Raw genomic sequence first — 56,417 nt, forward strand, 5'->3', positions numbered from 1 at the left:
GCGCAGCCCGGAGATCGCGCCCGAAAGCTCGCTTCCGCTGTCGATGACCTGCTCGGCGAGTGTCAGCTTGAGCGGAAAGTTGGGGTACTGCGCAAGGCTCCTGGCGAAGGCGAGTGCGCCGCACTGGTGCCTGGACACGGCCTGCGTGTCGGCCTCGAGCTTCAGGCCGGACAGCCTCTCATACTCGGCGCCGAGCTGGTCGACGGTCTCGGGTGCGGCCGCGAAAGCCTGGATCGCGGCCTGCATGGGCGTGATGCTGGTGGGTAGCGCCAGCATGCAATCGTCGTCGCGGCGGGTCGTCAGGAACTCGGCGATGCGCAGCGTCCCGGAAGTCGCGCCTTCATCGCCGTCCGCGAGCACGTCCGGACGAGGCACCATCGCCACGACGGTCGCCTGGGACGCGGGCGAAGCGGCTGCGGGCGAGCCGGCTCCGACCCTCGATGCAACGGGCGGAGCGCTTTCGGCAGGCCGGACCGGGCTGGCCGCCGTGACGGGCGCGCCGGTCGACCTGCCGGAGGGGATGACGACGGCCGGCGCTCTCGCCGCTGGCGCCGAGGATTGCCTGGCGCCGACCTGTGCTGCGCTCGGTCGGGCGGCAACAGCGGGCTCTATCGCGCTGACGGCCGGTCCGCTGGCGACGCCGGCGGGAGCGCTCGCGGCGGGGGGCTTGCTGGCTGCGACCGGCGACAAGCTTGGCCGCGCAGGCGCGATCGCCGTCGTGCCGCCGCCCACCGCGATGGACGGCGTCGCCGGCTCAAGCGAAGCCACGGTTTCGCCGATCGCATCGACGGTTGTGGCGGCCTGCGGCGCGGTGGCCGCACTGTCGGCAATGGCCTCTGCAGATGCTGGAACCGTGGTCGCGGCTCGTGCCGGGGGTGTCTCGGGCGGAGCAATGGCTGCGACCTGAGCCGGCTGGAGCGGCGCGGACGCGGCCCGCGTGTCCGCTGCCTGCTCCGATTTGATCACGCCTTCGATTGGAGGCGGCTTTGCTGCCGTCTCAACCGGGACGGCCTCCGAAAGCGCCGGAACCGGAACGGCTTCCGAACGCGTCGGAACCGGAACGGTTTCCCGCCGGGTCGGGACAGCTTCCGTCGCCGTCTCCGGCGAATTTGCCGGAGCGGTCTCTTCGCGTGCCTGAAGCGCGGTCTCGTTTCTGGCGACAGGCTCGGCGCTTGCGGTCTCCTGTACCGGCCGGGCTTCGTCGGGTGCGGCGCGGACCGGTTCGGCCCGAACCGGGGCCTCGGCCGCGCCGATGGCGGCGCCCGAGCGTGGGACGAGGATGGCGGCTTGCTCGGTCCTGGTCGCCGGCGCGGCTTCAGGGACGGCGAGCCGTGTCGCGCTTGCCGCCGCCAGCGTGGCGATGTCGATCTCGGTGCGGGCCGGCTCTTTCCGTTCGGGCATCGGCATGGCGTAGAGAACCATGCCGATCGCGGCGTGCAGGCCGACCGAGCCGGCGACGGCGATGGTCCAGAGGCCGGCCGCCGAGCGCGCGGTCATGGCGTGGTCGCCCCGCTGCCTGTCGGTTCGCGCAGCGTCACGATCTGCAGGCTGAACCCGGCCGCCCGCAGCGTTTCCGCGACGTTGAGGAACGGCGCGGCCGCCATGTCGCGTTGCGCCAAAAGGTTGAGCGGCGCGTCGGCGCGGCCTGTCGCCTCGATCGCGGCGCGCGCCGCGCCGACAAGTTCGTCGCTCTGGATCGCCAGCCCGTCCAGGAACAGCGACCCGTCCGCCTCCAGCAACACCAGCGGGCGTGGCAGCCGCTCCAGCGGCAGGTTCCGTGTCAGCGGAACCGTCGCGTCGGCTTCCTCGCGGTTGGTGAGGCTGCCGGTGGTAAGGAAAAACAGCAGCAGCAGGAAGACGATGTTGATCATCGTCAGCGTGAAGTCGTGCCGTCGCCGCTGGAGGGGTTCCGGGATGATCTTCATGGCTCCCGCCTGCCGAGCACGGTGACGCTGCCCATCTCCGCCGCCTTGCTCGCTTCCAGCACTGTGACGACATCCTGCACGGTTGCCACCGCGCTGGGCGTCAGCAGCAGCGAGGTGACGCCGCGCTGCTTGAGGTCGCGGAAGGCCGTCTCCGCGTCCACGACGGGCACCTTGCGGCCACCGATGGTGATGCTGCCCGACAGGATGCGGACGGCAATCGGCGGCGCGTCGGCGTTGCCCGGAGCCGGCGCGGGTGCGCCGCTGTCGGCCGCCAGCGGCCCGAGCGGCAGCAGCGAATAGGGAACGATCTGCGAGGACACCATGAAGAAGATGACGAGCAGGAAGATGACGTCGATGAGCGACGTCAGCACGAAGGACGGTCGCCGCCGCCGGACGGGCGCCGGAAGGATGACGTGCGACCGGTCGTTCATGCCTATCCTCCCAGAGAGGCCGGGACCGTTGCGCGCGGCAGGCCGTAGGACAGCGGGGCGGCGGGCTCTACCTCGGTCGGCTCGATCGGGGCGATGCTGAACAGCGTCTTGGCGATCGCAGCCTCCATGTAGGCGCGCTCATGGTCGACGCGCGCCTCGAACCACATGGAAAGAAAATAGACCGGGATCGCCACCGACAGGCCGGCCGCCGTGGTGATCAGCGCCACCCAGATGCCGCCGGCCAGCGAGGAGGGATCGATTGCCCCGCCTTTCGCCGAGAGTTCGCCGAAGGCCGAGATCATGCCGATCACCGTGCCGAGCAGCCCCAGCATGGGCGCGGCCTGTGCCACCGTTTCGAGGAAGCGCAAATTCCTCGACATGGTGTTGAGCTGGCCAAGCGCGATGTGGGCTGCGACCTCGCGTGCCCTGTCGCGGTCGGCCGGATAGTTGAGCAGCGACACCATCGCGCCGGCTACCGCGGCAGAAGCCGGCGAGCGGTCGGCGCGCGCACGGCGCACCGCCTCGTCGAATTCGCCGCGCGCCCAGCGCGCCATTGCGTCTTCGACGCGGGCGGTGCGGCCGACGCCCATGCGCACGAACTGTAGCGCCTTGAAGATGGCGATGGCGCCGGAAGCGATCGAAATCGCCAGCAACGCGATCAGTACCGGGCCGCCGGACGACGCCAGTTGTTCGGTCAGCAGCTTGATCATGCGGTCCGCCCCGCAGGCGCCTCGGACGGCGTTCTTTTCACAGGCCGAACTCGATCTTGGTGCGTGTCGCGGTGGTCAGCTTGTCGATGCAGATTTCCGACCGCTTTCCCTCGACCGAACATTCGGAGACATCGTTGACCAGCAGACGCGAGATCGTCTCGCAGGCCTGGCCCGGCAGATCGAATTGCACCACCTTGGTCTTGCCGACCGGCAAACGGCCGAACTGGAAGGTGAGCGACTTGCCGACCTTGCCGCCCGTGTCGAAGGTAACGACGTCATAGGACGTCTTGTCGAGCAGCACGCCGCTCTTGTTGACGGCGACGAAGACCAGCCGGCAGGCATTTTCGACATTGGAGGCGTCATTGAGTTCGATCGCGATCGACGGCTCCTGCGCCCAGCCGCCCGTCGCCGACAGGCCTACCGCCGCTGCCAGCGCTACTCCGCGTGCAGCCGGCCTCCATGCCATTGATTTCGTTCCTGCCATGCTCGATCACCCCCTTGGTTCCAGGCCGACTACAGAATTGCGCGGTAGCCGGAATTAGTCCAGCATGGGCCCGCCGCCAAGCCCGTCACGATATGGTCATGGCCGCCGCCCGCGAGCGCATGCCCCTGACTGCGGAAATGTAGACGGGGGTCCGTGTCAAAAAAAAGTCCGACCGATTGGATATCGCTGCGCCGGCTTGTAGGATTTGCAAGACGTTGCTGCGAGGCTGCAAGTGGAACGGGCCTATGTCTTGAAGGCGAACCGGCTGGCAGGGCTGTTCCTTGCCGCCTTGCTCAGCCTTTTCATGACGGATCGCGCGCGCGCCGAGTTCACCGTCTGCAACCAGACGCTCGACGTGGTGAACCTCGCCGTCGGGCAGGAAGTGCGCGAGGCCGCCGACGCCTTCTGGCAGACGGAAGGGTGGTGGACGGTCGGCGCCAACCAGTGCGTCAACGTCATCCGCGACGAGCTGGTCAATCGCTACGTCTACGTCTACGCCACCGATGTGTTCGGCCAGCCGCTGCTCAACGGCTCGACCTCCATGTGCGTCGGCACGCGCCGCTTCGTCATCCGCGGCGACAAGGATTGTTGGGTGCGCGGCCACAAGGCGGCGCCGTTCTTCGAGGTCGATACGCAGAAGACCGAGCGCTGGACGCTTTTCCTCGGCACGGGCGGGTTGCAATGAGCAAACCGCTCGAATGCTGGTCGGGGGGCCATGCATAATATCGATACCAGCTTTCGCGAGAAGAAGCTGGCCGCGGCGAAGCGGCGGCACAGCATGCGTTTGTTCCGGCTGGCGGGAGCGGCGGGTGTTCTCATTGCCTGCGCGGTCGGCGTCGGCATCTGGCTGACGGCCGACAAGTGGACCATCGAGGGCCTGGACAACGATCTCGTCGAGGTCGACACCGGCGAGACCGATGCCGATGTTCCGGTCTTCATCCCGGCGGTGGTCGATCTTGCCGGCGATCCGATGACCATCAGCATTGGCAGCGATTCTTCGCAGGCGCGTCGCGTGCGCGAGGTTCCGAAACCCGCCGATCTGGTCGAGCCGGGTATCCCGGAGAGGATCGAGGTTTTGTCGGACGTCATGCTGTCGACCAGCGAGAGTCTTATGACGACCATCCCTTCGAGCCCGGAGGATTTTGCGTTTTTCCAGGCGCAGCGCACCGTTCATGCGCCGGCCTCGCCTGTGGTGGAGGAGCCGTCGCCGCAGGACGGCGTTTTGCCCGAACCGTCCGGTGCCGCCCCACCGGCCAGTTCGGGTCCTGAGACGCCGATGGACGAGGCCGCCTTTTCCGATCCTGCCGCCGGTTGGGGTGAGACCATCAGCGATGGCGAGGAAGATCTGCCGGCTTTCAGGAGGAACCGTATCGAGAACAACACGATGGTGGCGACGGTGACGCCGGAGAGCCAGCGCGCCGCCGCCACAGAGGATTTCGTCGACAAGGTGCTGGGCGCGCGTACGCTGGACAGCCTTGTGCTCGAACACCGCTTTTCCGCTGGCGACGCCAAGGCGGCCGGCGAGGCGATGAAAACCTTGTTCGGCAAGGACCAACTGGACGCCGGCTATGTGGTGGCCATGCGCGGACTGATGACCGGCGGCAAGCAGCCCGGCCCGTCGCTGGTGCAGGTGTCGGTCTACGCCGACGCCCAGTACATAGGCACGCTGGCGCGCGCCGATGACGGAAAATTCGTCGCCGGCACCGATCCCTGGGTGCGCGAGGATCTGCTGCACTATTCCGGCGCCGAGGAGCAGACCGGACCGCAGCGGCAGTACCGGCTGCTCGACGCAATCTATTCGACCGCAGTTCGCAACAGCGTGCCGACCAGCGTGATCGGCGAGGCGATCATGTTCCTGTCGCGCGGCCAGGACTTGAACGCTTTCGCCACGCAGGGCGACCGGCTCGTGTTGGTCTACTCGGCGAATGGCCGCGCCGCCGAGGGCTCGTCCGGACGCGTGCTCTACGCGGCGGTACACGGCGACCAGAAGAACATCGAATGTTTCGTTTTCCGGCCGTCGGGATCGGACGATTTCGCCTGCGTCACCGAGGAGGACCAGGTCTATTCGCTGACGGTGACCAACGGCATGGTGACGCCGGTCAACGGCGTGATGACGTCGACCTTCGGGCCGCGAAAACATCCGATTCTCGGCACGGTGCGCGTGCACAAGGGCGTCGACTGGGCCGCGCCCGTCGGAACGCCGGTATTCGCTGCCTTCGACGGCACCATCGCCTATTTCGGCGATGGCGAGGGTTACGGCAACGTGGTGCGCGTCATCCATTCGGGCGGCCGCGAGACGCGCTACGCCCACCTGTCGCGGTTCGCGGCCAACCTTTCGGCCGGCATGGCGGTCAAGGCCGGCGACGTCGTCGGTTATGTCGGCACCACCGGCCTTTCCACCGGTCCGCATCTGCATTTCGAGCTCTATGCCGGGGCCGAGGCGATCAACCCGTTGGAAACACCGGCGATCGCGGTGGCTGCGGGCACCGGCGACGCGGCGGTGGAACTCTTGGTCGACCGCATCATCCGGGTCGAGAGCGGCGGCAGCGCCACGGCAAAAAATCCGCTGTCGACGGCGACCGGCCTCGGCCAGTTCATCGAAAGCACCTGGATCAGGATGATCAACACCTATCGTCCTGATTTGGCTCGATCTTTGTCGCGGGCGGACGTGCTGGCGCTGCGTTTCGACCCGACCATTTCGCGCGAGATGGTGCGCAGGCTGGCGCAGGAGGGCGAGGCTTATCTGCGCGCCAGGGGGCACGAGATCACCGCCGGGCGGCTGTATCTCTGCCATTTCCTCGGCATGGAGGGCGCCAGCACGGTGCTTTCTTCCGCCGACGGCGAGCAACTGGTCGTGGTGCTCGGCCAGTCGGTGATATCGGCCAACCCGTTCCTGACCGGCAGGGACGTGAGCTACATCAAAGCCTGGGCCGAAGCCAAGATGCGCGGCCGCGGTGCGCCGGCGCCGGCGGCGCCGGTCGTGGAGACCAGGAACATCGCGAAATCCTCGCCGGAATTCGTTGCCTACAAGACTGCAATTACAGCACTTTTGGCCGCGATCGCGACTCAGGACCAGACGTGACCGGCGGTTCTCGCGACTGTTTCTTCGGACCTGCGTGAAGTCCGGAAGATTGAGCGATTTCATGGGGTTACGAAGTTCGTAACGCGCAAATCGCGTGACGGGCTTCATTTGGACCGCTTTCTCGAGCCGATTCACGATGTTTTCGGCCGTGTCGGATTGGGCGCGCGGCCCATTTTGAATGTGCGAGCCTCACGCGTTTCGGAGGCGCCGGGCCACCGGCGCGACCGCGCGGACGATCAGAATTCCGCATCCTTGTCCCAGGTCATGGCATGAAGCTTGACCCATTGTCCTTCGACCTTGTGGAACCAGATCGTCAGATTTTTGTCGCCGCGCGGCCAGGTCGCTTCCCGGATCTCAACGTCGGAGTTCCTGCCCTCGTCGTTCGGATAAAAATTGTAGAGCTCGACGCGGAATTCGCTGTCGATCTCGCCGATGCGGAAGGTCGTTTCCTTCGCCGGCTTGCCATTTGCAGCGATGACGGCGTCGTAGGTCTGGCGTTCGGAAGTCATGGCAATCTCCACAAATGTGCCCGATGGCGCGCCGGCCGAGGCGAGGTCGGGGCTGCTGGATGGTACCAGCAGAGCCAGGCCGGCTGCGATCGCGCGCGACATGCTCCAGCCGGCCGTGATGGGGCGAAACGCTTGCATGGTCATTGAAGCGACTTGATCGCGAAGGTCGTGTCCGGGATCATCGTGTCCATCTGCTCGATGATCGTCTGGAAATGGCGCGACCGGAGCTGGTTGCCGTGGTTCATGATGCTCGCATGGTCGTGAACATTGACATGGCCGGGCTTGTATTCATCGCCGCGATTTGGGCTGACATGCTTGCTGTTGCCGACCGCGTGCCCGAATTCATGCGCGACGGCGATCTGTTTCGTATCCGGATCATCACCATTTTCAAAGTTCTTCACGTCGAAATCGTTCGTGTCGAACTCGATGATCCTGTCTTCCCAATTGACGTTGCTGGTTCGATAGGTGCCCTTGGCAACCTTGTAGACCTTGACGTCCCAATGTTGGTCTTTCAGCACCCAGCGAACGTCGAGATTGATCGGGATGCCCTTGCCGATGAAACGGCGCGCAAAGGCGGATGTTCCGGAAACCGACAGCTTCGCCTTGAAACTCCAAGCCGACCATATGGCGCGATCGGCGCTGTCGTGAAACTTCTTCTTCTCGGCATATGTCCAAGCAGACAGGGCGCCTGTCAGCAGCCATTCGTATTTCCATCGCTCCTGGAAAAAGACGAACCCGTTGGTGGTGTCGATGTCGATCGTACACCAGTCCAGTTCCTTTACGACGTGTCCCATCGCTGTCCTCGCTCGTGGTCTTCAGACGATCAAGGCACCTGTTGCAGAGGCTGACGTTCCGCCGGGCGGAACCACCTGTCCGCTGGAACGCACTTTTCCCGTCTGCCAAGGTGCGCCTCGGCAGTTTCACGCGATCCAGGGTCGCGTCCTTCCTTGACTGGTTCTTCTGGGAGCTTGGCGCTCCAGCCTGGCCTTACCCGACTTCGTAGGCGAAGGCTCCGTCCTTGACGTCGACGGCGGCGCGCGAAATCTCCAGCTTTTCCATCGCGCGGTTGAGGAAATGCCGGGAGAGTTCGGGCAGAAGCGTATTGGTGATGATGTTATCGATCATGCGTCCACCCGAATCCGGGTCCCTGCATTGCGATACGATGTGTTCCACCACGGCGTCCGAATAGTTGAACTCTGCATCGTGGTTTTCTGCGATCCGTCTTTTTATCCGGTCCAGTTGTAACCGAACGATGCCGCCCAGCATCTCCCCGGACAACGGAAAATACGGGATTGTAACAAGGCGGCCGAGCAGGGCCGGCGGGAATACCTGCAGCAGTGACGGGCGCAGCGCCTGGTTCAGCGTTTCCGGGTCCGGGCGGGTCTTTCCTTCCTCAGCCATCTGCATGATCACCTCGGTCCCGACGTTGGAGGTGAGGATGATCAGCGTATTCTTGAAGTCGATGCGCCGGCCAGTGCCGTCCTCCATCTGGCCCTTGTCGAACACCTGGAAGAACAGTTCGTGCACGTCGGGATGGGCCTTCTCGACCTCGTCGAGCAGCACCACGCTGTAGGGTTTTCGCCGCACCGCCTCAGTGAGGCGGCCGCCCTCGCCATAACCGACATAGCCGGGAGGCGCGCCCTTGAGTGCCGAGACGGTGTGCGCCTCCTGGAATTCGCTCATGTTGATGGTGATCATGTTCTGCTCGCCGCCGTAGAGCGACTCCGCGAGCGCCAGCGCCGTCTCGGTCTTGCCGACGCCGGAAGGGCCGCACAGCATGAACACGCCGATCGGCTTGTTGGGATTGTCGAGTTTCGCGCGGTTGGTCTCGATGCGCTTGGCGATCATCGACAGTCCGTGCGACTGGCCGACCACGCGCCGGCCCATGATCTCGGCCAACTGCAGGATGGTCTGCACCTCGTCCTTGACCATGCGGCCGACCGGGATGCCGGTCCAGTCGGAGACCACGGATGCGACCGCCTGCTCGTCGACATGGGCATAGATCATGCGGCTGTCCGGGTGGATGTCGTCCAGTTGCGAGAGTTTTCCGCCGAGCGCGGCCTTGGGATCGGTGGGCGCCGGAGCTCCGTCGCCGGCGTCCGTTCCGTCGGATTGAGCCGCGGCCGGCCCGGTTTCGGCATTGTCGTTCGCCGAAATCGCCGGCGCCGCTTCGGCGCCTTCCGGGGTAAGTGGGGCTGCCATGGCCTTCCGCAGTGCCATGATCTCGTCGACGATCGCCCTCTCGCGCGCGAAATCGGTTTCCAGCGCCGCCAGCTTCTCCTCGGTCTCCTTGATCTCGGCCTTTAGTTCCTCGACCTTTTCGGCGTCGTCGCGGCCGAGTTCGCTCTCGCGCTCCTGCGCGGCGAGCGCCCGGCGTTTTGCCTCGATCGCCGCCTTCAGGTCGGAGATCGCCGCGGGCGTCGTCGACTGGCTGATGGCGACGCGCGCGCAGGCCGTGTCGAGCAGGCTGACCGCCTTGTCGGGAAGCTGGCGGGCCGGGATGTAGCGCGCCGACAGCGACACGGCGGCAACCACCGCCTCGTCGGAGATGCGCACGCCGTGGTGCTTTTCCATAGGCTCCAAAATGCCGCGCAGCATGGTGACGCATTTCTCGATCGCAGGCTCGTCGACATTGACCGGCTGGAAACGCCGGGTCAGCGCCGGGTCCTTCTCGAAATATTGCCGGTATTCGGCCCAGGTCGTGGCGCCGATGGTGCGCAGCGTGCCGCGTGCCAGCGCCGGCTTCAAGAGATTGGCCGCATCGCCGGTGCCTTGCGCACCGCCGGCGCCGATGAGGGTATGCGCCTCGTCGATGAACAGGATGATCGGCGTCGGCGAGGCCTGCACCTCGTCGATAACGGAGCGCAGCCGCTGCTCGAACTCGCCCTTCATCGAGGCGCCGGCCTGCATCAGGCCGATGTCGAGCGCGCAGAGCCGCACGCCCTTCAACTGCGGCGGCACGTCGCCGTCGGCCAGCCGCTGGGCAAAACCCTCGACGGCGGCGGTCTTGCCGACGCCGGCCTCGCCGGTGAGGATCGGGTTGTTCTGCCGACGCCGCATCAGCACGTCGATGATCTGTCGGATCTCGTCGTCGCGCCCGACCACCGGATCCATCTTGCCGGCGGCCGCTGCCGCGGTCATGTCGACCGAAAAACGGTCGAGCGCCGTAGTGCCGCGCGAAGCGGCCGTGTCGCCCGCCGGAGCGCCGGCCGGCCGCGCGGTGAGGCCTGAACCGTCCATCGGCCGCAAATTGTCCTCGTCCGACTGCCCCCAGATTTTTCGCGATTCGGCGGCGATGATGTCGTCGTTGAGCTGGCTAAGTTGCGGTGACAATTGCTGCAGGGCGCGGCGCAGCTCGCGCGATTTGAGCGCGCCGACCAGGAGATGGCCGGTGCGGATCTGCGTCTCGCCGAAGAACAGCGTGGCGTAGTACCAGCCGCGGTCGAGGATGTCGGTGATCTGCGTCGAGATGCCTGGCATCTCGGTTTCCTGCTTGCGGAAACCGTCGATGGTGGAGGCGATGTCCTTCAACAGCTTCGCCTTGTCGAGCTTGAAATGATCGACGGTGAGCGAAATGTCGGATCGCTCGTTGGCGAGGATGTGATGCAGCCAGTGCGCCAGTTCGAGATTGCGGTTGCCGGCATTCTTCGCCTGGCGCAGCGCCTGCATGAAAGCGTCGTAGCCGACGCGGTTGAGCTTTCCGGTGACCGTTTCGAGGCTGATGTCGCTCATCTGCGTGCTCCCGTGCTTGTCCGCGCCGCCGGCTTCGGCTTTTTCCCGGCCATTTCGCGCCGCCGTTCCATCGGATCGAAACGCGCGTCGCGCAGGACGATCGTCTCGCCGTCCTTCGGCTGCTTCGGCGTCATCCAGGACGTCCAGCCGAGCTCGCCGGAAACGCCGAGCCGGACCGGCGTCGCCAGCCGTGCATCGAGGCCGAGTTCGACGTCGAATTCGAAGCGGTGGCCGAGATAATAGAAGACGAGGTCGGTGAGGATCTCCGACAGTTCGCCTGCCGGCAGCAGGCGCTTGTATTGTTCGAGGCTGGTGGCGGTGATGCGGATGCGGATCTTGTCGTTGATCGAATAGGCGCGCACGCCGAGCGCTGCGTCGACGCCGAGACCGGAATGGCGCGAACCCAGAGCCATCTGGTCGGAGGCTTCGAACACCAGCCAGCTCCCGACCCGCTCTTCGATCTCCGCCTTCACCTGCAGAATGCTCTCGACCAGTTGCCGCAGCCGCACCGCGCTCTTGATGCGCGAGCCGGTAAGCCCGGCGAAGGAGACCTTGGCGATGTCGGCGACGCTGTCGCGGTCGAGATAGGCGTCGGTGCCGACGCCGGTCAGCGATCCGGCATAGCGGATGAAGCGGTCGTCGGCCGGGCGGTCCGCCTGGGCGATGGGGCGGGCATTGGCCCAGACCCGGAAGAACAGTTGCAGGAAGCGGTTGGAGATGATGTCGGTGAAATGCACATAGGACTGGTCGCGCTGGGACGACCAGTGATGGGCCTCCACGGTCGTGCTCAGCGGCAGCGCGCCCTGCGGGCCGAAATAGCCGAGGAAGCGGGTCCTGACCTTCGGCGCGCCGTTCGGCACGTCCTCGTAGCCGCTGAGGTTGGATGCCGGAAATTCCAGGAACGGATCCTGTCCGAGGCTGACGATCTCCTCGGCGAGCACGCCGTTTTCGCCGATCCTCGGCTTGGCAGGACTAGAGCGTTCGAATTCCCGCATGGTCTGGAAGAAATCGAAGCCGTAGGGATCGGCGCGCAGGCCGTCGCGATAGCTCATAGCGGCTCGCCATTGCCGGCGCGCGGCGGCCAGCGCTTTATGATGCCACGCTGCACGGATTCGATCACCGTCTCGGTGAAGCTGTTGATCGACGTGTATTCGGCGAAGAAGCGGTCGAGCACGGCGCCGAGCAGCATGATGCCGTTGCCCTCGAAGGCGCGTTCGTCGAACTTGACCGTGATTTCGACGCCGCGCGCCGCGTTGAAGCCGTTCGCTTGCCTCAGTCGCCTTGTGATCGGTCGGCTCGACACGCCGAGCACGCCGCGGATGCGCCGCTCCATCACAACGTCGGAGAGATCAGCGAACAGGCCGAGCAACTCGCGCAAGCCGCCGGCGCGGTCCTGCGGGCCGCGGTCGGTCAGGCCCAGATGGTTGAGCGACAGCAGGTTGACCAATTTCCAGGCGATGGCGCCGGGCGGCACGCCGGTGCGCTGGCGCCGTTCCATGGCCAGCACGGATTCGCGCGGCGCGGTCGGCCCGGCCAGGCAGCGCAGCGGCAGCGAGGTATCGTCGGCGAGGTGGAAATCCGTGCCCGCCTCGCCCACCGGCAATTGCTCGGTGAGGTGCCGGTTCGACACCAGCGCCCGCACGCTGAGTTCGCGCACCCGGTCCTTCTCGTCGAGGCCGTCCGGCTCCCGCAGCGACAGGAACACTTCGGAACCCACATAGCTGGCCCGCGCGCCGATGCGCTGCTCCTGCACGGTCTCCCGGCGCGGCAGGCGGCGGGTCGTGTAGAACAGCGCCTCGTTGAGCGGCGTATTGTCCGTCGGCAGGCTGTAGAGCGGAAACGTGCGCACCTTGTCGCTGCTGCCGCTGTAATGGGCGAAGACGTCGATCACGCTGTAGATCTCGTAGTCCATCCAGCGGCTGCGGTCGGCGACCACATGATGCTCGGATTCGTTGCGGCGGATCGGCACGCGGCTGCATTGCATCTCGAACAGATTGGCGATCGCTCCGGTGTAGAGCGAGAAGCTGCGCGGCTTGACCACCGAGGCCAGCCGCGGGATCGACGCGTCGAACTCGAACAGCAGGTCGAAGGCGGGCGCCTTGACCTGGGCGAGCGCGCGGCGCAGGCCTTCCAGCCGGAAGCCGAGAAATTTCTGCGGGAAGGCGAAGAAATCGCGCAGCAACGAAAAGCCGCGAAACACCCTGCCGTGCTGGCTGAACAGCGTGTCGCCTTCGTCGAAGCCGACCTGGCGGATGGCGTCGGCGGGCAGGGGCACGAATTTCGGGTCGCCGAATTCGTCGAGATAGCGCAGCGTGACGCGCCGGCAGTTGGCGAAGATCTGTTCGTAGAGCGAGACGGCGTCGACCTCGGTGCCGACCAGATGAACCGGCAGCGTGTCGATCGGCAATTCGCTCGCGGGCGCGCCGGGCGGCGTCACGCCTTCCTTGTCGGTGGAGAGTTTCGAGGTGCGGTTGCGGAAGCCGAGGCGCAGCCCGGCCGCCACGCCGGGGAGGATTTCCAGGCCCAGCGCCTGCAAGGGAGCCGGGGCGGCGAAATAGTGCGCCGTCTCAAGGTGCAGTGGCCAGATGGTCAGTGCGTTGCAGAGGCGGAAGCGGCAGGAGATGCGTTTGTGCTGCTCGACATAGACGGCATCGACAAGCGCGCCGGCGGGAAAGCGGATGCCCTTCTTCAGGTTCCCGTCGTCGAAGGACGGCTGCACCTCGACCAGCGCGGCGGACGGGATCGGTGCAAGATAGTCCGGCATCACCTGGTCGAGCAGCGCCGCGGTGAATTCGGGGAATTCGCTCCTGAGCTTGAGCTGGACTCGCGCCGCCATGAAGGCCGCGCCCTCCAGCAGGCCGGCGATGCCGGGGTCCATCTTGTCCTCGATCAGCCCGCCGAGCCGGCGCGCCACGCCGGGATATTCTTCCGCGAACTGCCTCGACTTCTCGTAGAGCTGCTTGAGCTCGAGCTGGTAGAGGTCGAGGAAGTCGCGGTTCATGCTGTTCTACACCGGCAGCCGGGTCAGGTTGACCTTGCCGGAGCTGATCTCCAGCTCCGCCACGAAATTCACCGCCACGTCGACGGGCGTACAGACCATTTCGCCGGAGACGGTGAACTGCACCCGCTGGTCGACCTCGTTGGCGCGGATCTCCTTGTCGACCACGACGGTCTCCGGAATGAGCCGCGGCTCGAAGGTGGTCAGCACATGCATGAGCTGGGCGCGGATGCCGTCGACGCCGACCTCCTCGCTGGTCAGGTGGGTGATGTCGGGCAGGCCGTAATTGAGGACCGAGTCGCGGACATAGTCCATGCCGTCGAGCGACACCGTCGAGGCCAGGTTGATGGTGTTGAGCAGGGCGACGAGATCGATGGACAGGTCGCGCTTCAGCGCCGGCTCGTCGCTACGGCGCTGCCGCGAATTGCGGCCTTCGATCACCCGCTCGCCGTCGACGATGCGCACCGCGCTGGCCTTGGCGTCGCGCGCTTCGAAGGCCTCCCGGAAGGCCGACATCAGCGGCGCCTGGTAGTGGGCGTCATTCCTGGCTTTTCGCATCCCCATCGATCCGTTGGGTCGCCGGCATCGCCGTCAAAGCGAGAACTGCCGGCGCTTGCGGGCCGGCAGCTCAGCTCTCCCGAGGGAGAGAAGGATACTCGCACGCGTTAGGGTCAGGCAGGTTGAACCTTACGCCGGCGCGTTCTGGGCGATATCGAAGACGAACTCGTCGCTCGCTTCGAGGCCGCCGGTCTTCGACTGCTGGTTGTACTTCTGCTTGAACTTCTTGAAGTTCAGCGTGACGTTCTCGGTGGTGCGGTCTTCGCCGCCGCTGCCGCCGGTCGAAACGCTGGTGACGATCACGTCTTCCATCTTGATCTCAAGATAGATGAACGGCTTGCCGCCGGCCTTGCGGGCCTTGAACTCGACGACGTCGTAGTGTTCGCCGGTGCACATCTTGCCCCACAGTTTCGGGGAAACGATGTCGGTGTACTTGGTGAAGGAAAAATCCTGCAAGCTCACCTTGCCGCCGCCCATGCCGCCGCCCTGGCTGGCGGTGCCGCTCTGGGCTCCGCCGAGGGACCATGCGAGGACGTCGATCCAGGCAGGGAATTCCTTGTCCTGGCCCTCGCCCTTGAGCGTGCCGATCTTGATAAACATGTCTTGCGCCATAGCAGTCCTCCTGACAGTTAAAACAGCGCATTGGCTGCTGTTCGTTGTTGCGAATGCCTTGAATACCGGGCCGGTCCGACCTTATTCGGCCTTTGCCGGTAGTCTCGAGACAAGACTCATACCGATATCCATGCCTTCCAGTTGGAAATGCGGGCGTAGAAAGAAACGTGCCCCGTAGAAACCGGGGTTCTCCGCATCTTCGAAAACGTCCACGCGGGCGGCCGCGAGCGGCTTGCGCGCTTTCGTTATGTTCGACGAGTTTGCAGGGTCGGCGTCGACATACTGGTTGATCCAGCTTTGCAGCCAGCGCTCCAGTTCCAGACGCTCCTTGGTCTCGCCGATCTGATCGCGCACCATGCACTTGAGGTAGTGGCTGAAGCGCGAAATCGCGAACATGTAAGGAATGCGGGCCGAGAGATTGTCGGCGGCCGTCGCTTCTTCCTTGTCGTATTTCTTCGGGCGGTACAGCGACTGCGCGCCGATGAAGGCCGCCTTGTCGGTGTTCTTGCGGTGGATCAGCGGCAGCAGGCCCGACTTCGAGAGTTCGTTCTCGCGCCGGTCGCTGATGGCGATCTCGGTCGGACATTTCAGGTCGACGCCGCCGTCATCGGTCGGGAACGTGTGGGTCGGCAGGTTGATGACCTCGCCGCCCGACTGCACGCCGCGGATGCGCACCGTCCAGCCATATTCCTTGTAGGCCCGGTTGATGTTGGCCGCCATCGCATAGGCGGCGTTCATCCAGGAGTACTTCTGGCCGCTATGGCCGTCCGTCTGTTCCTCGAAATTGAACTCCTCGACCGGCAGCGACTTGGCGCCATAGGGCTGGCGGGCAAGCACGCGCGGCATGCACAGGCCGACGTAACGCGAGTTCTCGGAATCGCGCAGCGACTTCCAGGCCGCATAGTCCGGCGTGTCGAAGATCTTGCTGAGGTCGCGCGGATTTGTGAGCTCGGTCCAGGAATCCATGCCCATCAGGCCGGGAGCTGCGCCCGAGATCATCGGCGCATGGGCCGCGGCGGCGATCTTGCCGAGGTCGCGCAGCAGGCGGATGTCGACCGCCGAATGGTCGAAATGATAGTCGCCGACCAGGGCGCCGTAGGGGTGTCCGCCGAGCTGGCCGAATTCCTGCTCGTAGACCGCCTTGAACAGCGGGCTTTGGTCCCACTTCGCGTCCGGATAGAGCCGCAGGTCGCGGTAGAGTTCCTGCTTGGAGACGTTGAGCACGCGCAGCTTCAGGCTGGCGTCGGTCTCCGAATTGTAGACGATGTAGTGCAGCCCGCGCCAGGCGCTCTCGATCTGCTGGAAAGTGTCGTTGTGCAGGATCTCGTTGACCTGCTCGGACAGCTTTTCGTCGAGCCGGGCGATCATCTCGTCGATCGTGTCGAGCACGTCGTCCTTGATCAGGGTCGTGTCGGCGAGCGCCTGCTGGACCAGCGTGTTGACGGCGTTCTCGACTTCCGTCGCTGCGCGTTCGCTGCGCGGCTTGAAGCTCTGTTTCAGAAGGGCGGAAAAGTCGTCGGCCTCCTGGACCGCGGGTGCGCCGCCTGGGGCTTTTTCGAGGGTAGGTTCGGTCGCCACGTCTATGCCTCCGCTATGTTTCGCTGCCTGACGGGAAGAGACTTATGCGTTGTCTTCGCTGTCGGCAGGCGGATTGGCCGCAACGGCGGCATCGCGCCGCTCCTTGAGCGCCTTCATCATTTCCGGGTCGGCGAGCAGCTTCTTCAACTGGTCCTCGGCGGCGACCTTGCCGTCCATGTAGCGCTGCAGATTGGCCAATTGCTCGCGCGCTTCCAGAAGCGCCCTGAGCGCCGGCACCTGCCTGGCGATCGCGCCGGGCGTGAAGTCTTCCATGCGCTTGAAGGTCAGGCTGACGCCGAGCTGCTCCTTGCCGTCGCCGCTGAGCCTGTTGGGCGTCCGGAAGGTTACGGCAGGTTCGACACTCGTCATGTAATCCTCGAAATTGTCCATGTCGACATTCGAGAATTTGCGTTCCGCCATCGGCGCTTTCGTGACTTTCGAGGCATTTCCCGAAAGATCGGAAAGTATACCCATGACGAAAGGCAGTTCGACCTGCTTTTCGGCGTTGTAGGGGTCCTCATACGAGATTTGAACACGAGGAGGACGATTGCGTTTGATGAACTTCTGACCGCTGTCCGACATAGTTCATTTCCCCTTTTTGCCGCATGGAACACGAACTTGGCGCGGCTTGTCAAACTGATTCCCAGCCGATTCCATGGTCACTCCGACGCCTTCCGGGGCATGAGATCGGCGATGATCGACTGGAAACTCTGGCTGGTGAACCGCTCCGCCCGGCCGAGCACCATCGGGATGGGACTGGACGGTTCGACGCTGCGAAAAAATGCTGCGACGCCGGTCAACAGGGCCACCGCCTGCTGGCGGTTCTCGGCCTTGAATTCCGGCATCGCGTCCGTTTCCGCGGGCGTTTCCTCAGCCATGGACGCATAGTCCTCGGTGATGGCCCGCATCTTGGTCATGTTGAATTCGAATCCGACCGAGGAATCGACCACGATCGAGGCGTATTCGGCATGGTCGGGCAGCAGCGCCTCGAGCGCGGCCACCAGCGGCTTGCCGACCAGCAGCCTGGCCTGATGGACCAGGATCAACGCGGGCGAGGAAGGTTCCGAGCGACCGAAATACTGTTCGGCGGCAAGCAGCGCTGCTGCGGCCGATGCATGGTCCGCGACGGCGACGGCCTCGGCGCGCCCCGCTGCTTTGGACGCCAGCGACGCCGCGCCGTTGAGCGGGCTGGACTCCTCACCGGCGTCCGCCGGCTGTTCATCCTCCACGGCCTCCGGCTCGGCTCCGGCCAGATCGGGACGCGCGCTGTAAATGAACTTCAGCAACTGGTCGAGCACGCCGCTCAGCAGTTCGAAATTCGGCGAGTATTCGTAGTTGGTGGCCTGGTCGAAGGACGACTGGATCGAGGCCAGCGCTGCCTTGGCCGCTGTTGCCGCGGCGTGGGCCGAGTCGATTTCCGCGCGATGGCCTTCGCTGCGCAGCGTCTCGATGATCTGGTTGATGTCGAGGCTGCGCTCGTCCTCGCGCGCCGCCGCCGAGCCCAGAGCGACCGCCTGGTTGCGCAGGCTGATCGGGCCGGCGCGCTGGTCGCGAACGATCGGCGCGTATTGCAGCGGCAGGATGACGGTGGTGCGGTCCTCCAGCACGCCGATGGTGTTCTGCCGCAGCGTGAAATCGCCTTCGTAGCCGCGCGGATGGACGTCCTCCCAGTACTTTTCCAGGAGCACGGCGATTGCCTGCAGGCATTCGGAGAACCCGATCAATTGCCCGCTGAGCACCTGGAGTCGGGCTTCCAGCGTCAGCAGCCTGAGGTCGCGGGACTGCCGGAGGAACTCGCCGATGGATTTGCTTTCGGCCTTGAGGTCGATGCCGGTGCAATCCACCGGCGCTCCGGTCTCCGCATCCAGATACCGGGTGGGCATCCGATTGTCGGCGCCGAGCATGTAGTTGAGATACTGGTCGTCGCCAACCTCATCCAGATCCGGGCCACAAGGCTCGGTCTCCGATACGGGGTTGAGAAGACTTTCGAAACGCATGGCGGTTTCTGATCTCGCTACGGGCGCCCCGCCGATCGGAGCGCCTGTCTGGAACATACCGCGCTTTGCGTTTCCGCTTCGTGTCGCGGCCTCAAAACGGCCGTTACTGAATCTTTATCCGCATCTCGACGCGGCGGTTTACCGGGTCGTAGGGATCGGTCACGCGCGGGTTCTTCTCGCCGAGCCCCATCGCCTCGACCTTGTCGCGGGTGATGCCGTTGGCGAGCAGGAACGACGTCACCGACTGGGCGCGGCGCTCGGAGAGACGGTCGTTGTACTGCTCCTCGCCGGACGCATCGGTGTAGCCCTCGACAACGAAGGTCGCGGCGCGCAGCCGGTCGTCCTTAAGCGCCTTGGCGAACTCGTTGAGGTTCTGCCGCGCCTGCTCGGTCAGCTCCGCCGAATCCAGGTCGAAGTTGATCAGCATGTCCAGCCCGGTCGGCGCCGGGGTGTCCTTGTTGCATTCCTCGGCCGTGCCGATGCAGATACCGCGTTTGGCGCCGAGATCGGCTGTATCGGCGAAATACTTGACGATCTGGTCCGACGTCAGTTGTGGTCCGGCGGCGGCGAGGCCTATCCAGGAGAAACTTGCGACCGCGAGGACCGATGCAAAAATTGCCTTGCGCATAGCACCTTGACCCTTCCAGCGACAACATGAGTGATGTCTGGTGATAATAAAATGATAGGAGCCAGACTGGATTGTGTCAACGAAACTCAAATCGTAGCTTGGCGTCGCTGTCTGCGAAGTATCGCTTTCTTGGCTGATTCTTGAACAGTCGCAAGCCTTTGCCGAAAGCCGGTTTGGATACGAATCGCCGATCGTGAGACACAGGCTGGAAAAGAAGCCACTCTATCGTGGATGCTGCGCGTACCCTCGGCGGCCGGCCGTCGGGGAAGGGCGCCGGGAGACCGGAGCCTCGGCTTCAGGGAGATTTCGCGGATATGGCCAGTCCCTACACGCAGGACCAAAGGGTCGGCAGGCTCGATACACCGCTCGGCGCGGATCGGCTTGCGCTCATTTCCTTCGAAGGCAGCGAGGGTCTCAGCCGGCTGTTCGAATACAAGATCGTCGCCGTCAACAGCGAGAAGAACATCCTCGGCTTCGACGACGCCATCGGCAAGCACTGCACCCTAACCCTGAATACGGCCGACGGCGACAAGCGGGTCTTCGACGGCATCCTGGCGGAGACGCGCTGGACGGAAACACGCGTCGAGGGAAACATCTACGAGCTAATCCTTCGCCCCTGGCTGTGGGTGCTTTCCAAGCGCGTCAACTCGCTGATCTTCCACGAGATGACCGCCCCGCAGATCATCGAGAAAGTGTTCGGCGAGCATGGCGGCCTCGCCGATTTCCAGCCCTCGCTGTCGCGCGGCTACGCAAAGCGCGAATATTGCGCGCAGTACCGCGAGAGCGACATGGATTTCGTCTGCCGGCTGATGGAGGAGGAGGGCATCAGCTATCATTTCCGGCATTCCGACGGCGCCCACAAGCTGATCCTGGGCGACAGCGCCTCGTCCTATCTTCCCGTGCCTCGCGCCTCGCGCCCCTTCATCTCCATCGACGCCCAGCACCGCGGCAATGTCGAGCATCTATCGGTGTGGCGCCCCGAGCGGAAGTTCACGACCGGCAAGGTCGCGCTCAACGACTACGATTTCAAGAAACCCTCGGCGAACATGAAGGCCGAGAAGACCGGCGACGCCAAATACGAGAACGGCAAGCTGGAGAGCTACGTCTATCCCGGCCGCTATGTGGAGCAGTCGGACGGCAACGACTACGCGCAGGTGCAGCTCGACCGCAGCCGCGCCGAGGACAGCCATTTCCATGCCGAGGGCGATTGCCCGAGCCTCTATCCCGGCGCGCTGGTCAACCTCGTCGACCACCCGGCGGGCGATCAGAACGAGCAGTATCTGGTGCTCGACGCCACCCACAACTTCGAGGGCGAGAGCTACCGGTCGGGCACCGGCAGCGCGCAGGGCTATCTTGGCTCCTACGAGCTGATGCGTTCGGACAAACCTTTCGCGCCGCCGGCCGTCACGCAAAAACCGTTCATCCGCGGGCCGCAGACGGCGAAGGTGGTCGGCGACGGCGAGATCGACTGCGACGAATACGGCCGCATCCTCCTGCGCTTCCACTGGGACCGCAAAGCCGACAAGTCGCGCCGCGTGCGCGTCGCCCAGGTCTTCGCCGGCCAGAATTTCGGCGCGGTGTTCACGCCGCGGGTGGGGCACGAGGTGCTGGTCGAGTTCCTCGAAGGCGATCCGGACCAGCCGATCGTCGTCGGCAGCGTCTACAACGCCGACAACATGCCGCCCTTCGACCTGCCCGGAAAGAAGAACATCTCCGGTTGGAAAAGCAACTCGACCACGGGAGGGGGTGGCTACAACGAATTCGTCATGGACGACACGAAAGGCTCGGAACTCGTCCGCTTCCACGGGCAGAAAGATCTCGATTCGACCATCGAGAACGACGAGAAGCGGCTGATCAAGAATGATCGCGAGACGACGGTCAACAACAACGAAACGCTCGACGTGAAGAACGAGATCAGCATCACGGCGCGCACCAAGATCACGATCACCTGCGGCAAGAGCGTGATCACCATGGACCCGATGTCGATCAAGATCGAGTCGCCGAACGTCGAGATCAACACCAGCCTGCAGTTCAAGACCAACTCGAAGCTCCTGTCGCAGCACGAGGCGACGGCCATGATGATCATCAACGGCACCCTCGTGAAGATCAACTGAGCGGGAGGTCGCGACAATGACCAGCCGCCTCCGCTTCCAGACCGCCCGGGAACTCTTCGAGACGTTTCCGACCGCCGCCGAGGACATGGCCGCAGTGCCGGCCGAACGTCCATCCATCGACTATCTGCGCGACCTGGTGATCGGCCCGACGCCCGAGGACGCCGTCACCTTCTGTTCCTATCTGCTGCCGCGGCGTGTCGCGGTCTGGTGGGGCCACCAGTGCCTCATCAATCTTCCCGAAGGGCTGACCAGCCAGGACCAGGGCCTGCTCGCCGCCGCCGAGGACTGGGTGCGCGAACCCGAGGAAGACCGCCGCTACGCGGCGCTGGATGCCGGCATGGCTGCTCCGGTCAAGACGCCGGGCGCCTGGATTGCGCTGGCCGCCGGCTGGAGCGGCGGCTCGATGGCCCCGCCCGGCATGGCGCCGGTGGTGCCGCCGCCCTTCCTGACGGCGCGCGCGGTCAACGCCGCGGTGCTGAGCGCGGTTGCCCGCGTGCCGCTGAAGCAGCGCGCGATCGTGCTGGAGGCCTGCGTCTCAATGGGTATCCAGATGACGGAAAGTTGAGCGCGGAAGAGCCCGCGCGATATTCGGCCGCGCCGCGCAACCTATTTATTGCGTTGCCTCCACTATGCTCGTTAGAGTCCGCGCCGTTGCGCATGGCGCGAAACTGAGGCATTTGCAGCGGCCTGATGACGATCAAGCTTACGATCGACAGTGTCGATTCCCTTCCGGACGGCGGCCCTATCACCTTCCAGGCGCGCAATCGCGGCTTCGAGATCGGCCGCCAGCAGCATCTGGACTGGACCCTGCCGGACCCGAGCCGGTACATTTCCGGCCTGCATTGCGACGTGCGCTTCGAGAAGGGCGGCTACTGGCTCTATGACGTGTCGCGCAACGGCACGTTCTTGAACGGTTCGACGGCGCGGATGAAGAGCCCGCACCGGCTGACGACCGGCGACCGCCTGGCCATCGGCCACTACATCGTCAGTGTCGAGGTCGACGGCCCTGGCGGCGCGGCCTCCTATCAGCCCGAAGGCACCGAACAGGAGCCGCCCGCCCGGTCGTTCTCGACGCCGTCGGACGATATCTGGGGCACGGGCGAACCGGCTCCGCCGCCCATCGACCGGCGCGAGCTGGCGCCGGAGCCCGCCAACCGCAGGCGCGCGGCGGACTTTTCCAATCAGTTCCTCGAATTCCCGGACGTGCTGCCTTCCGCCGGCGCGGAGCCGGCGTCACGCGATGCAGATCGATCGCCGCCGCCGCCGGCCCGCCCGGCGCCGGCCTATCCGGAATCGCCCTTCGGCCAGCCGCAGGCGCCTGCGGCGCCCGGCTTCGAGGCTCGTCCGCCTGCTTTCCAGCCTGCCGAACCGCCGGCGCCGCGACCACGCCCGGCCCATGCGGCCAATGAATCCTTCTCTTCCGGTCCCGCGCCGGTTGCCGCCGCTCCGGCGGCTCCGGCTCCTTTCGCCGCCCAGCCTTTTCCGCCGGTTGCTCCCGTTCAGGCCGGCGTGCAGGACGCCGCGGCGCGGTTCCTGCAGGGTCTGGCGGCTGGCGCGGGCGTTCCGCCGGAGACTTTTGCGGCCCGCGACCCTGGCGAGGTGGGCAATGAGATCGGCGAGTTTCTGAAGACGACGGTCGAACATCTGGCGCAGCTCCTGCGCGCCCGCGCCGCCGCCAAGGCCATGACCAAGAGCGCCAGCCGCACCATGATCGGCGCGACCGACAACAATCCGCTGAAATTCATCCCCGGCACGCCTGAGATCATCGACGTGATGTTCACCCGCCGCCGCCCGGGTTTCCTCGGCGCAAAAGGCAGCCTCGATGCCGGCTTCGCCGACCTGAAGCGGCACGAACTCGCCACCTATGCGGCCATGCAGAAGGCGCTGTCGCGGCTGCTCGACGACATTTCGCCGGAAGCGATCTCGGCCAAGGTCGGGTCGTCGGCCTTTTCGTCGAAGAAGAGCCGCTCCTGGGACCTGTTCGAGGAGCGCTGGGAACAGAAGTCCGCGGCCCACGAGAACGGTATGCTCGACGTCTTCCTCGCCTATTTCGCCGAGGCCTATGACGAGGCGAGCAAGAAGGGGTGAGGGCGCGCGCTGGCAGGCGCCCGCCCTGTTTCAACCTTACCGGTACGGGTCCGCCGCGTCTCGCAGGCCGTCGCCCATGAAGTTGAAGGCGAGGATGACCAGGATCACCGGGATCATCGGGAACAGCAGCCATGGGTAGAAGGCGATCACGCTGACGCTGCGCGCTTCCGTCAGCAGGATGCCCCAACTGGTAATCGGCGGCCTGAGGCCGAGCCCCAGGAACGACAGCGCCGTCTCGCCCAGGATCATGCCGGGGATGGCGATGGTCGCCGAGGCGATCAGGTGCGACATGAAGCCGGGGATGAGGTGCCGGCCGATGATGCGGCTTGTCTTCGCGCCCATCAGTTGCGCCGCCAGCACGTAGTCCTCCTCGCGGAGCGCCAGCAGTTTTGAGCGCACGGCGCGCGCCAAGCCGGTCCAGTCGAGTAGGCCGAGGATCAGCGTGATGCCGAAATAGATTATGATCGGGCTCCAGGTCACGGGCATGATCGCCGCCAGCGCCATCCACAGCGGGATGCTCGGCAGCGATTGCAGCACCTCGATGATGCGCTGCACGACCAGGTCGAAGATGCCGCCCTTGTAGCCGGCCAGCCCGCCGATGACGATGCCGAGGATGAAGGAGAAGGCGACGCCGAGCAGGCCGATGGTGAGCGAGATGCGCGCGCCGTAGATGATGCGCGAGAGCACGTCGCGGCCAAGCCGGTCGGTGCCGAGCGCGAAGAACTGCCCGCCCTCGGCCGGGCAGACGAAGTGGAAGCTGCCGGGGATCACGCCCCAGAACTTGTACGGGTCGCCCGAGCAGAAGAAGCGCAGCGGCTGCACATCGGTGAGGTCGTCCGTGTAGTTGCGCCTCAGCGTGTCCATGTTGAGCGTCATGTCGCGCCCGTAGACAAACGGCCCGACGAACTCGCCATTGTTGAAGAGATGCACGCGCTGCGGCGGCGCGTAGATGAAGTCGACGTTGCGCGTATGCAGATTGTATGGCGCGACGAATTCGCAGATCAGGATCATGAGATAGAGGGCGGCAAGGAAGACCGCTGACCACAGGGCGACCCGGTGGCGCTTGAATTTCCACCACATCAGCCGGAGCTGGGAGGCCTGGTAGACCTTCGCCTGCTCCTCCGTCATCGCCTCGACGGACAACGGATCGAAGGGCGCGGCGGAGACATAGTGTTCGAGCGGCGCGCCCGGCGCCGGCAATGGCGATGTCGATACAGTGGTCGATGTCGTCATTTCGTGCTCCCGCCCTGCAGCCTGATACGCGGGTCGAGCAGCGCGAGCGCGAGATCGGAAATGAGCACGCCGATCACCGTGAGGAAGGCGAGGAACATGAGGAAGGAGCCTGCGAGATACATGTCCTGGCTTTGCAGGGCCTTGATCAGCATCGGGCCGGTCGTCTCCAGCGACAGCACGATCGCGGTGATCTCGGCGCCCGAAATGATGGCCGGGAGGATGGAGCCGATGTCGGAGATGAAGAAGTTGAGCGACATGCGCAGCGGATACTTTATGAGCGTCTTGAAGGGGTGAAGTCCCTTTGCCCGCGCCGTCATCACATATTGCTTCTGCAGTTCGTCGAGCAGGTTGGCGCGCAGCCGCCTTATCATGCCGGCCGTGCCCGCAGTGCCGACGATGATAACCGGGATCCACAGATGAGAGAGGATCGATCTGGCCTTCGCCCAACTCATCGGCTCGTTGAGAAAATGCTTGTCCATCAAGCCGCCGATCGACGTCCCGAACCAGATGTTGGCGAAATACATCAGGATCAGCGCCAGCATGAAGTTGGGGATGGCGATGCCGAGCAGGCCGAGGAAGGTCAGCCCGTAGTCGCCCCAGCTATACTGGTGGGTGGCCGAGTACATGCCGATCGGGAAGGCGATAAGCCAGGTGAAGATTATGGTGCAGAACGACACCAGCACAGTCAGCCACAGCCGGTCGCCGACAACGTCGGAAACCGGCAGCTCATATTCGAATGAATAGCCGAAGTCGCCGGTCAGCATGCCGCCGACCCAGTAGAAGTAGCGTATGATCGGCGGCTTGTCGAAGCCGTATTCGGCGCGCAGCGCGTTCAGCTTGTCCATGTCGACGCCTTCGCCCTGCGCCCGCAGCTCGGCGGCGTAGCTCTCGAAATAGTCGCCTGGCGGCAGTTCGATGATGGTGAAGATCAACGCCGAAATGATCAGCATCGTCGGGATCATGATGGCGATGCGCCAGAAGATGTATCTCAGCACGGATCAGGCTTCCTCGAGCCAGAAGGTATCGGGCTTGTAGACGCCGAGGTAAGAGGTCGGGTCGAAGCCGTAGAGGCCCTCGTCAGGCAAATTGCGCAGCCTGGAGGATCGCAGGATCGGCTGCAGCGTCTGATTGACCGTGCCGATCGAAAATAGATTGTCGGTGTATAGCTTCAGCATCTGGCCCCAGACGGACGCGCGCTCGTCCATAGTGGCGGAGGCTCTCCATTGTCGCAGCAGCCGGACCAGTTCCACGGCCTCCGGCATGTCCGGAGCCGTACCCTGCTCGCCCCCGGTCACGTAATGGACGCCCCAGAGCGGCCATTGCAGTTCGTCCTCGGCGGTCGGCGCCAACTGGTCCGGGCTCATGTCGGCCGTCGCAACTCCATTGTCCATGCCGGACCACAGCGACAGCATGATCTGGCCCGCCAGCGCGCGGCTGCGGAAGATGTCGCGCTGCGAGGTGCGGATGAACACCGCAAGCCCGACCTTCAGCCAGTGGTCGGTGATGAGTTCGAGCACGTCGGTCTCCAGCGTGCTCTCGCCGGCCGTCTCGATGATTAGCTGCGCCGAGCGGCCGTCCGGCAGGATGCGGATGCCGTCGTCGTCGCGCTTGTCGAGCCCCATCTCGTCGAGCAACGCATTGGCCTTGTCCGGGTCGAAGCCGGCCCATGCCTCCGCAAATTCAGGCCTGTAGAGGCGGCTCACCGGAAGCAGGGTATCGGCGCTCGGCGTCGCCAGGCCGAAGAAGCAGGCCATGTTGATCTCGTGGCGGTTCATCGCCACAGACAGGGCACGGCGGAAGCGCACGTCGCGCAGGATAGTCCGCCAGACCTCGTCGCCATAGTTGAGGTTCGGCAGAATGGCGAAACGCGAGCCCTGGATCTTCTTCCACAGGGTCACCTTCACGGGATAGCGGCTCTCGGAGTCCTTGAGGAAGGTATAGTCGGCGAAGTCGATGCCGGTCGCCTGCAGGTCGCTCTCGCCGGCGCCTGTCTTGGCCGGAATGATCGCCGAGGAACTGACATTCATCACGAACTTGTCGATGTAGGGGAGCTGCAGGCCGTTCTCATCGACGCGGTGGTAATAGGGGTTGCGCTCGAACACGAATTGCTCGGCCGGTGGCGCCGTCCGGTTGCACCACGGGTCGAGCATCGGCAGATCCGGGTTCTCCGGCCGGTAGGTGCGCGACATCTTGATGTGCAGGCCGCTCCATTTCTTGGCCTTGTTCTTTTTGATCAGCTCCTTGAGCTTGTCCTCGTCCTGGTATTTCTTGTGGAACTGCTTCAGATAGTGGGCGGGCAGGGCGAGGTTGATCGGCTGCGCCGAAGCGAGGCTCGGCAGGAAATCCGGGTTGGGTCCTTCCCAGGTGTAGCGGACGGTCAGCGGGTCGACGATCTCGAACTCCGGCGGCTCGCCGTTGACGCGCATGGCGATCGGCACGCCGCCCGGCGTCAGGTCCTCGTCGCCGATGACGTCTTCCCAGCAGTAGCGGAAATCCTCGGTCGACAGCGGCGTGCCGTCGGACCATTTGTGCCCCTCGCGCAGCTTGAAGGTGAAGATGCGCTCCTCTGCGATCTCGTAGCTTTCGAGGACGTCAGCCTCGAACTCCAGCTTCGAATTGTAGCCGATCATCCGGGTGTAGCCGTAGATGGTCATCAGCCTTATGTCGCGCTGGCCGCCGACGATGGTGCGCACGGTGCCGCCGTGGCGTCCCGGCAAGCCGCCGAGCCCGACCACGTTGATGACCCGCGGCGTTTTCGGCAGCCGGTCGGCCAGGCTCGGCAATTTTCCGGCGTCGATGTCGGCGCGTAGAACCTCCGGTTCGTGGCCGGCCGCATGCGCGGTGCTCGGCACGAGGGTGGCAGCCATCAGCCCCAATGCGGTGCGACGCGTGATCCTCATGCCACAAGTTCCCTCGCATCGACGGTGCGCCGCGCCAGCACGAGATGTCCGCCGCCGAGATCGGTCGGCGAAAGCGCGTCCTCCTCTCCGTTGCTCCTGAATTGCGGCCCCCAGGCGCTCTGGTCGGACGCGCCGGATATGTGCAGCGTCTCGAAGTCCAGCGGCCGGTCGAGATCCGGGAACGGCACCGCCGCCAGAAGCGAGCGGGTGTAGGGATGCACCGGCCGCTCCATCAGCGTCTCGCAAGGGGCGAGTTCGACGATGCGGCCCCCGCACATCACCGCGATGCGGTCGGCCATGTAGTCCACCACCGCGAGATTGTGGGAGATGAACAGATAGGTGAGACCAAGCTCCTTCTGCAGGTCTTTCAAGAGGTTGAGGATCTGCGCCTGCACCGACACGTCGAGCGCCGACACCGGTTCGTCGCAGATCAAGAGTTCCGGGCCGAGCGCGAGCGCGCGCGCGATGCCGATGCGCTGGCGCTGGCCGCCCGAGAAGGAATGCGGGTAGCGGTTCAGCGCCCGCTCGTCGAGGCCGATGGCCTTCAACAGCGCGATCACCCTTTGCAGGCGTGAGGCCGGATCGCCGCGCTCGTGGATCTCCAGCGGCTCGCTCAATATGTTCTGCACGGTCATGCGCGGCGACAGCGACGACACCGGATCCTGGAACACCATCTGGATGCGGGTGCGCGCGGTGCGCAGCGCCTCGCCCTCGGCCTTCAGCAGATCGACCGGTCCGTCGGCGCTGTTGAACATCACCGAACCCGAATCCGGCGTGACGGCGCGCATCAGGATCTTGCTGACGGTCGTCTTGCCGCAGCCGCTTTCGCCGACCAGCCCCAGGCATTCGCCGCGCTTGATGTCGAAGCTGACGCCGTCGACAGCCTTGACCGGCTTGTCGCCGCCCTTGCCGAACCAGCCGGAACTGCGCGTCGTGTAGGATTTTACCAGGCCGCGGGCCGAAAGCAGGGCCTCCGGCTTGCCTTCCGTCGACACTTTCTTGGCGTCGCCGAGCAGTTTGGAGACGTTTACCGGCACCTCGCGCAAGGCCTTCAGCCGCTCGCCGGGTTTCATGTCGAAATGCGGCACCGCCGCCATCAGCCCCTTCAGGTAGGGATGCGCCGGGCGGCGAAAAATGTCCTGCACCGTACCGGCTTCCATGATCTCGCCGTGGTAGATGACCACCACTTCGTCGGCGACGTTGGCGACCACGCCGAGATCGTGGGTGATCAGCAGCATCGCCATGTCGAGGCGCTCCTGCAGGTCGCGCAGCAGGTGCAGGATCTGCGCCTGGATAGTGACGTCGAGCGCCGTCGTCGGTTCGTCGGCGATCAACAGGGCAGGGCGGCACACCAGCGCCATGGCGATCATGGCGCGCTGGCGCAGGCCGCCCGACAGTTCGAACGGGTACATGCCGTAGGCGCGCGCCGGGTTGGGGAAGCCGACCAGGCCCAGCATCTCGATGGTACGCGCCTTGATCTCGGCGGAATCGAGGTCGGAATGGATTTGCAAGGACTCGTCGATCTGATTGCCGATCGTATGCAGCGGCGACAGCGAGGTCATCGGTTCCTGAAAAATCTTGCCGATGCGGCTGCCGCGCAGGTCGCGAATCTCCTTGCCATCGCGCGGCAATTGCAGGATGTCGGTGGATTTTCCCGTCTTCGGGTCGTTGAACAGGATCGAGCCCTTCACCCGCGCCGTGGTCGGCAGGATGCCCATAACAGCCTGGCTGATGACCGACTTGCCCGAGCCGGACTCGCCGACCAGCGCGGTCACCTTGCCCGGCAGCACGCGGAAATTGGCGTTGCGCACCGCATGCACGGGCCCGCCGACAATGGCGAACGAAATCCCCAGATTCTCGATCCGGAGAAGATCGTTGCGTAGATTCTGCTTGGCCGCTCCCATTGGTCTTTCGACTTCCCCACTAAGCCAGTCTTATCCCCTTTGGCGCGACACTAGCCGACCGCAGGTGAACTGCCTAGTGCGGTTATCAACGCTTTGACTCACCTCTATGACGAACAAGAATCGGCCGGCGAATTGATGCCGGCCGCAAGCGGAACCTAGGATTTTTCGACGTTGTCGGAATCCCACGGCGGGGTCACGTGTTGAGCCAGGGATAGCGCGCCGTATCCTTTCCGGCGTAGTCCGGGTCGAGATAGATGAAGCAGCGCTGGATCTTCCAGTCGCGGATCTCGAACACGTCGCACCAGCGTCCGGCCTGCCATTCCGGCAGCCCGGCGCGCCACGATCCGTCCTGGTGCTCGCCATGGCTGGTGCCCTCGCAGGCGAGCAGGTCGCCGCCCGAGAAGATCCAGTTGAAATGCGAATAGTGGTGGACGATCGACTTCAACGTGCCGCCGACGTCACCGAACATTTTTCCGATCTGCTCCTTGCCGGTGGCGAGGCCCCATTTCGGGAAATAGACCTGCGCGTCCTCGGCGAAGAGATCGAGGATCGAGCCACCGGTCGAGGTGACGCCGCCATTGTCGAAGGCCTTCAGATATTCGATTGCGACGGATTTCCTCTGTTCGTCGGTTATCGTCTGGGTGGTCAGTGCCATGGTTGTCCTCCCTGGGATTTGTTCCTTGCCTGCCGCTCGCGCGCCGGGCCGCGCGATTGCGCGCTGCCGCGGCCGGTTTCCTCCATGTCGGCCGTTCCGCCGGACAAGAATGTCCCGCCCTTCCGGATACGGGGGCCGGTGCGCACCTTCTGTCAAGAGCGGGACGTTCGGTGGTTTTGCCGCCACGCCCCCTGCGCTATGATGGGTTGCTGGTCCTAGAGCGAGACGAGATGATGTCCGGTCATTCTGTTTCTCGTTTGGCGAGGCGATCCGCGAGGATGGTCGCGAAGGTCGATGTGGTTCATCGACCGAGCGGCCTGACGAAGTGGGCGCCCACCAAACGGAAACCCGGAGGGCCGGGCCGGTTTGGGCCAAATCCATCGGGCTTCGTCTTGTCCGGGCCACCAGCCCGGCCTGCGACGAAGCCCTCGACCTTGGCCCAAGCCGTCGCCGGCAGAATGACCGGGAATCATCTCATCTCGCTCTAAAGGCCCGCAACCCCCGATGGGCCAAACGAAAGGAACGTGACGAAGGGAGCATCATGTCGACGGATACAGCAATCAAGGACATTCTGGGCGAGCTCGCCGCATTGGAAGATCCGAGAATGCGCGAGGTCAATGAACGACATGGCGACGATCACGGCGTCAACCTCAGCCATCTTCGTTCTCTCGCCAAACGGCTGAAGACCCAGCACGACCTGGCGCTGCAGCTCTGGACCACAGGCAACACCGCCGCGCGCCTGCTGGCAACGCTTGTGTGCCGGCCGAAGGCTTTCTCCGCCGCGGAACTCGACGCGATGATCCGCGACATCAGCGCACCGAAACTGCTCGACTGGTTCATCGTCAACGTGGTGAAGCCCGGCCGCCATGCCGAGGAACTGCGTTTGCGCTGGAAAGACGGCAGCGACCTCGTCGGCCGCGCCGGCTGGGCCCTGACGACCGACAGGGTCGTCAGGAATGCCCGAGACCTCGATCTCGATGCGCTGCTCGACCAGATCGAGACGGAGATGAAACAGGCGCCCGAGCAGAAACAATGGACGATGAACCATTGTCTCGCCGAGATCGGCATTCGTCATCCGCAACACCGCAAGCGGGCGATCGCCATCGGCGAGCGGCTGAAGGTCCATATCGACTATCCGGCATCGCCTGGCTGCACGCCGCCCTACGCGCCAATGTGGATCGCCGAGATGGTTCGCCGGCGCGAAGAGACGCCGGCCCGATAGATGTCTCGCACGGATGCCGGACAGCGATAGCTGGACGTTCGGAGGTCGGGGGCGGCCGCTTTACAGCGCCGGGCAGCCGCCGCCGGCCAGCACGTCGGCGCAGTTGGGCGAGCGCCGGAAATCGTCGTAGTAGAGCGTCCACTCGGTCGTATGCGCGGCGCGGTACGGCCCGAACTTGAAATACTGGTTCTCGCCCAGCCCCTTGTCGGCGTGGCCGATCTGGCCCTTGACCGTGACGACTGGCTTGCCGTTGGCGAAGATCTCGATGTGGCCGGAGCCGTCAGGGCCGGGCTTCGTGTAGATGGCGAAGTCGATCCAGCCGGAATCGGCGGTTGGCAGCTTGTTGCCGTGATCGATGACCCGAATGGCGTCGGTGCAGCCGGCGTAGATCGCGCCGTCCGCGGGCGTCCAGCCGGCCTCGGTGGCGACAAGCGCCCGCATCTGGTTGGTCTCGGGCCTGAGCCAGACCGGCGTCGATCCGGATGCGCATGCCTCCGCCGAGCCGTTCGAAGCTGGCTGTGCCTTCGGCTCGATATAGTTGGTCTCGACGGTGGCAAAGAGCTTGCCGTTGCGCAGGCGCAGCGCCAGGAACGGGCTGAAGTCGCCCTCCGCCCCGGCGTCGATCTCGCGCTTCCACTGGGCGATCAGGTAGCGGTGGTCGTCCTGCGGGATCGGGTCGGCGAATTTCACGGCAAAACCGTACCAGACGCCCTCATCGTAGGGCACGCGCAGCTTGGTCTTTTCCCAGATCTCGGCGCGCTCGCTGCAGCCGTCGCTGTCGGCTCCGCAAAGCGGCTTGATGCTGAGTTTGAGCGCGCCCGTACCGCTGCGCTTCACCTCGCTCTGGAATTCCACCTTGCCGGCGCTCTGCTCGTAGTTCTCGCGATAGTAGAGCCCGCCGCCTTCGGCGAAATCCGGCCCGTCGAGGCTGTCGCGAAGAACGGTCGATCCGGGGTCGGCGTTGACGGGAGCAGCCAGGCACAGGGTTGCCGCGATAGTCGCCATCCGGATCGATCCAAATCTCACTGCACAGCCTTTCCGTTGCCGGGATCCATGCCGGGTCGCCCGTCGTCCCGCAAGAGCAGCATCAACTGCTCGGCATCCGAGACTCCGTCGTAGCTGATTTCGACCGCCGCGTCCTCATCCAGTTCCGCGATGTCGGTGGCGTCGGGGTGAAGGATGGTCAACTTCTCCTTCACGCCGCGCAGTTTCTCGCGCCCGAGCGTGATCCAGCCGCCGCCGCAATAGGACGCGAATTCCTCGCTGGCGATGACGTTGTGCGGATACTTCTTCGTGAGCGTCTGCAGCCGCTGCACCTCGTTGACCGCCGAGCCGAAGGCCGAGAAAGTCAGGCGGTCGTTCAGGCCGACATTGCCGAACATGACATTGCCGACATGCAGGCCGACGCCGTAGCCGATGTCGGAAAGGCCCTGGCGCTTGCGGTCCTCGTTGAGCGCGCCCATGCGCGCGGTCGCCTTGAAGGCCGCCGCGAGCGCGGCCCGGCAGGCGATCTCCGACGGCTCGCGGTGGCGGTCACAGGGATAGACGGCGATGAAGCCGTCGCCGAGGAAGCTGAGGATCTGGCCGCCGCGGCGGTTGAAGGGAGCGGCGATGGCGTCGAAGAAGCGGTTCAGCGTCTCGATATAGGCCTCGCGGCCCTCCTGCTCTGCAAGCATGGTCGAGCCGCGCATGTCGGCCATCACCAACGCGGCGCGGATCGTGTCGCCTTGGCCGCGCCTGATGTTGCCGCTGAGCACGCGCTTTCCCGCGTCGTTGCCGAGATAGGTGGTGAGCATGTTGTCGGCGAGGCGGTTCAGCACCGCCATCTTGGCCGCCACCGCGAGGTGGTTCTGGACGCGCAGCAGCGCTGCGATCATGTTCTCGCTGAAACCCGCCGGTGCGTCGGTCGACCAGGAGCCCATCATCCCCTGGTCCTTGCCGGAATTGAACAGGTGCCGGAAGGCCATATAGTCGGTGATGCCCAATTCCTTGAGATCGTCGAAGATGGGGAACTCGGACGGGCCGGAATAATCGATGCGCCGGCGCAGGTGGTCGAGCTTGTTGGAGAGCAGGTAGAAATACGGGCTGCGAGTGAAACGCTCCGAGCGCTGTCCCGGTTTCTGCCGAAAGCCTTCGACGCGCATGCCCGCGCCGCGCTCCCAGGTGAAGCCAAGCGCATCGTAGAGCGGATGCAGCATCGAGAAGGAGAGATGCACGCGGGCGATCGGCATGCCGGCGGCGGCGAGCCGTTCGCAGAAGCCGCGGACCATGGTTTCGAGATCGTCGCCCGCGAGCGAGGAATGAGTGAGCCAGTCGGCGACCCTGTCCATCAGGATCGTGGACACATCGGTAGACGCGCCGTTCGTCATCCGGATTCTCCGGTTATCGCTTCTGTTCGAAAAGGAAATCCGCGCCTCGGGGGACGACGCGGAAGACGATTCCGAAGACAATATAGGAGACGAGTCCCGGGTATTTAACCAGCCAAGGACCGGAAAAATGGTTTCCGAAGAGTCGGCCGAGCTTCCAGGTTGCATAGGCCGTTTTCAGCCGGCGCACCAGCCGGTTGCCGACGAGGCTTTTTTCGAGGAGTTGCGGATGCACGGCTAGCTGCAGGGCGCGCACCGGATAGGTCTTCAGCCGCCCGAGCGTTGGAGCCAGTGCGTATTCGTAGCCCTCGATGTCGATCTTGACGAAGGCCGGGGACCCGGCCGCGCCTGCCATGATCTCGTCGAGGCGGAGGCCCTTCGCCTCGGCGCTTTCGCCGCCGCCCATGTCCAGGATGCTCGTTTCCGAACTGCCGAAGCCATCGACCGCATGGATCATCACCGCCGGCCGGTCCGACAGCGCGCCCTGCAGCACCGTCACGTTCGCACAGCCGGCCGCAAGTCCTTCGAGGATCGCGATGCATTTCGGGTCGGGATCGACGGCCACCACTGACTTGGCGATTTGCGCGCCGTAAAAGCTGGTCACGCCGATCCACGCGCCGATGTCGATCATCACGGTGTCGCGGTCGAGATAGCGCGACAGCGCTTGCAGTGTGCGCGGCTCCCATTGGCCGGCAGACAGCTTTGCATAGAACTTCCGATACTCCGGCAGGTCGGCGAGTTGCACCATGTGGCCGGCATAGCGCACGCCGATGGTCTTCAGGCCGCAGGACCCGTGCACGCTGTGTCCCAATTCGGCCTCTACCTGCTTGCCGCGTCGCGCGTTGCGGCCCCGGTCGCGGCCAGGTTCGCCAGGCCGGGAGCAACCGCCTTGGCCTTGAGGCTGGCGGCCGCCATTGCGTAGCCGCCGGCCGCGCCGTCGACGAAATGGATGTGGTCATGCTCCATCGGCGTGACGACGATGCAGGTCATCAGCGCCGAATTCTGCCGGTGCAGGCCGTAGCGGCATATGCCGGCCTCTTCCGCTTGCCTGAGCCGCTGCTCCACCAGGGCGAGGCGCGCCGCGTCGAGGTCGACGGTCATCTTCAGTCCGTCGTCGAATTTCCGGAAATCGGAGTTTTCCGAGACCTCCCGGACGTAGCGTCGCGCATTGAACCGGCCGAGGCTCCATCCGGTGGCGAAAAGCACTTTGATCAGCAGCATCTGGCCGAGAATCGAGAGTTTCGGCCAGAGCCGCTTGCCCTTGGGCGCCAGTGCGCTGGCTTCCGCCTGGAGCCCTTTCGGCGGAACGCTGAAGGAAAGCGCGGCCGGCTGCGCGGGGTGGCCGCCGTTGCCGTCCTCGCCGACAATGGCGACGATGTCGCGGACCAGTTGCTGGAATTCGGCCATCCTGCCGCCCGGCGCGGGCACGGCGATGATCGAAACGATGTCGCCGCGCTGCGCCTCGATAGGGTTCCAGCGGCAGGAGAGCCCGGTAAGGTCGGGCCGGGTCCCGCTCGGCGCTGCCGGGATGGCGTAGCGGCCCGCCTTCATCTCGGCCTCCGCCCAACTCGTGCCGCCGCCGAGGAACATGGCATAGGAGACGTTGTCGCTGGCTCGGAACATCGCGACGCGGACGTCGAGCCCGCGGTCGCGGATTTCCTTCATCGGCACCAATGCCGCCCGCAAGGTGAGATCGAGTTCGTCCGCCACCCAGGCTTGCGTCGCGGCAAGCGCGGACTTCGCCGCGGCGACGGCCCGGTCCGGAAACGCCACCACGGCGCCGTCGCCGCCGAACACGAATGGCAGGTCGCGGCGGCCGATGGCGTTGAGCAGCGCCGAGATGGCGCTCGCGCCGGCCATGTTCACCGACTTGTAGCGGCCGGCCTGAATCGCCTTGGTCGAGCCGACGATGTCGGTGGTCGCCAGCGACCAGTCGTCGGGCAGCGGGCGGTAGTTCTTGGCGTCCACCACCTCTTCGAACCGCGAAAAGGCGGGAATGCTCGCGAAGAACGCGTCGTCGATGGCGAGGCTGCTGTCCATTGCGCTTTTCCTAGCATACTTCCTTTCATATGGATGCGGCGAGCCGTTTCGTCCCGTCCAAATTGACTTGGGCGCGGGCAGCGGCATAGGCATGCTTGATGCGCATCGCCTTCCACGCCCCGATGAAGCCGCCTGACCATCCGGTGCCGTCCGGCGACCGCCTGATGGCGCGGCTGCTGATGCAGGCAATGCGCCTTGCTGGACATACGGTTTTTCTGGCGTCGAGGTTTCGCGGCTTTGCAAAGACGCCGGAAGATTTTCAGGCCAGGCAGGCTGAGGGCGAGGCGGAAGCCGCGCGCATCGCTGCCGAATGGCAGGCGGGACCGATGCCGGACCTGTTCTTTTGCTACCATACCTATTTCAAGGCACCTGACTATCTCGGCCCGCCTTTGGCCGAAACCTTCGGCATTCCCTACGTCACCGCCGAGGCGTCCTACACGCTGAGCCGTGATGCCGGATCGTGGGCCGGGGCGCAGGCCGTGGTCAGGCGCGGCCTGCAGCAGGCGGCACTAAACCTTTGCTTCACCGGGCGCGACCGCGAGGGATTGCTGAGCGTCGTCGGCGCGGAGCGGCTCGCCATGCTGCCGCCCTTCATCGACACGTCACTGTTTACGTCCTCGGCAGTTGGATCGATACCGCCTCGGCTGGTCACCGTCGCGATGATGCGGGTGGGCGACAAGCTCGACAGCTACCGCCTGCTTGCCTCGGCGCTGGTATCGTGCACCGACCTGCCGTGGCGGCTGGCGATCGTCGGCGACGGTCCCTGCCGCGACGAGGTGCGGGAGATGTTTTCCGCCATCGATCCCGCTCGCCTCGAATGGCTGGGCGAAAAGCAGCCGGAAGAGGTTCCGGCCATCCTCGCCGCCAGCGACATCTATGTCTGGCCCGGTTTCGGCGAGGCGTTCGGGCTTGCCTATCTGGAGGCGCAGGCGGCCGGCCTGCCTGTCGTGGCGATGGCGACCGCCGGCGTGCCGGAGGTCGTGCGCGATGGCGAGACCGGCCTGCTGACGCCGCATGGCGACGTCGCCGCGCTTGCCGCGGCGATCCGAACGCTGCTCCATGATGCCGTGCGCCGCCAGTCTTTGGGTGCCGCGGCGCGTCGTTTCGTACTCGGCGAGCGCTCGCTGGAAAAAGCCGCCGCGACGCTGAAAATCTTGCTTGCGAGGTTCGAGCCATGAATGACGCGACCTGGCAGCCGTTGAAGGAGGCGCTCGCCCGCTGGCGCGGCGCGGGGCGAAAACCGTCCTTCTGGTTGCGCGACGACGACGCCGTCGAGCCGACGCCCGCCCTCGACCGTCTGGTCGCCGTTGCGGAGCGTTTCGACATACCGCTCGGCCTGGCCGTCATCCCAAAACACGCACGTCCGGGCCTGGCGCGGCATCTGGCGGAAAAGCGCCACGTCACCGCGCTTGTGCATGGCTGGTCGCATGACAATTTCGCGCCGCCGGGCGCGAAGAAGCAGGAACTTGGCCTGCATCGGCCCGCCGACATGGTTCTCGCCGATCTCGGCCGGGCCCTGCGCCGGATCGAAAAGCTGTTCGAAGCGCAGTCGGCGCCGCTGCTCGTGCCGCCGTGGAACCGCATCGACGCCGCGTTGCCGCCGGCGCTCGGCGCCCTCGGCTATCGCGGCCTGTCGGTCTTCGGCAGATCGAAGCCGGCGCCGCTGCGCATCATCAACACCAGCGTCGACATCATCGACTGGCACGGCACGCGCGGTTGTCGCGATCCTGGCGTGCTTGTCGAGGAGATCGTCGCCCAACTGGATGCGGGGCTGGCCGATCCGTCGCTGCCGGCGATCGGGCTCTTGACGCATCATCTCGTCCATGACGAGGCGGCATGGGATTTCATGCTGCGACTGTTCGAGGCGACGGCGCATGATGGGCGCTGGCACTCGATTGAGGAACTGCTGGAGGCGTGATCACTGACGGCGGGGCCGGTTCAACGCTCGCCGTCAGGTGGGCGTGGGCGCATCGGTGAGTGACGCCAGATGGTCGCGGGCATCTCAAGCCCGCTTCGCGACTTTCTGCTTCACCTTAAAACTGATCTGCTGGCCGTCGCGCGCCGCGAATGTCCCCGGAAACACCGCCTTGGCTTCCGCCTCGATCTTTTCGAGCGCGGCGTCGGTGCGGAAAGGGTCGTGGTGGAACAGCGCCAGCTTCTTCGCACCAGCCGCCTTGCAGAGCTTTATGCCTTCCTGCCAGGTCGAATGGCCAAAGCCGCGTTTCTTTACCATTTCCTGGTCGGTGTAGGTGGCGTCGTAGATTACCAGGTCGGCCTTGTCGATCAGCGCCAGGATGTTCTGGTCGAGTTCGCCCTCGACGTGTTCCGTGTCGCTGATCAGCGCCACCACCCGGCCGCCATATTCGACCCGGTAACCGATGCAGCCGCCCGGATGGTTGAGGCTGCCTGTCCTGACGGTCACGTCCGGCCAGGGCTTCAGCACGTCGCCGGATTTGAAGTCACGGGTCTCCAGCGTCGCCTGGCAAATGCCGATGGACACCGGGAACCACGGCGCGCGCATCAGTTCGTGCAGCATCTCGTGCGTCGACATGATGCCGTTCAGATGGCCCGACCAGACCTGCACGTTGATCGAGGGGACCCAGAGCGGCGAAAAGAACGGCAGGCCGAGCACGTGGTCATAGTGGAAGTGCGTGAAGAACAGGTGCACGTCGGTTGCGCCGGACTGCACGACCGAAAGGCCGGCCGGGCGTATGCCGCTGCCGGCGTCGAAGATCATCGTGTGGTCGCCGCAGCGCATCTCCACACAGGCGGTGTTGCCGCCAAAGCGCCGGAATTCCTTGCCGGCGACCGGGATGCTGCCGCGCGTGCCCCACAGCCTTACCCGGAACGCGCTGTCGGACTTCGGCTGCTCGCCGAGTTCGGCGGCTGCCTTCCTGCGCAGGATCTCGGTTATGTCCGGGACCACCTTGACCTTGAGCGCCTGCAGCGTCGGGCCGTCTAGGTTGGCGGCGGGTTTCACCGGCGCAAGTCCGACCTTCCGTCGGAAATCGGCGGGGCTGGTGTCCATGTCGGGACGAGGTTTTATGCTGGCGCTAGGAATTTGCTTGCCTCGCCTTGCTGCGGGCGGCCGTCAGCTCAGCCGTGGTATGGCTGAGGCGGTCCGCCAGGACCTTGACGATCTCCACCGTCATTTCCGGAAACTCGGTCAGCAGCCGCAGGAAATGATCCTTGCGGATGCGCAGCGCCTCCAGCGGTGTCGAGGCGCGAACCGTCGCGGTGCGCGATACGTCGCAGAGGATGGCGATCTCTCCGACGATTTCGTTGGGCTCCACCTCGGCGACCTTGATCTGGCCGGCGGCGGAATCGACGATGATGTCCGCCTTTCCGGACAGCACCACATAGGCTGCATCGCCTTCGTCGCCCTGATGAAACAGCGTCTGGCCCTCGCTGTACGAGACACGATCAGAGGTGAAGGCTAGCAGCTTCAGCTTCGCCGGTGCAACTCGGGAAAACAGCGGAACCTTCCGCAGCATTCCCACCTCGTCGTTCAGCAGCATGACCATTCACCCCGAAAGATCATCGCACAGCCTGGCCCTCTACGCCAACAACCGTGTGAAAGTACCGTTTTTCGTCGCCAGAGTCTCGTGCGTTCCATCTTCCACCAGCTCGCCTGCGTGGAAAACGATTACCCGTTCGAATAGATTTGCGAGATGCGGGTTCGGCAACACCCAGAGAATCGCCGGATCGCGTCCATCCCGTTTTGCCTCTTCGAGCACATTCTTCGTCACCACATCCTGCGAACGCTGGTCGAGTGCCGAGAGCGGGCGGTTGAAGATCAGGAAGTCGGCGCGTTTCAAGAGGGCGCGCGCCACATCCAGCTTCTGCCGCTGCGCTCCGGTGAGTCGGCGGCCGCCGACCCCGACGTTGAAATCCAGTCCGATGTCCAGAACCTCATCGTGCAGACCGAGCGTATCCAGAAGTTCGCGGACGAGCGAACGGATGCGTTCGGGACCGTCCGGCTGGTTGTGCGCGATGCGGCCGAACAGCACGTTGTCCATCAGCGTCGCGGCGGTCGTGTATTTCTGCGGGTCGTAACGTTCGATCGCACGTTCCAGTTCCTTCGGCAGGCCGTCGTAGAAGCGCTGCCGCGCAGTCACGATCTTGTCCATCAGCTCCTGCGTCAGCAGCCCGAAGCGGTGCCGCGGTTCGATATAGGCGAAGGAAAGCTTGATGATCTTGGCGCGTTCGTCGTCCGACGCGGCGTCGATTGGCCGGCCGCGCAGACGCTGCAGCAGTTGCGTGTATTCCGGAATGTCTTCCGCCGTCATGAAGGCGAGCTGCTGGAAGAAGGGGTGATCGGGTGGCAGGTCGGCGAACAGCTCGATGGCCTGGTCGGCGATCTGCAGGCCCATGCCGTAGAGTTCTTCGGCGAGCCCGTCCTGGATCAGGATGGAGCGGAAATAGGCGTTGCCCGCCAGTTCCTTGCCGGTCAGCTCCGACCCGTTCGCCGCGCCGAACAGAAGGTTCTCGCCGACGGTCGCCTGCATGTTGTAGGCGCCTGGCTCGAAGGATGCGACGAGGGCGCTCAGCCCCTCCTCGTCCAGCCGCTTGCGCAGCGCTTCGCGCAGTTCGACGATGCGCCCGGTGATCTCCGGGTGCAGCGCCGGCTCAACGCGGGAGCGCAAGCCGAGGTCGAGGATGTCGTGCGACAGCACGACCGCGTCCAGCACCGGCCGGATGGCATGATAGAGGTCTGCCGGACCCGTGGCGCCGGCGGAAGCGTAGTCGATCCAGTCGCTGTTGACGTCGTAATACGGGTTGCCGGCGCTTATGGCCTCGCCGATCGCCCAGCGGCGCTGGGCCGCCTTGGCGCCTTCATAGGTCACCTCCTTCAGCGGCGCGTGCTTCAGCCCGTAGAGCAGGTTGTCGCGCAGCGATCCCTGGAAAAGGTAGGCTTCGGAGGAGGCGTAGGCGATCCGCCGTCCAGTGACCGCCTCCGGCACGTCGAGCAGGTCGCTGCCGCAGGCGGTGATGCGGCCGGATTCCGGCCAGATCAGCCGGCTCAAGGCCTCGGCCAGCGCCTCGGCGCCGCTTGCGGCCGTGCCGACCACGGCGACCTTCTCGCCCGGATTGATCTGCACAGTCACGCGGTCCAGCAGTTTCGCGCCGCCGTCGTCGGTCAGCGACAGGTTGACTGTGCTCAGCGCGTCGCCGATCGGCTTGACGGGTTCGATGGTCAGCGTCTGCAGCTTCGGATCGAGGATGGTGTCGGCTGTGAACTGTTCCACCACCTGCGCGTATTTTACCTGCACGTCCTGGCGGTTCTGGTCCCAGTCGATCAGTTCCTTCAGCGGGCCGGGCAGGTCCTTGTAGGCGTTGATGACGGCGACGAGCTGGCCGATGTCGAGGCGGCCCTGCAGCGCGAACCAACCGCCGACCAGGTAGAACAGGAACGGCGTCACCTGGGCCAGGAAGTTGTTGATGAACTTGACCAGGAATTTCCACTGGTAAAGGTCGTAGCGGATCTTGAAGATCGTGCCGAGCCGGTCAGCGATGTCGGCACGTTCGTAGTTGGACGTGTCGTTGATGTGGATCGCGCCGATGCCGTCGACGATCTCGCCGACGCGGCCCGACAGCGCGCGCGCCGTCAGTTGCCGCTCGCGGCCGAGCCGGATCAGCCGCTTGCGCATCTGCGGGATGATGACCAACTGGATGCCGACGATCACCGCCGCGATCATGCCCAGCCAGAAGCTCTGCAGGATGATGAAGATCAGCGCCGTCAGCGCCTGGCCGCCGAGCTGGGCGGGGGTGACGAAGGCGTCGCCGATGAAGCCGCCCAGCGGCTCCACCTCGTCCTTGATCATGGTGGCGACTTCCGCCGCCTTGACCCGCTTGAAGTGACCGGGCGGGAAACGCAGCACGCGGTCGACCAGCTCGAAACGGATGCGGCGCAGCATGCGCTCGCCGAGCCGGCCCTTGTAGGTGTTGATGTAGAGCTTGAACACGCCGTTGACGATCACCAGCCCGAGGAAAACCAGGCTCAGGGCCACAAGCGTCTGGGTTCGATTGAGCTGGAAACCGTCGAACAGATGGAACGAGCCGAGGAACGGCACGGAGATGTCGATCGGCAGGAAGGGCTGCGTGGCCCCCGGTGTCTCGAAACCCTGGCCTTGGATCGGACCGTTGACGATCTGCTTGGGCAGGTCGAAGGACATGAAGTAGGGGATCATCGACAACGCGACGACGAAGAGGATCCAGAGTTGCTGCCGCCAGGTATGCGTCCAGATGTAGCGGGCGAGGCTTCTTTCCATTTGGGGTCAGCGAGCCTCGTGCCGGCGCGACCAGAAAAGCGGGCGGTCCGCATCGAAGTTGCCGGCCGCGAACAGTGACATGTGCAACTGCATGGATTCCGTCTGAAACGTCTTTAGATTGCTTCCCCGTCCGTGCCAGCCTACAACAGCCGCATCATGGACGCTACCCAGGCCCGCTACGCCGATGAAGATTGGCATGAACACGCTTTTGACCTTGCGCGCGGAATAGCCGCCTATTGCGGAAGCCCGCTCGTCAAGGGATTGTCGAGGGTCATTTCGCGCCACCCGGAAGCCGATATCGGCAACGCCTTCAACCACAAGCAGGTCGCCTGCAAGATGTGGGCACGCGACAGGCTTTTTGAAAGGGCCGGCGGCGTCTTCGGCGATATATGGGTCGTCGGCGGCTGGTACGGCGTGTTCGCGGGCATGCTTCTGGAGGATCCGCGCTTCAAGATCGGCCGCGTCGAAAACAGCGACATCGATCCGCAAGTTGGCGCCATCGCCGAGACGCTCAATCACGCGCATGCGGAACGGTTCCGGGCGGTGACCGCGGACATGTACAAGCTCGACTATGTCGGTCGGCGGCCCGACCTGGTCGTCAATACAAGCTGCGAGCACATTGCGGACCTCCGTTCATGGCTGTCGCTGATGCCGTCGGGTACGCGGGTGCTGCTGCAGTCCAACAACTATTTCGCCGAGCCGACCCACATCGCCTGCGTCGCCTGCCTCGAGGCGTTCGGCGCGCTGGCTGGGCTGTCGCACATCGACTTCGCCGGCGAACTGCCTATGAAGAAGTATACGCGCTACATGCTGATCGGGCGGGTGTGATAGAGCGGGGGGCTCTTGTCGGTCCGCCATGAAAATCAAAGCAAATCTTCCCACTGACGGGCGCCGTGGACGACACGGATTATTTCGACTCCGCCCTCAATTTCTCCATAGAGAATGAGGTAGTTACCGAAAGGCAACGACCGCAGGCCCGGGCGGATATCGAAACGTGCGACGCCCATTCGAGGCATCTCCCCGATTCTTCTGCATCGCTCGTAGACCTCTTCAAACCAGCCCTCTGCGGCGCGCCGATTGTCCTTGGCGATGTAGTGCGTGATCGCTTTGATGTCTGCCTTGGCTTCTGGGTGAAGGCGAAAGCTCATCAGCCGTGACGGCGAAAAATTTCCGCGTCCAGTTCACGGCGCAGTTCCGCGAAAACCTGTTCGCCGTCTATTGACGGTCCGCTCGCTATGCCGATGTCCCAGAGCCTGCCGATCTCCTCGATCGCACGCTGCCTTTCTAGCCGGCGCTGCTTCCAGTCGCGCAGGGCCTCGCGCATCACTTCGCTAGCAGAAGCATACTCGCCGGACTCGACCGCCTGACGCATCATGGCTGCCATTTCCGGGGTAACCGCTACGCTGATCTTTTCCACGTTCGACATTGGAGACCGCCATTCTGATGCCGTGGCTTGAAACCACTGCGTACCAAGTCAAGGCTGGTAGGCAAGATTACTACCGAGTTTAAAGGGCTGTCCAGTGCATTGGTTGCTTAAAGCAGCGTCCGCAGCAACCTCGCCGCGCCGTGCGCGCCGTCGAGGTCAAGCGCTGCCGCCGGCGGTTTCGGCCGCGCCAGCGCATCGGCGATCGCCTCGGCGAGTTGTCGGCCGGTCAGGCCCTGCTCCGGCAAGGCTGTCGCCAGCCCGAGCCTTTCCAGACGTTCGGCGCGTGCCGTCTGCTCGGTTTCGCCGCCCGTGCTGAACGGCACCAGCAGCGAGCGACAGCCGGCCCTAAGCACGTCGCAGACGGTGTTGTAGCCTGCCTGCGAAACCGAAAGCTCCGCGCCGGCAAGCAGGCTGGGAAAATCCTCGCGGAAGCGAAACAGTTTTAGGCCCGGCGTCGCTTCTGCTGCGGCCGCATCATAGGCAAGCTGCGGAAGGTTCGGTCCAGTAATCAGCGCCCAATCGCGGACGTCCGGCAGCAGTTTTGCCGCCTCGACCGCCGCGTTGACCAGATCGGCCCCGGCGGCGCCGCCGCCAGCCGAAATCAGTACCTGAAATGTTTCCTTCGGCAGGGCCGGCGGCGGCGCGGCCACCAGGCCGGTATAGCCGATCGGTGGCTTGATCGTGCTTGCCAAAGGAAACGTCTCTTCCAGCCGCGAAAATTTCGGGTCGCCGTGAACCATCACCAGGTCGAAATGCCGGTTCAGCAGTTCGACCGTCTCCTCGTTGCGGCCGGGTTTTACCCGTTCCTGCAAAAGGTCGCGGATCGACGTCACGAGTTTTGGACGGGGGGTCATCCCCGCGATGGCGTCAAGCAGCGGCAGGAGTTCGAACCGCACCTGCCTGCGCCCGAACGGAAAGGCCTCGATGATGACGATGTCCGGCCGCCGCTCATGCAGCGTCCGGATCAGCAGGTCGCGGCGATGTTCCTTGAAAGCGTCATCGACAGGATGCCCACCGGCATCGATCAGGCCGGAAAACGCCTCCGAGGCTGAGGTCACCGCCGGCAATGTGACGTGGTCGAGTTGCGCAGGCGGAAAACCGCGCACCGGCAAGCCGCCGGTGACCATAGTCACGTCGAAACCGTCGTTTTGCAGGGCCGCGGAAAGCCTGCTGGCACGCGCGAGGTGGCCTATGCCCAGCAAGTGCTGGACATAAAACAATATTCTGGGCTTCACGCGATTTTTCATCGCCACGATTCCTCGAACAGGGCGACGAGTTGGCCGATCGAGGAATGGTGGTCGAAATGTGCCCTAACCCTTTGTTCCGCCGCGTTTCCTAGCCTTCTGCGCAGCTCCGGATCGCAGATGGCGCGCTCCAGAGCCCCTGCGAGCGCCTGCGGATCCTCGGGCGCAACCAGGAGGCCGTTCTCGCCGTCGGTAATCAGTTCCGGAACGCCCGAGATCGTTGTCGAAATGCAGGGCAGGCGCTGGCTGGAGGCCTCCACCAGCACGTTGGGCAGCCCATCTCGATCGCCGTCGCCGGCGATCCGGCAGGCGAGCGCGAACAGGTCGGCGCTGCGATAGTGCCTTAGCACCTCCTCCTGCGCCAGCGCACCCCTCCAGTCGATGCGATCCGACAGCCCGAGCTTTCCCGCCAAAACCTTGAGTTCTGGAAGCTTTTCGCCGCCACCGATATGCTCGAACCGCCATTCGAGATTGTCGGGCAGCAGCGCTAGTGCCTCGAGAAGCGTGTCGTAACCCTTCTTCTCGACGGCCCGCCCGACGCTGACGATTCTCACCGGTCTTGCCGGATCCGAGCCGTCGGCATCCGAATGGTCGCCGGCAAACGGCCCGAACCGGTCGAGATCGAGCCCGTGATAACTCAGATGCACGTGTTCCGGCTCGGCGGCCAGTGATTGCAGGTGTTCGAAACCGGAATGCGTGCAGGTGACGACCCATTGCGCACAGGCGAGCTTTTGCTGAAGCTCCCAGTCCGGAGAAGTCCAGATGTCCTTGGCGTGGGCTGAGCAGGTCCAGGCTATTCCTTTGATTTTGCTTGCATATGCGGCGACGGAGGCGGGCGTGTGGATGAAGTGGGCGTGCAGCCATTCCGCGCCCTTCGGCCATTCTGCCGCCAGAACCAGCGCCTGACCGAAGCGACGGAATCGGTTGCGGCTGAAGTCGCGCGTCAGGTCCGACGTGAAGCGTCCGAGCGTGCCCCAGAAATTTGGCCGCAACAATCCGCGGAGAAACCCCTTGGCCACGCGCAACGGTTCTTCGTGAAGATATTCAGGCAGATAGACGACCGGCGCCTTGATCTCGTCATGCACGGGATGGCGCTTCTTGTCGGTCGGCCGGCGCATGGAAACCAGCACGAGGTCGAGGCCGGCGCGCTCCAGCCCGCGCAGTTCCTGGGCGATGAAGGTTTCCGACAGCCGGGGATAGCCCTTGAGCAGGACGACGGTTTTTCGACGCATGGGTGGTTTGACGTCAGCCTTCGACCACGGAGAGGTGCGACGGAGGCTGCTCCCCCAGCAGGTTCTGCACGATGCCGGAAATGTTGGCGAGGCCTTCCAACCTGAGATCGGGGCGCGACCTCGACGGAGGCGGGCGGTTCGGCAGCGCTTTCAGCGCCGCCGCGAAGCGCGTGGCATCCGCGGCTTCCTCCGGCATCAGCATGTCGATCAGCCCGAGTTGGGAGGCGCGCCGGGCGCGGATAAGCTGTTCCTCGCGGGGCAGCGTGCGGGGCACGATCAGCGCCGGCTTGTCGAAGGACAGGATCTCGCAATAGGTGTTGTAGCCGCCCATGGCGACCACCCCCTTGGCGCCGGCGATCAACTCTTCCATGCGGTTGTCGAATTCCCGGATCTCGATGAACGGAATGTCGGCGCTCTTGGCGACCAGCCTCTGGCGTTTCTTCACCGGCATGTAGGGCCCGAGCACGATAAGTGCCTTGTGGGTCAGGCCCGGGTCCTGCTGGTAGGCGTGGATGACGTCGTGGATGAGTTCGGCGCCGTCGCCGCCGCCGCCGGTGGTGACGAGGATGTAGTCGCCCTCCGGCCGGTGGCCAGGCGCTTCCACCTCGTGCGACAGGCTGCGCTGCAGGAAGCCGACAAAGTCCATCTTGGCGCGCACCGCCGGTGGAACGTCGAGGCCGGTCAACGGATCGTAAAAATCCGGTGGGCCGTAGACCCAGATCGTGTCGTAGAACAGGCCTATCTTGCGCATCGTGTCGCGCCGCGTCCACTCGGCGTCGAGCAGATGCGGCGCGTCCAGAACCTCGCGCAGGCCCAGCACCAGCGTCGTGCCGCGCGTCTTAAGGTAGGCCAGCGTGTCCTCGACCTCGCCGCGCAGGCCCATCGGCTCCTTGTCGACGATAAAGATGTCCGGCTGGAACGTCTCGGCCGTGGAGCGGATGATCGAGCGGCGCATCTCCAGCGTCTCGTGCAGGTCGATATGCCGCTCCAGCGAGGTGTATTCGCCATTGCGCAGCTTGATGACGCTGGGGATCTTCACGAAATCGACGCGGGCGCGGTATTCGAAGGCGCCGGCGATCTGCGCGCCGGAGATGATCAGCACGTTCAGCCCGCGAAAATCCTCGACGAGCGAATGCGCGATCGTCCGGCACCGCCTGAGATGGCCGAGGCCAAACGTGTCGTGGCTGTACATGAGAATGCGAGCATGCTCGAAGCGCCGCATCATGCCGGTTTCACCTTCGGTTTGTCTTTGCGGCGTTCCGCTTCCAACGCCTCGTTACCCTATACGCAGGAGGCGGGATGGTCCATGCCTTCATCGATCGAAAACCGGAACGGCGACAGCGCCGGAGCAGCGCAGATGAAACCGTGACCGCGCTGCGATAGCGTCCCGCGGCAATTTGCGCCGCCGGAGAATGCGGAATTTGCAGCCTCGCGCAAATCCGGTGGGAAGCGTCCCGGCCTTGGATTGCCGGTTTCCGGAAAATCGCATAGCGTTTACCAAACGATAAAAAACGGGATCAGCCAGCAACCCGAAACCTGCCAACCAGAGGTGGTAGAATGCCCAGCACAGATCGTTCCCGGACCTCGTCCGGGCTCTCCCGTCGCACGATGTTGAAGGCCGCCGGGGCGGGCGCGGCGCTGTCGGTCGTGGCCGGCCTGCCGACCCGGCTTTTCGCCCAGGAGAAGCTCAAGGTCGCGGCGATCTACACCGTGCCTTTCGAGCAGCAATGGGTGAGCCGGCTGCACAAGGCGGCGAATGCCGCCAAGGAGCGGGGCGACATCGAATACGTCGCCACCGAGAACGTCGCCAATACCGACTACGAACGCGTCATGCGCGAATATGCCGAGGCCGGCAACAAGCTGATCCTCGGCGAGGTGTTCGGCGTCGAGGAGGCCGCCCGCACCGTGGCCAAGGATTATCCGGACGTCGCCTTCCTGATGGGATCGAGCTTCAAGCCGGACGAGGCCGTGCCGAATTTTTCCGTCTTCGACAACTATATCCAGGATGCATCTTATCTCAGCGGCATCGTCGCCGGCGCGATGAGCAAGTCGAAGAACATCGGCATGGTCGGCGGCTACCCGATCCCGGAGGTCAACCGGCTGATGCACGCCTTCATGGCCGGTGTGAAGGAAGTGGCGCCGGACACGAAGTTCCAGGTGGCCTTCATCGGCTCCTGGTTCGATCCGCCAAAAGCCAAGGAAACCGCCTTCGCGCAGATCGACGGCGGCGCCGACCTGCTTTACGCCGAGCGTTTCGGCGTGTCCGACGCAGCCAAGGAGCGCAAGGTTCTGGCCATCGGCAACGTCATCGACACGCAGGCCGACTATCCGGAAACCGTTGTCGCCTCGGCGCTCTGGCATTTCGAACCGACGCTTGACAAGGCGATCGCGGCGGTGAAGGCGGGCAGCTTCAAGGCGGAGGATTACGGCGTCTATTCCTTCATGAAGGAAGGCGGCTGCTCGCTCGCCCCGCTCGGAACGTTCGAGAGCAAGGTTCCGGAGGAGGCAAAGAAGTTGGTCGCCGAGAAGGAGAAGGCGATCAAGGACGGCTCGTTCACCGTCGAGATCAACGACAGCGAGCCGAAGTCGAGCTAGCGCCCTTTTCCCTCCCCCTTGAGAGGAGGGTGGCGGCGAAGCCGCCGGGTGGGGTCGGTACGGCCGCGCCCGGCGTCTCTTTCTGACCGATATCATAAGGACGCCGAGCACTGCCGCAGCAACCCCTCCCGACGGCTTCGCCGCCACCCTCCCCTCAAGGGGAAGGGGAAGGCCGCGAAATAGTCCTCCGCCTGCAAAACATCACAAAACGTTTCGGCGCGCTGACCGCCAACGATTCCATCTCCTTTGACCTTGCAAAGGGTGAGATCATCGCGCTGCTGGGCGAGAATGGCGCCGGCAAGACGACGCTGATGAACATCCTCTTCGGCCACTATGTCGCCGACGAGGGCACGGTGGAGGCGTTCGGCAAGCGGCTGCCGCCCGGCGATCCCGGTGCGGCGCTGAAGGCCGGCATCGGCATGGTGCACCAGCATTTCACGCTGGCCGACAACATGACCGTACTGGAGAACATCGCGCTTGGCACACAATCGCTGTGGCGGCCGCGCCTCGACCGCGCCGAGGCGCGGGAGCGCCTCGTCCGGCTGGCCGACGATTTCGGCCTGACCATACAGCCTGATGCCTTTGTTTCGGCGCTGACCGTCGGCGAGCGCCAGCGCGTCGAGATTTTGAAAGCGCTCTACCGCCAGGCGCGGGTGTTGATCCTCGACGAGCCGACCGCCGTGCTGACGCCGGCCGAAGCCGAAGCGCTGTTCAGGACGCTGAAACTGCTGGTCGGGCAGGGGCTTTCCATCATCTTCATCTCGCACAAGCTCAACGAGGTGATGGCCGTCAGCGACCGCGTGATCGTCTTGCGCGGTGGAAAGATCGCCGGCGAGCGGCGCACTGCCGAGACGACGCGCGCCGACCTTGCCGCCCTGATGGTCGGCCAGGAGCCCACGCTGCCGCCGATCGTCGAAGTGCCGTTCGGTGGGCGCGTGCTGGTGCTGGAGGAGGTTTCGACCGGCGGAAAAAGCTCCGGCGCGCCGCTCGACCGGGCGTCGCTGACGCTGAAGGACGGCGAGATTCTTGGGTTGGCGGGCGTTTCCGGCAACGGCCAGGCAGCACTCGCCGCGCTGCTTTCGGGCAGCGAACCGGCGACGGCGGGCGCCATCACGCTTGCTGGCGAACAGCGCGCGCCATGGTCGACGCTGGAGGCGCTCGACCTCGGCATCGGCCGCATTCCGGAGGACCGCCATGCGGTCGGCACGATCGGCGACATGACGGTGGCGGAAAACCTCATCCTCGAAAGCTACCGCTCTGCGCGCTTTTGCAGCCGCGGTTTCCTCGACTGGGATGCTGCGCGCAAATTCGCGGAGGAAATCATTGCTGAGTACGATGTCAAATGCCCATCGCCGGACGCCCGCATCCGGCTGCTTTCGGGGGGCAACATGCAGAAACTGATCCTTGGCCGCGCGCTCGACCCGGAGCCGCGCATCATCGTCGCCAACCAGCCGACGCGCGGTCTCGACGTCGGCGCGGTGGCCTATGTGCACGGAAGACTGATCGAGGCGCGCGACCGGGGCGCGGCCGTGCTGCTGATCTCGGAGGATCTGGAGGAGATCATGGCGCTGTCGGATCGCATCGCGGTGATCTCGAAGGGCCGCATTTCGTCGGTCACCAAGCGCGGCCAGCGCTCGATGCAGCAACTCGGCGAGTTGATGGCAGGGCACGGGCTGGAGGCGGCGGCGTGATGACGTGCGCGACATTTTCTCCCCCCTTGAGGGGGAGATGTCGCCGAAGGCGACAGAGGGGGTATCCTCAGAAGGCACCGCCAATAGGTCGCGCACTGCCGCGGCGACCCCACCAGGCCGCTTCGCGGCCACCCTCCCCTCGAAGGGGAGGGAAGGCCGGAGCCTGCCATGCGCCTTGAGCCGAAACCCGCGCAGTCGCTGGCGGCCACGCTGCTCTATCCCGTCGGCGCGATCGTCGTCACGCTGGGGTTCGCGGCGCTGCTGGTGCTGGCGGCGGGCGCCGACCCGCTGTCGGTCTTCACGCTGGTGGCGCGCGGCGCGGCGGGCTCGCAATTCGCACTGCTGGAGACGTTGACCCGCGCCACGCCGCTGATCTTCACTGGACTGGCCGTCGCCGTCGCCTTCCGCGCGAAACTCTGGAACATCGGCGCCGAGGCTCAGCTTTATATCGGCGGCGTGGCCACCGTCGTGCTCGGCACCGGCCTGCTGCCCTGGCCCTCCTGGCTGCTGCTTCCGATCATCGCCGTCGCGGCCATGCTGGCCGGCGCGCTGCTGCTGCTCGGCCCGGCGCTGCTGAAGACAAGGCTCGGCGTCGACGAGGTGGTCACCACGCTGCTGCTCAACTTCATCGTGTTGCTTTTCGTCTCGATGCTGCTCGAAGGCGTGCTGAAGGACCCGACCGGCCTCGGCTGGCCGCAATCGCGGAAAGTGATCGAGGCGGCGCAACTGCCGCGCATTATCCAGGGCAAACGCCTGCACTACGGTTTTGTGCTGGCGATCGTCTCGGCGGTCGCCGTCTGGATCATCATGAAGAAGACCGCGCTTGGCTACGAGATGCGCGCCGTCGGCCACAATCCCGAGGCGGCACGCTTCGCCGGCATCCCGGTCAACCGTGTGCTGATGAAGACGGCGCTGCTGTCCGGCGGGCTTGCGGCGCTCGCCGGATTTTCGGAAGTCGCCGGGCTGAAGGGCAACCTGACGCTCGATCTGTCGCCGGGCTACGGCTATTCCGGCATCGTGGTGGCGATGCTCGCCATGCTCAACCCGCTCGGCGTGGTCGCCGCCGCGATCTTCGTTGCCGGTATCTTCGTCGGCGCCGACGCCATGAGCCGCTCGGCCGGCGTGCCGAGCTACATCGCCGACGTCATGGTGGCCACCGCGCTGCTCACCATGGTGGTGGCGATCCTCTTGTCGCGGTTCCGGGTGCGGTGGAGGTAACATCGACCGATGCAAGCCCTCGACATCCTGCTCACCGCGTCCTTCTGGGTCGCCGCCATCCGCATCGCCTCGCCGCTGATCTTCGCCACCATGGGCGAGTTGATCTGCGAGCGCGCCGGCGTGCTGAACCTCGGCATCGAAGGCGTCATGACGGTCGGCGCCTTTGCCGGCTGGTTCACCGTCTATTCCGGCGGCGACCTTTGGACCGGCGTCGCCGTAGCGGCGGTATCGGGCGCGCTGTTCGGCCTGTTGCACGCGCTGCTCACCGTGCCGCTCGGCCTGTCGCAGCATGTGGTCGGCATCGGCATCACCCTGCTCGCCACTAGCCTGACCTATTTCACCTACCGGCTGGTGCTGCCGGAAGTGACCTCGCCACCGAAGATCGAACCTTTTGCGCCGCTGCCGATCCCCGGCCTGTCGCAGATCCCGATCCTCGGCGAAGCGCTGTTCTCGCAGACGCCGCTGACCTATCTCGCTTTCGCCAGCGTGGCGGTCGTCGCCTGGGTGCTCTACCGCACACCGCTGGGGCTGGCCATGCGGGCCGCGGGCGAGAACCCGTCGGCGGTCGAGGCGCAGGGCATTTCCGTCAGCGGCATCCGCATCGGCGCCGTCATGGCCGGCAGTGCGCTGATGGCGGTGGGTGGCGCGTTCCTGACCATGTCGGCCTTCAACTCGTTCTTCTTCGAGATGATCAACGGCCGTGGCTGGATCTGCATCGCGCTGGTCGTCTTTGGCTCGTGGCGGCCGGGCAAGGCGTTGATCGGCGCCATCCTGTTCGCCGCCTTCGACGCCTACCAGGTGCGGCTGCAGCAGCTCACCGGCGGCGTCGTGCCCTATCAGATCTTTTTGATGATGCCCTATGTGCTGTCCATCCTGGCGCTCGTCCTCGTTGCGCGCCGGGCAACCTATCCAAGGGCGCTGATGATCCCGTACCAGAAAGGCGAAAGATGACATTTGACCTGATCGTCAGGGGCGGCACGCTCGCCGATGGCCGCGTCGCCGATATCGGCATTTTGGGCGAGACGATAACCGCCATCGAGCCGCGTATCGAGGCAGAGGCGGGACGGATGATCGACGCCACCGGAAACCTCGTCTCGCAGCCCTTCGTCGATCCGCATTTCCATATGGATGCGACGCTGTCCTACGGCATTCCGCGCATCAACGCGTCGGGCACGCTGCTCGAAGGCATCGCGCTGTGGGGCGAACTGAAGCCGCTGCTGACGCATGAGGCGGTGAAGGAGAGGGCGCTCGCCTATTGCGACTGGGCGGTGTCGATGGGCCTGCTCGCCATTCGCACGCATGTCGACACCTGCGACGACCGGCTGCTGGCCGTCGAGGCGCTGCTCGACGTGAAGAAGACTGTCGCGCCCTATCTCGACCTGCAGCTCGTCGCCTTTCCGCAGGACGGGTTTTATCGCGACCCGACAGCCCGCGAAAACACTTTGCGCGCACTGGACATGGGCGTCGACGTGGTCGGCGGCATTCCGCATTTCGAGCGCACCATGGACGACGGCCGCCGCTCGGTCACCGAGCTTTGCGAAATCGCCGAAAAGCGCGGGCTGATGGTCGACATCCATTGCGACGAGACCGACGACCCGATGTCGCGCCATATCGAGCAGCTTGCCTATGATACGCAGCGGCTCGGCCTTGGAGGCAGGGTGGCCGGCTCGCATCTTACGTCGATGCATTCCATGGACAATTATTACGTCTCGAAACTGCTGCCGCTGATCGCCGAGGCAAAGGTTTCGGCGATCCCCAACCCGCTGATCAACATCGTCATCCAGGGCCGCCACGACACCTATCCGAAACGCCGCGGCATGACCCGCGTGCCGGAAATGCTGAAGCACGGCATCCGCGTCGGCTGGGGCCAGGATTGCGTGCTCGACCCGTGGTATCCACTGGGCACCGCCGACATGCTGGACGTGGCCTTCATGGGTCTGCACGTGGCGCAACTCACCAGCCCCGCCGATATGGCGCATTGTTTTGACATGGTGACCAAGGTCAACGCCGAAATCCTCGGGCTCGACCATCTTGGGCTGGAGGTCGGCAAGCGCGCCAGCCTTGTCGTACTCGATGCCGGCAACCGTGTCGAAGCGTTGCGCTTGCGCGCCGAGCGGCTGTGCGTGATCTCTCGCGGCAAGGTGGTGGCGGAGCGCGAGAAGCGGGCGACGAATCTCCACATCGCCGGCAGGCCGGCGACACTCAACCGTCGGCACGAGGTCGCGCAGCCGTTAGGTTGAAAAACCCATCGCGTTGGGATATCTAGATGATAACGGTTCTCCGCGGAGGCAGCCTGCGCGTCGTGATCTACAAGAACGACCACGGGCCGCCGCATGTTCACGTGTTTGGGGATGGTGAGTGCAAGATCGCCTTGTCGCCTGCCGTTAGATTGGACGGGCAAGAAGGGGCTACGAAGGTCGAAGCACGACGAGCCATGACCTTGGTGTTTGAAAATCGAGACCTGTTGCTCCGACGCTGGAACGAAATCCATGGTTGATCTGTCCGACAGCGACTTTGAGGCGGCGACGAAACGAGGGATACGTCCCAAAGGAGAGCCGCGCGCGGTTGCTGCATATTTTGATGCAACGTCACGCCGGATCGTTGTAGAACTGGACGGTGGAACGTCATTCTCCTTCCCGGCGGATATTGTCCAGGATCTGGAGAACGCATCCGACGACGACCTCGCCAACATCGAACTGCTCGGCGGCGGTTTCGGTCTTCATTGGGAAAAGCTCGATGTCGACTTTACCGTTGCTGGCCTCGCCGCCGGCATTTTTGGCACAGCCAAATATATGGCCCAACAGGCCGGCCGCGCCAGGTCGGATGCCAAGGCCGCCGCTGCCCGCGCCAACGGAGCCAGTGGCGGGCGTCCGCGCAAGTCGGCCGGCTGAGCAGCCGTCCCTCGTCTTGGACATTCCCGCAAACAGCGATAAACTAGATCTCAATAGTCAAGTTTTGGAGCGGGCGATGCGTCTGGTGGGATTTGTGGCGCTGGCGGGTCTTCTCTCCCTGCTCTCAGGCTGCATGACGGCGGAGCAGCAGCGGGCGGCCGACGAGGACAAATGCCGCGGCTACGGGTTCCGGGCGCGCACCGACGCCTTCGCCGAATGCCTGCAGCGCATCGATCTCGCCCGCAGTGCGCGGCGATACGACGACGATTTCGACCGCTGGGATCGGCCGATCGTCGTCTACCGCTACATGGGTGCGCCGGCTGTGGTCGATTGATTTCCCGGTATTGAGCGTACCCAGACGATTGTCGACGGGCCTCAGCCCGCCAGCACCAGCGCCCAGTAGCGGCGGCGCGGATTGTCGGCTTCCCGCACATAGGCCAGCCCGAAGCGCGAGAAGGCGGGGTCGAGCATGTTGCGGCGGTGGCCGGAAGAACCCATCCAGCGCGAAAACACTTCCGGCGGGTCCATGTCGCCGAAGGCGACGTTTTCGGCCGCCGCACCCCGTACGCCGTCGGCTCGCATGCGCGAGACGAAATCCTTGCCCCAGCCGGTGGTGTGCGCCATGCGGCCGCTGCGCGCCATGTAGCCGGCCTGGTGCAGCGCCGCCTGTTCCAGTGTCGGATCGGCTGTGAGCGGCGGCAGGCCGTTCGACGAACGGATCTGGGCGAGATAGCTTTGCCCGGCCGCCGAGGCGCCGGCGCTTTCGCCGACCTCCAGCATTGTGCTGCGGCAACCCAAGGCGGGAAGGACAAGCGTTGCCGCGCCTGCTCGCAAAAACCAGCGGCGATCGATCGAAATGTGCTTCATGCGGCGGGCGTTATCCGACGAATCCCGCGGCTTTATGGCTGCCGTCGCAGAACGGCTTGTTCTGCGAATGGCCGCACCGGCACAGGAAGGCGCGGGTGACGCGGTCGATCGTGCGCCCGGTGCCGGAGACGATCTCCAGATTGCCGTCGAGGCGCAGCGGCCCGTTCGGCTGCGGCGTGGCCTTTACCGGCCCGTTGCGCACCGCAAGCGGCTGCGATTCCTTGACGGCCGGTTCGCCGGTGGCAGCGAAACCCGTCTTGGTGTGGCTACCGTCGCAGAACGGTTTTCTGGCGGAGGCGCCGCAGCGGCAGAGCGTCGCCCGCAGTACGGTCTCGCCATCGATCACCAGCTCGGCGTTAATCGCCAGCGGTCCGTTTTCGCGGATGCGGACAAGGTTGACGACCGGCGGCGCCTCGGGCGGCCCGCCATCCTTGCGGCGGTAAGTGATCGCGCCGGACGGGCAGTTTTCCGCGACCCGGACGATGGCCTCGGAAGATGCTGCTTCGGGATGGATCCACTCGCCGGGCGCGTTCGGCACGAAGACTTCCGGGTGGCCGAGCACGCAATTGCGCGAATGGATGCATTTCTTGCCGTCGAACCCGACGTCGATCGTCTTGCCTTCCACGAAATGCGTGGCCATGGGTGCGCTCCTCAGCTTGATGAGAAGCAGACTATCACGGTGCGCCGGATGGTTCAGCGCAATTCGGCGCGACTATCCGAACGTCGAACGATAACGCCCCAGCGCGGCATCCAGCCTTTCGAGATTCTCGGCGGTGTAGGCGACATAGTCGACGCCCGGCGCCTTCATGTACAACTCCGAAACCATGGCCCACATCGCCTCGCGCAGCAGCGAGGCGCATTGCATGGCGGCATGCGCCCGGCGAAGGGCCGCGTCCGGTTCCGTGCCGAAATAGAGGGAAAGCAGCGCGTCGGCCTCTGGCTCGCTCATGCCGGCATTTGATGCCGTTCCGGCCAGGTCGAACATCGCCGTATTGAAGCCGGCGTATTCGAAGTCAATCAGCCAGAGTTTTTCGCCGTCGTCGAGGAAATTGGCCGGCAACAGGTCGTTGTGGCCGAAGACGATCGGCAGCGGTTTTTGCGCGGCTTCCAACTCGTCGGCGAGCGCCAGATAGCCCGGAAGCTCCGCCCGCATCCGGCTGCCGCCGGTTTCGAGCGTGCGCGCATAGTCGCGCAGCACATGGAAAACCCAGAACA

Annotated in this window: 53 protein-coding genes (2 of these 53 only partly in view); 17 read left to right on the top strand and 36 right to left on the bottom strand. The window is 64.7% G+C overall.

The window, feature by feature from the left end:
• The 5 genes in view from RB623_RS11660 to RB623_RS11680 are tightly spaced (at most 37 nt apart) and all read right to left on the bottom strand, a layout consistent with a single transcriptional unit that may run on beyond the window.
• On the bottom strand, positions 1-1,497 hold the 5' portion of the coding sequence (locus tag RB623_RS11660; RefSeq protein WP_308056980.1) for a hypothetical protein. Its footprint begins 291 nt before the window's first position; only the first 1,497 of its 1,788 coding nucleotides appear in the window; it begins with the start codon at positions 1,495-1,497; its stop codon lies off the left edge, out of view.
• Positions 1,494-1,925: a biopolymer transporter ExbD gene (locus RB623_RS11665; RefSeq protein ID WP_308056981.1), complete on the bottom strand. Its 432-nt coding sequence runs from the start codon at positions 1,923-1,925 to the stop codon at positions 1,494-1,496. The genes RB623_RS11660 and RB623_RS11665 overlap by 4 nt, the downstream gene beginning before the upstream one ends.
• The gene (locus RB623_RS11670) at positions 1,922-2,356 is read right to left on the bottom strand and encodes a biopolymer transporter ExbD (RefSeq protein ID WP_308056983.1); all 435 of its coding nucleotides are present in this window, start codon (positions 2,354-2,356) and stop codon (positions 1,922-1,924) included. The genes RB623_RS11665 and RB623_RS11670 overlap by 4 nt, the downstream gene beginning before the upstream one ends.
• A gap of 2 nt (positions 2,357-2,358) precedes the next feature.
• Positions 2,359-3,066: a MotA/TolQ/ExbB proton channel family protein gene (locus RB623_RS11675; RefSeq protein ID WP_308056984.1), complete on the bottom strand. Its 708-nt coding sequence runs from the start codon at positions 3,064-3,066 to the stop codon at positions 2,359-2,361.
• A gap of 37 nt (positions 3,067-3,103) precedes the next feature.
• On the bottom strand, positions 3,104-3,532 hold the full coding sequence (locus RB623_RS11680) for a hypothetical protein (RefSeq protein WP_308056985.1): 429 nt from the start codon (positions 3,530-3,532) through the stop codon (positions 3,104-3,106).
• A 322-nt stretch (positions 3,533-3,854) separates the two neighbouring features.
• On the opposite strand from RB623_RS11680, the gene RB623_RS11685 reads away from it, so the two are divergent.
• Both RB623_RS11685 and RB623_RS11690 read left to right on the top strand, forming a co-directional pair.
• Positions 3,855-4,235, top strand: a complete 381-nt coding sequence (locus RB623_RS11685) for a DUF1036 domain-containing protein (protein WP_374121668.1) — start codon at positions 3,855-3,857, stop codon at positions 4,233-4,235.
• Between the two features lie 30 nt (positions 4,236-4,265).
• Positions 4,266-6,632 (top strand): peptidoglycan DD-metalloendopeptidase family protein, encoded by a 2,367-nt coding sequence (locus tag RB623_RS11690; protein ID WP_308056987.1) that lies wholly within the window; start codon positions 4,266-4,268, stop codon positions 6,630-6,632.
• A 236-nt stretch (positions 6,633-6,868) separates the two neighbouring features.
• Here RB623_RS11690 and RB623_RS11695 read toward each other — a convergent pair whose 3' ends face one another.
• The 11 genes from RB623_RS11695 to RB623_RS11745 form a co-directional block, all read right to left on the bottom strand.
• Entirely contained in the window at positions 6,869-7,141 is a 273-nt protein-coding gene (locus RB623_RS11695; RefSeq protein WP_308056988.1) for a hypothetical protein, read from the bottom strand.
• A gap of 140 nt (positions 7,142-7,281) precedes the next feature.
• Positions 7,282-7,935, bottom strand: coding sequence for a hypothetical protein (locus RB623_RS11700; RefSeq protein ID WP_308056989.1), 654 nt, complete (start codon positions 7,933-7,935; stop codon positions 7,282-7,284).
• 193 nt (positions 7,936-8,128) lie between these two features.
• Positions 8,129-10,873, bottom strand: a complete 2,745-nt coding sequence (gene tssH / locus RB623_RS11705) for a type VI secretion system ATPase TssH (RefSeq protein ID WP_308056990.1) — start codon at positions 10,871-10,873, stop codon at positions 8,129-8,131.
• On the bottom strand, positions 10,870-11,925 hold the full coding sequence (gene tssG / locus RB623_RS11710; protein WP_308056991.1) for a type VI secretion system baseplate subunit TssG: 1,056 nt from the start codon (positions 11,923-11,925) through the stop codon (positions 10,870-10,872). Before tssG ends, tssH begins: the two co-directional genes overlap by 4 nt.
• On the bottom strand, positions 11,922-13,874 hold the full coding sequence (gene tssF / locus RB623_RS11715; RefSeq protein WP_308056992.1) for a type VI secretion system baseplate subunit TssF: 1,953 nt from the start codon (positions 13,872-13,874) through the stop codon (positions 11,922-11,924). Before tssF ends, tssG begins: the two co-directional genes overlap by 4 nt.
• A gap of 6 nt (positions 13,875-13,880) precedes the next feature.
• Complete coding sequence (gene tssE, locus RB623_RS11720) at positions 13,881-14,429, bottom strand: type VI secretion system baseplate subunit TssE (protein WP_308056993.1); 549 nt, start codon at positions 14,427-14,429, stop codon at positions 13,881-13,883.
• Positions 14,430-14,558: 129 nt separating this feature from the next.
• The gene (locus RB623_RS11725) at positions 14,559-15,041 is read right to left on the bottom strand and encodes a type VI secretion system tube protein Hcp (RefSeq protein ID WP_308056994.1); all 483 of its coding nucleotides are present in this window, start codon (positions 15,039-15,041) and stop codon (positions 14,559-14,561) included.
• Between the two features lie 81 nt (positions 15,042-15,122).
• A complete protein-coding gene (tssC, locus tag RB623_RS11730) occupies positions 15,123-16,619 on the bottom strand; it encodes a type VI secretion system contractile sheath large subunit (RefSeq protein WP_308056995.1) in 1,497 nt (498 codons plus the stop codon).
• 42 nt (positions 16,620-16,661) lie between these two features.
• Positions 16,662-17,201: a type VI secretion system contractile sheath small subunit gene (gene tssB, locus RB623_RS11735; RefSeq protein WP_308056996.1), complete on the bottom strand. Its 540-nt coding sequence runs from the start codon at positions 17,199-17,201 to the stop codon at positions 16,662-16,664.
• 77 nt (positions 17,202-17,278) lie between these two features.
• On the bottom strand, positions 17,279-18,616 hold the full coding sequence (locus RB623_RS11740) for a type VI secretion system ImpA family N-terminal domain-containing protein (protein WP_308056997.1): 1,338 nt from the start codon (positions 18,614-18,616) through the stop codon (positions 17,279-17,281).
• 103 nt (positions 18,617-18,719) lie between these two features.
• Positions 18,720-19,244 carry an OmpA family protein gene (locus RB623_RS11745; RefSeq protein ID WP_308056998.1) on the bottom strand — a complete coding sequence of 175 codons (525 nt, stop codon included), beginning with the start codon at positions 19,242-19,244 and terminating at the stop codon, positions 18,720-18,722.
• 314 nt (positions 19,245-19,558) lie between these two features.
• On the opposite strand from RB623_RS11745, the gene RB623_RS11750 reads away from it, so the two are divergent.
• The 3 genes from RB623_RS11750 to tagH all read left to right on the top strand — a co-directional run bounded on the left by RB623_RS11750 (position 19,559) and on the right by tagH (position 23,446).
• Positions 19,559-21,358, top strand: coding sequence for a type VI secretion system tip protein TssI/VgrG (locus RB623_RS11750; RefSeq protein WP_308056999.1), 1,800 nt, complete (start codon positions 19,559-19,561; stop codon positions 21,356-21,358).
• 16 nt (positions 21,359-21,374) lie between these two features.
• Positions 21,375-21,923 (top strand): hypothetical protein, encoded by a 549-nt coding sequence (locus tag RB623_RS11755; protein ID WP_308057000.1) that lies wholly within the window; start codon positions 21,375-21,377, stop codon positions 21,921-21,923.
• 125 nt (positions 21,924-22,048) lie between these two features.
• Complete coding sequence (tagH, locus tag RB623_RS11760) at positions 22,049-23,446, top strand: type VI secretion system-associated FHA domain protein TagH (protein WP_308057001.1); 1,398 nt, start codon at positions 22,049-22,051, stop codon at positions 23,444-23,446.
• 36 nt (positions 23,447-23,482) lie between these two features.
• Here the strand turns inward: tagH and RB623_RS11765 are convergent, their stop codons facing one another.
• From RB623_RS11765 to RB623_RS11785, 5 genes are all read right to left on the bottom strand, one after another.
• Positions 23,483-24,679: an ABC transporter permease gene (locus tag RB623_RS11765; RefSeq protein WP_308057002.1), complete on the bottom strand. Its 1,197-nt coding sequence runs from the start codon at positions 24,677-24,679 to the stop codon at positions 23,483-23,485.
• The gene (locus RB623_RS11770; protein WP_308057003.1) at positions 24,676-25,674 is read right to left on the bottom strand and encodes an ABC transporter permease; all 999 of its coding nucleotides are present in this window, start codon (positions 25,672-25,674) and stop codon (positions 24,676-24,678) included. Before RB623_RS11770 ends, RB623_RS11765 begins: the two co-directional genes overlap by 4 nt.
• A 3-nt stretch (positions 25,675-25,677) precedes the next feature.
• Complete coding sequence (locus RB623_RS11775) at positions 25,678-27,579, bottom strand: ABC transporter substrate-binding protein (RefSeq protein ID WP_308057004.1); 1,902 nt, start codon at positions 27,577-27,579, stop codon at positions 25,678-25,680.
• The gene (locus RB623_RS11780) at positions 27,576-29,483 is read right to left on the bottom strand and encodes an ABC transporter ATP-binding protein (protein WP_308057005.1); all 1,908 of its coding nucleotides are present in this window, start codon (positions 29,481-29,483) and stop codon (positions 27,576-27,578) included. The genes RB623_RS11775 and RB623_RS11780 overlap by 4 nt, the downstream gene beginning before the upstream one ends.
• 193 nt (positions 29,484-29,676) lie before the next feature.
• Positions 29,677-30,138 (bottom strand): nuclear transport factor 2 family protein, encoded by a 462-nt coding sequence (locus RB623_RS11785; RefSeq protein WP_308057006.1) that lies wholly within the window; start codon positions 30,136-30,138, stop codon positions 29,677-29,679.
• Between the two features lie 325 nt (positions 30,139-30,463).
• On the opposite strand from RB623_RS11785, the gene RB623_RS11790 reads away from it, so the two are divergent.
• Positions 30,464-31,360 (top strand): DNA alkylation repair protein, encoded by an 897-nt coding sequence (locus tag RB623_RS11790; RefSeq protein ID WP_308057007.1) that lies wholly within the window; start codon positions 30,464-30,466, stop codon positions 31,358-31,360.
• 60 nt (positions 31,361-31,420) lie between these two features.
• On the opposite strand, the gene RB623_RS11795 is transcribed toward RB623_RS11790, so the two are convergent.
• From RB623_RS11795 to RB623_RS11810, 4 genes are read right to left on the bottom strand one after another with little or no spacing between them, the layout of a single operon-like run.
• On the bottom strand, positions 31,421-32,365 hold the full coding sequence (locus RB623_RS11795) for a polysaccharide lyase (protein WP_308057008.1): 945 nt from the start codon (positions 32,363-32,365) through the stop codon (positions 31,421-31,423).
• Positions 32,366-32,382: 17 nt separating this feature from the next.
• Positions 32,383-33,729, bottom strand: a complete 1,347-nt coding sequence (locus tag RB623_RS11800; protein ID WP_308057009.1) for an adenylate/guanylate cyclase domain-containing protein — start codon at positions 33,727-33,729, stop codon at positions 32,383-32,385.
• Positions 33,730-33,742: 13 nt separating this feature from the next.
• A complete protein-coding gene (locus RB623_RS11805; RefSeq protein ID WP_308057010.1) occupies positions 33,743-34,525 on the bottom strand; it encodes an FkbM family methyltransferase in 783 nt (260 codons plus the stop codon).
• A gap of 20 nt (positions 34,526-34,545) precedes the next feature.
• Positions 34,546-35,766, bottom strand: a complete 1,221-nt coding sequence (locus RB623_RS11810; RefSeq protein WP_308057011.1) for a DUF3095 domain-containing protein — start codon at positions 35,764-35,766, stop codon at positions 34,546-34,548.
• A 98-nt stretch (positions 35,767-35,864) separates the two neighbouring features.
• On the opposite strand from RB623_RS11810, the gene RB623_RS11815 reads away from it, so the two are divergent.
• Positions 35,865-36,944, top strand: coding sequence for a glycosyltransferase family 4 protein (locus tag RB623_RS11815; RefSeq protein ID WP_308057012.1), 1,080 nt, complete (start codon positions 35,865-35,867; stop codon positions 36,942-36,944).
• Complete coding sequence (locus RB623_RS11820; RefSeq protein ID WP_308057013.1) at positions 36,941-37,684, top strand: polysaccharide deacetylase family protein; 744 nt, start codon at positions 36,941-36,943, stop codon at positions 37,682-37,684. Before RB623_RS11815 ends, RB623_RS11820 begins: the two co-directional genes overlap by 4 nt.
• Before the next feature lie 84 nt (positions 37,685-37,768).
• Here the strand turns inward: RB623_RS11820 and RB623_RS11825 are convergent, their stop codons facing one another.
• Genes RB623_RS11825 through RB623_RS11835 form a run of 3 tightly spaced genes read right to left on the bottom strand, consistent with a single transcriptional unit; the run spans position 37,769 to position 42,038 of the window.
• Positions 37,769-38,794: an MBL fold metallo-hydrolase gene (locus RB623_RS11825; protein WP_308057014.1), complete on the bottom strand. Its 1,026-nt coding sequence runs from the start codon at positions 38,792-38,794 to the stop codon at positions 37,769-37,771.
• A 25-nt stretch (positions 38,795-38,819) separates the two neighbouring features.
• A complete protein-coding gene (locus RB623_RS11830; protein WP_308057015.1) occupies positions 38,820-39,284 on the bottom strand; it encodes a cyclic nucleotide-binding domain-containing protein in 465 nt (154 codons plus the stop codon).
• A 39-nt stretch (positions 39,285-39,323) separates the two neighbouring features.
• Positions 39,324-42,038 (bottom strand): ABC transporter ATP-binding protein, encoded by a 2,715-nt coding sequence (locus tag RB623_RS11835; RefSeq protein WP_308057016.1) that lies wholly within the window; start codon positions 42,036-42,038, stop codon positions 39,324-39,326.
• 156 nt (positions 42,039-42,194) lie between these two features.
• On the opposite strand from RB623_RS11835, the gene RB623_RS11840 reads away from it, so the two are divergent.
• A complete protein-coding gene (locus tag RB623_RS11840; protein WP_308057017.1) occupies positions 42,195-42,866 on the top strand; it encodes a class I SAM-dependent methyltransferase in 672 nt (223 codons plus the stop codon).
• A gap of 35 nt (positions 42,867-42,901) precedes the next feature.
• Here the strand turns inward: RB623_RS11840 and RB623_RS11845 are convergent, their stop codons facing one another.
• The 5 genes from RB623_RS11845 to RB623_RS11865 form a co-directional block, all read right to left on the bottom strand.
• Positions 42,902-43,186: a type II toxin-antitoxin system RelE/ParE family toxin gene (locus RB623_RS11845; protein ID WP_308057018.1), complete on the bottom strand. Its 285-nt coding sequence runs from the start codon at positions 43,184-43,186 to the stop codon at positions 42,902-42,904.
• Complete coding sequence (locus RB623_RS11850) at positions 43,186-43,464, bottom strand: type II toxin-antitoxin system ParD family antitoxin (RefSeq protein WP_308057019.1); 279 nt, start codon at positions 43,462-43,464, stop codon at positions 43,186-43,188. Before RB623_RS11850 ends, RB623_RS11845 begins: the two co-directional genes overlap by 1 nt.
• A 107-nt stretch (positions 43,465-43,571) precedes the next feature.
• Positions 43,572-44,711 (bottom strand): glycosyltransferase, encoded by a 1,140-nt coding sequence (locus tag RB623_RS11855; RefSeq protein ID WP_308057020.1) that lies wholly within the window; start codon positions 44,709-44,711, stop codon positions 43,572-43,574.
• Positions 44,708-45,940: a glycosyltransferase family 4 protein gene (locus tag RB623_RS11860; protein ID WP_308057021.1), complete on the bottom strand. Its 1,233-nt coding sequence runs from the start codon at positions 45,938-45,940 to the stop codon at positions 44,708-44,710. Before RB623_RS11860 ends, RB623_RS11855 begins: the two co-directional genes overlap by 4 nt.
• 13 nt (positions 45,941-45,953) lie before the next feature.
• The gene (locus tag RB623_RS11865; RefSeq protein ID WP_308057022.1) at positions 45,954-47,165 is read right to left on the bottom strand and encodes a glycosyltransferase family protein; all 1,212 of its coding nucleotides are present in this window, start codon (positions 47,163-47,165) and stop codon (positions 45,954-45,956) included.
• A gap of 332 nt (positions 47,166-47,497) precedes the next feature.
• Here RB623_RS11865 and RB623_RS11870 point away from each other — a divergent pair, with 332 nt between their 5' ends.
• The 8 genes from RB623_RS11870 (at position 47,498) to RB623_RS11905 (ending at position 54,669) form a co-directional block, all read left to right on the top strand.
• On the top strand, positions 47,498-48,535 hold the full coding sequence (locus RB623_RS11870; protein ID WP_308057023.1) for a BMP family protein: 1,038 nt from the start codon (positions 47,498-47,500) through the stop codon (positions 48,533-48,535).
• A 179-nt stretch (positions 48,536-48,714) separates the two neighbouring features.
• Positions 48,715-50,226 (top strand): ABC transporter ATP-binding protein, encoded by a 1,512-nt coding sequence (locus tag RB623_RS11875; protein WP_308057159.1) that lies wholly within the window; start codon positions 48,715-48,717, stop codon positions 50,224-50,226.
• A gap of 168 nt (positions 50,227-50,394) precedes the next feature.
• Positions 50,395-51,444 carry an ABC transporter permease gene (locus RB623_RS11880; RefSeq protein WP_308057024.1) on the top strand — a complete coding sequence of 350 codons (1,050 nt, stop codon included), beginning with the start codon at positions 50,395-50,397 and terminating at the stop codon, positions 51,442-51,444.
• 9 nt (positions 51,445-51,453) lie between these two features.
• Entirely contained in the window at positions 51,454-52,395 is a 942-nt protein-coding gene (locus RB623_RS11885) for an ABC transporter permease (protein WP_308057025.1), read from the top strand.
• The gene (locus tag RB623_RS11890) at positions 52,392-53,684 is read left to right on the top strand and encodes an amidohydrolase family protein (protein ID WP_308057026.1); all 1,293 of its coding nucleotides are present in this window, start codon (positions 52,392-52,394) and stop codon (positions 53,682-53,684) included. The genes RB623_RS11885 and RB623_RS11890 overlap by 4 nt, the downstream gene beginning before the upstream one ends.
• A gap of 26 nt (positions 53,685-53,710) precedes the next feature.
• On the top strand, positions 53,711-53,941 hold the full coding sequence (locus RB623_RS11895) for a DUF4160 domain-containing protein (protein WP_308057027.1): 231 nt from the start codon (positions 53,711-53,713) through the stop codon (positions 53,939-53,941).
• Positions 53,934-54,335 carry a DUF2442 domain-containing protein gene (locus RB623_RS11900; protein ID WP_308057028.1) on the top strand — a complete coding sequence of 134 codons (402 nt, stop codon included), beginning with the start codon at positions 53,934-53,936 and terminating at the stop codon, positions 54,333-54,335. The genes RB623_RS11895 and RB623_RS11900 overlap by 8 nt, the downstream gene beginning before the upstream one ends.
• Before the next feature lie 76 nt (positions 54,336-54,411).
• Positions 54,412-54,669: a hypothetical protein gene (locus RB623_RS11905; RefSeq protein ID WP_308057029.1), complete on the top strand. Its 258-nt coding sequence runs from the start codon at positions 54,412-54,414 to the stop codon at positions 54,667-54,669.
• Between the two features lie 41 nt (positions 54,670-54,710).
• On the opposite strand, the gene RB623_RS11910 is transcribed toward RB623_RS11905, so the two are convergent.
• From RB623_RS11910 to RB623_RS11920, 3 genes are all read right to left on the bottom strand, one after another.
• Complete coding sequence (locus tag RB623_RS11910; protein ID WP_374121666.1) at positions 54,711-55,202, bottom strand: CAP domain-containing protein; 492 nt, start codon at positions 55,200-55,202, stop codon at positions 54,711-54,713.
• 10 nt (positions 55,203-55,212) lie between these two features.
• Positions 55,213-55,842: a CDGSH iron-sulfur domain-containing protein gene (locus RB623_RS11915; protein WP_308057030.1), complete on the bottom strand. Its 630-nt coding sequence runs from the start codon at positions 55,840-55,842 to the stop codon at positions 55,213-55,215.
• A 72-nt stretch (positions 55,843-55,914) separates the two neighbouring features.
• On the bottom strand, positions 55,915-56,417 hold the 3' portion of the coding sequence (locus tag RB623_RS11920) for a choline kinase family protein (protein WP_308057031.1). It continues 376 nt past the right edge of the window; 503 of the gene's 879 nt are visible here — the last part of the coding sequence; the start codon falls outside the window, past its right edge; it ends in the stop codon at positions 55,915-55,917.

Origin of the sequence: Mesorhizobium sp. LHD-90, assembly GCF_030929505.1 — a bacterium.
In the GTDB taxonomy this organism is placed as follows: domain Bacteria; phylum Pseudomonadota; class Alphaproteobacteria; order Rhizobiales; family Rhizobiaceae; genus Kumtagia.

Coding starts and splice junctions, on each gene's coding strand:
- RB623_RS11665 (WP_308056981.1), bottom strand. CDS start 1,925: ATGAAGATCATCCCGGAACCCCTCCAGCGGCGACGGCACGACTTCACG.
- RB623_RS11670 (WP_308056983.1), bottom strand. CDS start 2,356: ATGAACGACCGGTCGCACGTCATCCTTCCGGCGCCCGTCCGGCGGCGG.
- RB623_RS11675 (WP_308056984.1), bottom strand. CDS start 3,066: ATGATCAAGCTGCTGACCGAACAACTGGCGTCGTCCGGCGGCCCGGTA.
- RB623_RS11680 (WP_308056985.1), bottom strand. CDS start 3,532: ATGGCATGGAGGCCGGCTGCACGCGGAGTAGCGCTGGCAGCGGCGGTA.
- RB623_RS11685 (WP_374121668.1), top strand. CDS start 3,855: ATGACGGATCGCGCGCGCGCCGAGTTCACCGTCTGCAACCAGACGCTC.
- RB623_RS11690 (WP_308056987.1), top strand. CDS start 4,266: ATGCATAATATCGATACCAGCTTTCGCGAGAAGAAGCTGGCCGCGGCG.
- RB623_RS11695 (WP_308056988.1), bottom strand. CDS start 7,141: ATGACTTCCGAACGCCAGACCTACGACGCCGTCATCGCTGCAAATGGC.
- RB623_RS11700 (WP_308056989.1), bottom strand. CDS start 7,935: ATGGGACACGTCGTAAAGGAACTGGACTGGTGTACGATCGACATCGAC.
- tssH (WP_308056990.1), bottom strand. CDS start 10,873: ATGAGCGACATCAGCCTCGAAACGGTCACCGGAAAGCTCAACCGCGTC.
- tssG (WP_308056991.1), bottom strand. CDS start 11,925: ATGAGCTATCGCGACGGCCTGCGCGCCGATCCCTACGGCTTCGATTTC.
- tssF (WP_308056992.1), bottom strand. CDS start 13,874: ATGAACCGCGACTTCCTCGACCTCTACCAGCTCGAGCTCAAGCAGCTC.
- tssE (WP_308056993.1), bottom strand. CDS start 14,429: ATGCGAAAAGCCAGGAATGACGCCCACTACCAGGCGCCGCTGATGTCG.
- RB623_RS11725 (WP_308056994.1), bottom strand. CDS start 15,041: ATGGCGCAAGACATGTTTATCAAGATCGGCACGCTCAAGGGCGAGGGC.
- tssB (WP_308056996.1), bottom strand. CDS start 17,201: ATGTCGGACAGCGGTCAGAAGTTCATCAAACGCAATCGTCCTCCTCGT.
- RB623_RS11740 (WP_308056997.1), bottom strand. CDS start 18,616: ATGCGTTTCGAAAGTCTTCTCAACCCCGTATCGGAGACCGAGCCTTGT.
- RB623_RS11745 (WP_308056998.1), bottom strand. CDS start 19,244: ATGCGCAAGGCAATTTTTGCATCGGTCCTCGCGGTCGCAAGTTTCTCC.
- RB623_RS11750 (WP_308056999.1), top strand. CDS start 19,559: ATGGCCAGTCCCTACACGCAGGACCAAAGGGTCGGCAGGCTCGATACA.
- RB623_RS11755 (WP_308057000.1), top strand. CDS start 21,375: ATGACCAGCCGCCTCCGCTTCCAGACCGCCCGGGAACTCTTCGAGACG.
- tagH (WP_308057001.1), top strand. CDS start 22,049: ATGACGATCAAGCTTACGATCGACAGTGTCGATTCCCTTCCGGACGGC.
- RB623_RS11765 (WP_308057002.1), bottom strand. CDS start 24,679: ATGACGACATCGACCACTGTATCGACATCGCCATTGCCGGCGCCGGGC.
- RB623_RS11775 (WP_308057004.1), bottom strand. CDS start 27,579: ATGAGGATCACGCGTCGCACCGCATTGGGGCTGATGGCTGCCACCCTC.
- RB623_RS11780 (WP_308057005.1), bottom strand. CDS start 29,483: ATGGGAGCGGCCAAGCAGAATCTACGCAACGATCTTCTCCGGATCGAG.
- RB623_RS11785 (WP_308057006.1), bottom strand. CDS start 30,138: ATGGCACTGACCACCCAGACGATAACCGACGAACAGAGGAAATCCGTC.
- RB623_RS11795 (WP_308057008.1), bottom strand. CDS start 32,365: ATGGCGACTATCGCGGCAACCCTGTGCCTGGCTGCTCCCGTCAACGCC.
- RB623_RS11800 (WP_308057009.1), bottom strand. CDS start 33,729: ATGACGAACGGCGCGTCTACCGATGTGTCCACGATCCTGATGGACAGG.
- RB623_RS11810 (WP_308057011.1), bottom strand. CDS start 35,766: ATGGACAGCAGCCTCGCCATCGACGACGCGTTCTTCGCGAGCATTCCC.
- RB623_RS11815 (WP_308057012.1), top strand. CDS start 35,865: ATGCGCATCGCCTTCCACGCCCCGATGAAGCCGCCTGACCATCCGGTG.
- RB623_RS11820 (WP_308057013.1), top strand. CDS start 36,941: ATGAATGACGCGACCTGGCAGCCGTTGAAGGAGGCGCTCGCCCGCTGG.
- RB623_RS11825 (WP_308057014.1), bottom strand. CDS start 38,794: ATGGACACCAGCCCCGCCGATTTCCGACGGAAGGTCGGACTTGCGCCG.
- RB623_RS11830 (WP_308057015.1), bottom strand. CDS start 39,284: ATGCTGCTGAACGACGAGGTGGGAATGCTGCGGAAGGTTCCGCTGTTT.
- RB623_RS11835 (WP_308057016.1), bottom strand. CDS start 42,038: ATGGAAAGAAGCCTCGCCCGCTACATCTGGACGCATACCTGGCGGCAG.
- RB623_RS11840 (WP_308057017.1), top strand. CDS start 42,195: ATGGACGCTACCCAGGCCCGCTACGCCGATGAAGATTGGCATGAACAC.
- RB623_RS11845 (WP_308057018.1), bottom strand. CDS start 43,186: ATGAGCTTTCGCCTTCACCCAGAAGCCAAGGCAGACATCAAAGCGATC.
- RB623_RS11850 (WP_308057019.1), bottom strand. CDS start 43,464: ATGTCGAACGTGGAAAAGATCAGCGTAGCGGTTACCCCGGAAATGGCA.
- RB623_RS11855 (WP_308057020.1), bottom strand. CDS start 44,711: ATGAAAAATCGCGTGAAGCCCAGAATATTGTTTTATGTCCAGCACTTG.
- RB623_RS11860 (WP_308057021.1), bottom strand. CDS start 45,940: ATGCGTCGAAAAACCGTCGTCCTGCTCAAGGGCTATCCCCGGCTGTCG.
- RB623_RS11865 (WP_308057022.1), bottom strand. CDS start 47,165: ATGATGCGGCGCTTCGAGCATGCTCGCATTCTCATGTACAGCCACGAC.
- RB623_RS11870 (WP_308057023.1), top strand. CDS start 47,498: ATGCCCAGCACAGATCGTTCCCGGACCTCGTCCGGGCTCTCCCGTCGC.
- RB623_RS11880 (WP_308057024.1), top strand. CDS start 50,395: ATGCGCCTTGAGCCGAAACCCGCGCAGTCGCTGGCGGCCACGCTGCTC.
- RB623_RS11885 (WP_308057025.1), top strand. CDS start 51,454: ATGCAAGCCCTCGACATCCTGCTCACCGCGTCCTTCTGGGTCGCCGCC.
- RB623_RS11890 (WP_308057026.1), top strand. CDS start 52,392: ATGACATTTGACCTGATCGTCAGGGGCGGCACGCTCGCCGATGGCCGC.
- RB623_RS11895 (WP_308057027.1), top strand. CDS start 53,711: ATGATAACGGTTCTCCGCGGAGGCAGCCTGCGCGTCGTGATCTACAAG.
- RB623_RS11900 (WP_308057028.1), top strand. CDS start 53,934: ATGGTTGATCTGTCCGACAGCGACTTTGAGGCGGCGACGAAACGAGGG.
- RB623_RS11905 (WP_308057029.1), top strand. CDS start 54,412: ATGCGTCTGGTGGGATTTGTGGCGCTGGCGGGTCTTCTCTCCCTGCTC.
- RB623_RS11910 (WP_374121666.1), bottom strand. CDS start 55,202: ATGAAGCACATTTCGATCGATCGCCGCTGGTTTTTGCGAGCAGGCGCG.
- RB623_RS11915 (WP_308057030.1), bottom strand. CDS start 55,842: ATGGCCACGCATTTCGTGGAAGGCAAGACGATCGACGTCGGGTTCGAC.